The organism is Cohnella sp. LGH (genome assembly GCF_017671885.1).
GTDB lineage: Bacteria > Bacillota > Bacilli > Paenibacillales > Paenibacillaceae > Cohnella > Cohnella phaseoli.
The window spans coordinates 8,757,760-8,815,430 of sequence record NZ_CP072117.1; the positions used below are offsets into that span (position 1 = coordinate 8,757,760).

The following is a 57,671-nucleotide window of genomic DNA, read 5'->3' on the forward strand; positions in this document are numbered from 1 at the left end:
ATCCCCGGCTCTTCTGACCTGCTCGGGATCTTTCTTGGCGGTAAGCCCGATCTGATGGCCGGGCACGAGGATACCCCGCGGTTGTCCGGGGAACAGCGGATCCGGGTCGGCGAACTCGGGGAATTTGAATGTCCCCCATTGGAACCCTCTGTCCCCCAGCTTTTGCTGGTCGTCCAGCAGGGTGCCGACTTCCCAGCTTCCGCTCCAATAGATGGCCGCTTTCTGCGCAACGAACAAGGAGTAGACCGACGGACCGTCCGCTGTCTGATAGCCGGGCTGGTAATAGCCTGCGAGCTTCTGCAGGATGTTCCACCACTTTTGCTCCGCGGGTCCTTGATTATCGTATTTCTTCTCCTTGCCCATGATCACGGTTTTCTCCGGATCGTAAGCGGCGCCGAAATCGAAATCCAGATCGTCCGGGGAATAGGCGATATCCTTGTTGGCGGCGTGGACCTTCTCATCGTAACGGGCATCGCCCGGCTGAATCAGCAATTCCGGGTACAGGGAACGCGAGCTCCAATCGACAAAAGCCCATTCCATCCAATCCAGGAAGTCGACGTTCATGGCCAGCGGGATATAGGATGTCTGCTTCAGCTGCTCCAAGATGTCGAACAGTTCCTCCCATGTCTTCGGCTCCGCCAGTCCCAACTCCGCGAATATATCTTTGTTGTAATAGAATCCGGTTCCGACCAGATCGAACGGTAGCAAGCCGACATCACCGTTACGGCTGTAGGAATAGGCATGATAAGCGGGATCTATTCCCTCGAACACTGTTTTTCCGTCATTGTAGGGATTCGGTTCGTTGACGAAATCGTTCAGCTTTGCGAACCATCCCTTCTCGATATTGTCCGCCAAATCGCCGATTGCGTTCGTATGGATAATATCCGGCGCATCCTTGCCGCCCGCTGCCATCTTGCTGTTGAAATTGACCGGATAGGCGTCCCCGCCGCCGGCGATCACATCGATGACGACTTCCGTCTGCGGATTCAGCTTCGTGTAATCCGCCGCCGCCTCCTTCAGCGCGGTCGTATAGTAGCCTGCCACGGTTGCGAATACGATTTTCCGCTTCTCTTGCGAGGCCGGGTCCGGCATATCCGGACCCGCCTGATCCGACGACGGACCTCCCGCCCCGGATGAAGCGGAAGCGCTTGTGCCCTTATTCTCCTTTTCACCCGAAGAACATCCCGCCAGAACAAGCAGAATCAAACCTGTTGCTACGATTGCCAACCAACCCTTTTTCACCGCTCGATCCCCTCCACTGATTATTAATAGTATTCATTTTCGTAAATCCGATCTGTTTTTCCTCTCTGTCGGCGCACAATAATGATAGCGCTTACTATCAGATTATAGGGATTAGACTTCTTATAAACAATGATTCACCTTGCGAAAATGGGTATTGGTTCTTGCGATAATTATCGATAAAAGGAGTCGGTACCAGTCTCCCTGTCCAGGGTGAAGGTGGCGTAATAGTGTCCGTCCTAAACAATAGATCAATGGATCGACTGAGGGCTATACGCACTATGGGCTGGAGGAAATCAAACTCAGAGAAGCAGGGCGTGAACAGGACATCACAGCGGCCATCCTTGAGTTTATCCCGTCATGGGGAGAACGAATTGGAAGAGTGGTTGATCCATTCGGGAATATATGGTGGATAACATCTAAAATAGAGGACGTTAGTCCTGAAGAAATGATGGAGCGGTCAAAATTGCAAGAGTTTGCCGTCGTGCTGTTTTCAGCTTATTTTGAATGAGCAGAAAGCTAAAGCCTTAACCCCCAAAAAGAGGATTTTTGCAGACATTTTTCGCCGTCACTTATGGTACGGTTAATCATATCATCTGCAAAGCGAACTTAACTCCTATCAAAAGAACTCGTCCATAAGGTAATAATCTCCCATATTATTATTGTTTTTTCGGAAATCGCCTCAAAATGCTTGACTATCAACCTTGGTAACAGTTGGAATATCACTGAAAAAAGTCGACATCATAACCTTTGATGAGAAGATCGGGGAATACGTCCAAACCATTGCTCCTTCCGCTAATGAAGCAGAGGGGGGCTTTTTGTGTTCCTAGCATAAGTGGAAGATTATAATAGCAATCTAATTTTTTATATCGTATGATTCTTCACATACAATAAGATTTTCCAATAATAAGCTTCATAATATAGATCTTAGATCTTATTACACTTTAGGGCCTAAAGGTGTACTGCGGATTATTTATATTTTCCGTACGGGAGTTTTCTCGGAATGGAGAGATTATGAAAAAAAATATTGTCTTTATGATTGCATTACTTATACTGTTCACCGGATTCGCAACACCAAGTTATGCATTATCAGATTCGCAATCTGATTCCATACAAACATTGCTGAATGATGCAAGCCGTATATCGGGTGTTCCGGGAATATCCATCTCCATACTTGCGAACAATGAAGTGCTCTACTTTTCTTCCGGGTATGCAGATCGTGAAAAGGGACTGTCGGCAAGTGAAATACTCTATATGAGCTGGCTTCGGTAAGTAAAGCCTTTACCGGCATGGGTATTCTGCTGCTGGAAGAACAAGGGCTGCTGTCCATGTCAGACTCTATCCAGAAATATTTGCCTTGGTTTACGTTAAAGTATCAGGGGAAACAAGTTGATATGCAAAGTGTGACGCTCAATAACTTTTTACACCATACTAGCGGCTTAACAAATGGCAGTCACAGTCAAAACATTCCACAAGGCAATACGCCGGATATGTTGCAAAAAACCGTAGAAATGCTCGTAGATTCTGAATTGTCGTTCTATCCTGGTAAGCAGCATAATTACGGAACGGTTAATTATGACGTATTAGGTCTGGTTATTGAGATGGTGTCGGGACAAAGCTATGATGACTTTATGAAAGAACAGGTATTTCAGCCACTGAATCTTCACCAGACGTATGTTTATAAAGAAGATGCTCAAGCCACCGGACAGTTGGCACAGGGCTACCGTTCTTCTTTTTTTATGACAACTCCATATAACGCGCCGGATTATGCCGGGAATAAACCCGCAGGCTACATCATTTCCTCTACAAAAGATATGGCGCGTTGGATGGGCATACAGATGGGGATGGTGCAGGACATACCCGATATATTCCATGCGGTTATCGAAAAATCACATCAGGGTGATCGGTCTGTTCCGGCTGTCAATGACATGTATTATGCGGCGGGCTGGTCGGTAAACGCCAACCAAACGAGGATAGAGCATCCAGGGGGCAATCCCGCTTTCGGAACCGAAGTGGTCATACTGCTAAATGAACAAACAGCCATCTGCTTGCTGACCAACGGCGCAAATATCAATAGAGACATGGTACTAAAAGTTAAAGATATATTAGACGGGAATCTGACGCAGTCCTATGGAATAAGCGGCACACAGCTTTTGGACATCTTTTTGTCGTCTGCCACAATTATTCTTTGCCTATTGGCTGTTCTATTCTTTCTCTTGGGATTACGCAGAAGGGAAACGAATAAGCGGCAACCAATGACAAAAAGACGAATAATCGTAACAGCTATTTTGCTGATTGCTACGATTGTCCAGTGTATAGTGTGCTGTGCATTGGATTGGTCAACGATACTTGTTTGGAAAACATATAGTGTTCTTACAGCTTTGATTTCGTCGGCATTATTAACAGCAAGCATGACATGGTTTGTATACACTCACCGATATAATGCCTCGCTCCGAAAATAAGCATTTCATTCGTTCGCAACATACATTAATACAACAAAAACATATTGAGCAATAACTCGTATTGGGGTGATTTGTGTGGGGATTAGTTATGTGCTTCTTGTTGTATGGCCAATTTTAATCCTGTATATCGTTTACAAAAAAAAGTATAAATCAAAACGCGAAAAAATTGGCATGATCTTATTAGGAATCCTATGGATCTTTCATCTATTAATTAACTTTCTTATCTAAAAAAAATAAATAAAAGATCTTACAACTAGGTTAAACCAATGGAAAGCGGCGGTTATGAAGTGTCGAGAGGGCCGAGTTCAGAGAAGAAACAAGCCTTAAAGCTATGTGGTGGGTGACTGAGCCGCGCAGTCGAATTTGTCAAGAAGCTCCATCTTGGCGAGGTTACACTTACTATTAAAGCGAAAAAAGCGTCAGTAGCGACAATTTCTCTGTGACGTTTTTTCAATACTGACGTTCCTTTTTAGCCAACAATAAAGAGACGCCCCTCCCCCTAAACCGGGTAAACCGTGCCCTTATAGAGATATCGCCATTTACATCTTAAAGCGATATCCCGCGCCCCATACAGTCTCGATAAACTGATGCTGCGAAGGGTCCTTCTGGATTTTGTCCCGGATCTTCCCTACATGGACCGTGACCGTAGCGGTATCTCCGTAATTGTCGATTCCCCAGACCTTATCCAGCAGCGCCTCCTTGGAATATACCCGATCCGGGTTTTCCGCGAGGAACAGCAGCAGATCGAATTCCTTAGTCGTCATTGTAACCTCCGCCCCGCGCATCGTCACTCGTCTTGCATCGATCTGGATCGTAAGCTCGCGAATGTTCAGCTCGCGCGACTTCCGGACATGCGAAGGGCCGATGCCTGCCGCGACACCAGTCAATCGATTATATCGTTCGAGATGCGCCTTCACCCGAGCCACGAGCTCCGTCGGGCTGAACGGCTTCGTTACATAATCATCCGCCCCTAGGCCGAGGCCCCGGATTTTGTCGATATCCTCCTTGCGGGCGGACACCATCAGTACCGGAATAAATTTTGTCTCCCGAATTCGTCGCAAAATATCAAAGCCGTCCATGCCCGGCAGCATGACGTCCAGAATGATCAGATCGTATTCTTGCTCCAGCGCCTCCTCAAGCGCTTGCCGACCGTCTGCCCGAAGGGTAACCTCGTAGCCATTCGCCTCGAGAAAATCCCGCTCCAGCTCGGCGATCGCTCGATCATCCTCAACGATTAACACTTTGCGCTTCGACATCTCACGCTCTCCCCGCTTCCTTGCTATCCCGTTTCATCGGAATGCTAACGATCACCGTCATAGATTGTCCCGGCTCGCTTCTCGCCTGAATCGTTCCGCCATGATTAACAATAATCTGCTTCACGATGGCAAGACCTAACCCGGAGCCGGCCACGTTCTGATTTCGGAAGGCATCCCCGCGATAGAAACGATCGAAGATTCGCTCCAGTTCGGCTGGGCCCATCCCGGGTCCGTTATCCGTAACCGTGAATACCCAATTTTCCAACTGCCGCCCGAAGTGCACATGGACATGGGGATCTTGCTTATCCATGAATTTTATCGAATTTCCAACGAGGTTTAGCATCACGCGCTTTATCTTCTGAATATCCATCGTTACAATGTCCTCTTGTCCCGCCTCATATTCGCTCGTCAGACGTACGCCCGCGCGCTCGCACTCCATTTGAAGCTCGCTTATTGTTTGTCGATAGAACGACTCAAGAGGCACCGACTCCAGGTAGAACTGTTCCTGCTCGAGGTCCAGCTTCGACAATAAGAACAGATCGTCGATCATCCTGTCCATATCGAGCGCCTTGGCGTAGATCACGTCGACATACTTCTTCAGCTTCTCCGGATCATCCGCGATGCCTACCCGAATCCCCTCCACATAACCCTTAATGGAGGTCAGCGGCGTCTTCAGATCATGCGAAATGTTCGAGATCAGCTCTTTGCGATTCTCCTCCAACGCCAATTGAACGTCGATTGATCGCTGCAGCTCGCTGCGCATTTTCTCATAAGAGCGGATGACGCCCCCTACTTCGTTGCGCACCTTGGATTCCAGACGGAAGTTCAAGTCCCCTTCGGCAATGCGCCGGGAGCCCTGTTCGAGCTGTCGCAGCGGCCTAACGATATCTCTCGTCGTAATCCAGATCAGCGGGACGAGAATGATCCCGACAAGAATCGCGATGCCAAGCAACACGAAAAACTTGAATCCGCTTTTCTTGGACTCTGCCATCGTCACGTCAGTCACCAGGTAATACGTCAATGGATCGTCGATTCCTGGGAAATCGTAGGCTACCGACAGCAAGTCGCGTTCCTCCCACGCGCTCACGACGAACACGCGATCTTTTTCCGACTGAGCAGCGGCCACATCCTGCCGAAGCTGTCTCAAGAACGCTTCCCCTTCGCTGAGCTCACCGTAGCTTTCCCAGCGCTCGCCTTGCCGGACGACAAGGAACCCTTTGAACGGCTGCAACCGTTCCCCAATAGAAGCCGCGAACTCAGGGGACGTCAGCTCCTCCGGCGCGTACCGCTCCGCATAGCGCAAATCCACGAACAGGTCGATGCCCCGGGAGAAGGCTTCATGCGGGGACTGATCCTTCACGATCCCGCTTATGAGATACGAGAGAATCGCCGTGACGATACCGATTCCAGTCATCGCAACGATAATCGTCGTCAGAATAGTGCCGAATAAATATGTTAAAATAAGCTTCAATCGAATCGACATACATCAGAGCCCTTTTCTTTGGAAGGCCAGCAAGCCCAATATAGTGCCAATGATATAGTAGGCTATCATAAATAGCAACGTTGAAACCGTCATCCCGGCATCCCCTCCGTACAGGAGCGGCTGCAGCCAATCCGAATAGTTCGTTACGAAAAACCGATTCAACTGCGGCTCAAGAAATCCCACGACGCTCATCGCCATCCACAGCACGACGCTCACTACCAGCCCGACAGCGCTGCTCCCCACCCATAAGGACACGCTGTTCGCCAATACAAGCAACAAGCCGCTGAATAAGACCGCGCCGCCAAGCTCCGCTATACCTGCTCCAAACGTGGAAGCTGCAGGCGCGCCGTGAAGAATGAAGCCTCCAATGAAGGTCGGCACGATCATACACAGAACGATTAAAGCTCCGGCCGCCCACCCCGCGAACAACTTCCCCATGAAGAGAAACTCCCGGCTAATCGGCAGCTTAAGCGCATGCTTGATTGCCCCCTTGAATTCACCGATCATAAGGTTGCTGCCGAGCGCCACCATGAGGAAAGGAAGCACGACCGCGAGCAGCAGCTCGATAGCCGTTATCGGCAGGTTGTCTGCCAATCCAAGTCGGTCGCCGATAAAAACGAAGAGAACGCCAATAATGAAGGAGAGAAGCAGCAGTGCCTTCAGCTTGCCTCCGCGGAACAGCTTGCGCAGCTCCTCCGCAGCGAGGTTATTCATCTGCGTAATCATACGGTAGCACCACTCCTTTCCTCTGCGAGATGATGCAAATAATAGTCCTCCACACCTGCAAAAGATTCCCGGATCTGCGCGATGCCCGCCGTATGGACATGCCGCCCCTCATAAACAATGCAGGCATGCGTAATCCAATCCTCAATATCGTGCACTTGATGCGACGACACAATGACGCTTACCCCCGTGTCGGCCACAAGGCCGCGCAGCATTGTCGAGATTTCCCGCCTGCCCTCAATGTCCATGCCGGAGAATGGCTCATCAAGCAGCAGCAGCTTGGGCCGATGGAGCAGCACGCTGGCCAGCTCGATCCGCTGCTTCATGCCGGTGGAGTACTTCTTAATCTTCAAGTCCCCGTACTTGGTCATGCCCACGAGCTCCAGCGTTTGCCGGATGCGCGAATCGTCGACACCCGGATATAGCTTATGGTAGCACTTCAAATAGTCATATCCCGTGAGATAGAGGTACGGAGACGGCTCTCCGATCATCAACCCCATGTACGGCCTCGTCAGCTCGGGCCTGTCGGCGACGGAAGCCCCGTTCCAACTTGCTTCCCCGCGATCTGTCCCCACCCAACCGGCCATTGCCTGCAGTGCCGTCGTCTTCCCGGCGCCGTTCGGCCCCAGCAAGGCAACAACCTCACCAGCTTGCACGGTGAGGTTCAGCCCTTGGATGCCGCGACCGCCGGGGTAGACCTTCGTCAGATCGTTTACTTCGAACATGGTGCACAGTCCCCCCCCCCGAGGTCGATTCTGTTAGCGGCGGTCGTCGAACATGGCCGCGTCTAGCAATTCTACGGGCTTGCCAGTTGGGTCATACGCATTCGGCGTCGTGGCATTGATGTCGCTAACGTTGCCTGCGCCTTTTAGCTCCACGCGGTGAGTGACGCCAGCCTTGTCTTTGCCGCTCACTTCAAGCTCGCCCTGCACGCCTTGCACCTCGTTATTCACATCGACCGTCAATTGCAGCCTCACATGTTCAATAGCAACGTCTTCCGTCAACTCCGGCAATTGCGTTTTCAGGTCGATCCCCTCAAGTCCTTGGAAGAAAGGAAGCCGTTTAATCTGCTCCCACTCCCCATGCGCTTCCGGCGCATGTACACGCCCTATTTTGTCCTCGGCCGATGCCGCGTTCATAAGTAAACGCAGCGGAAGAGGAACGTCCTCCCGGCTGATGTTGACCGCAATCGTCTTCGAGCCATCCGCCTGGTTCTCCACGCTGAAGTTGTCCTTCAGATCGCCGACCAGAAAATCGAGGAGCGCTTCTTCCGCTTTGTTCATTGGGCGATCCTGGGATTTCCCCTCATCCGACCATTTGTGACGTTTACCGGCATGCTTATCGTCCAAGTTGATCACCTGATAATGCAAATCATTCGTCCGGTCTACGACATAGACCTTGTCGTCACCACTGTTGAACAGGCTGGCTTGTCGTTCGACGCCCATGATCGTAAAATCGAGGTCACCGCTAACGTTATGCTTGCTGCCCGCTTCCCCCATTTTCCCCGCGCCGTCCGCCTTCAGCACCGTCTGGCCGTCAACCGTCAAGCTCAAATTTCCGTTGACCGTCGCGCTCTCGATAGCGGTCCCTGAGGCATGATTAGCTTTCAGCACCGCCTTGAATGCATCGTAGCCTGCTGTATTCGGACTATACGCGAAAGCTGTCGCCGTAAATATCGTCATGGCACCAACAGCCGCACCGATCATGATGAATTTGTTTTTCTTTTTCATTTTTCCTCGCTCCTTTAAGATTGTATGTTCTCTCGCTTACAACCTTAGTCTAAAGGAGGAGTCTAAAGTCCCTCGAAAGCAATTCGAAAAGTTTTCTAAAATCGGGGGATCGGGAAACACGAATAGCCCATCCCTAACAGAAGATCAGCTTCAGGAAAGTATGTATTATATGTCAGCTTTTTCTTGAGCTACCCACTCTCGCACCTCAAAAACGCAAGCAGATGATCCGCCTTCATAGGCTTAGCGAAATAATAGACTTGCAAGTAATCGCTACCCATCTCCCAAGCAAGCTCCGGCTTGAAAAAACACGAAGATTTCTTATAATGAGAGAACAATATCAGCAAAAAGGAAGTGCCAGGCACCAGCCAGGCACCAGCCAGGCACCTCCTATTTTTGCCCTACTTGTGATACAGCTCACCGTATCATCAATAAGGCGAAAAACTACTCCTTCATTCGCAGAAATTATCTGATCGACGGTTTCGGCTCTACCCCAAACGTTGAGAGCCGTAGACGCCTCGGCACGCGTTGTCCCTTTAGATGATGAGCTATACGGAATTTATGTAAGCTGCAGATGCACATTACGGGATACGGTCAGCATTCGAATAATCATAGCTGCCGCCTGTTCGCGAGTCGTATAGGCGTGCGGATAAAACTTGCCGTCGCCCGCACCTCTGACAATATCCGCGTCAGCCAATTGTTCGATATAGGGACGCGCCCAGTTGTCGCTCGTATCCGAGAAATAGACGTTACTTATCGTCTGAGCGAAAACCATCAACCGTGCCAGGATCGCTGAAATCTCCGCACGTGAAATCGGCTGTTCAGGCTTGAACGAACCCTCGCCTACGCCTTCGATCACGCCGGCGGCTCTCAAAGTCTCAATGGCCGCCTCAGCCCAGTGACCTCTGGTATCGGAGAACGCTGCGCCACGCTGCTCGCTTGTCGTGTCAAGAGACAAAGCTTTCACCACCATCGCGACAAACTCTGCGCGAGTAATTGAATCGCTTCCGTGGAATTTGCCGTCCGGTCTTCCTTGGACGATTCCAAGCTGCCGGGCGACTTCAATCGCTTGGGAGCTCCAGTTGTTCGTCGACACATCAGGGAACTGCTCGGGAGCAGGCTGGCTAAGAGCAGCCAGAACGGAATCTTTCACTTTCTTAACGTTCGTGATGGCTTCGTTAAGAATTGGCCCCGGCGATGCAGGCGGTGAGCTTGTATCGCTTGCTCTCGTTACTGTCACGGTGTACGTAGTCATTGTACCGTCCTGCGCCGTCACCTCGACTGTAAAGAGGTTGTCCCCCACGATCAGGCTGATGGTACCGGAAGCAAATCCGCTCGTCACAGTCTTGCCGTTAACCTTCACCGTCGCGGCGCTGTCGCTTACTGCCGGGGTTACCGTGATGCTGCTCACACTGTTCGCCACGCTTGCCGCGTAGCTCTTCGTGCCCGATGTGAACGCCGGACTCAAGCTGCCGCTCGATAATGTCAAGCCGCTCAAGTTCGTATTATTACTCTGGCTAACGCTTCCGCCGCTGGTAATCCATGCAGCTCTCGTCACCGTCACGGTGTAGGCCTTCGTCGTCGTTCCGTCCTGCGCCGTCACCACGACCGGTATGGGGTTGTCCCCCACGATCAGGCTGATCGCTCCCGACGCAGAGCCGTTCGCCACAATCGTGCCGTTGACCTTCACCGTCGCGGTACTGTCGCTTACTGTCGGCGTAACCGTGATGCTGCTTACGCCGTTCGCTACGCTCGTCGCGTAGCTCGTCGTGCCAGCTGCGAACGTTGGGCTTAGGGTGCCGCTCGACAACGTCATGCCGCTCAAGTCCGCGTTGCTTCCAGGCGTTCGTGTCACCGTCACCGTGTACGTCTTGGTCGTCGTACCGTCCTGCGCCGTCACGACGACCGGTATGGGGTTGTCCCCCACGCTCAGGCTGATCGCTCCCGACACAGAGCCGTTCGCCACAATCGTGCCGTTGACCTTCACCGTCGCGGTACTGTCGCTTACTGTCGGCGTAACCGTGATGCTGCTTACGCCGTTCGCTACGCTCGCCGCGTAGCTCGTCGTGCCGGCTGCGAACGTTGGGCTTAGGGTGCCGCTCGACAACGTCATGCCGCTCAAGTCCGCGTTGCTGCCAGGCGTCCGTGTCACTTTGTATGTCTTCTTCGTGCCATCCTCTGCCGTCACGACGATCGTCACAGTGTCTCCCGCGTTCAAGGCGATAGCGCCGGATTCCGTGCCGCTCGTTACCGCCGTACCGTTGACCTCCACCGTTGCGTAGCTGTCCCTGACGGTCGGCGTGACCGTAATACTGCTCACGCTGCTTTGCATGACGGTCATGTAGTCCGTGGTTCCCGAAGAGAAGTCCGGACTCAGGCTGCCGCTGGACAAGGTCAGACTGCTCAAGCCAGCTTCATTGGACAGGCCGACTCTCCGGACCACATGGTTCCTCGTATCCGCAATATGCAGATAACCACTGCCGTCAAAGGCGACGCCGTTAGGTGAAAATAAATTGGCAGCGGAGGCGGGACCCCCGTCGCCCGAATAGCCAGTATACCCGGATCCCGCAACTTTGCTGATTGTGCCTGCAGTTAGGTCTAATTTGAGTATCGTCGTGTAAGTTGATATAAAGAGATCGCCGTTGTCGAAGGTCAGGCCGATCGGACCGTTTAAATTAACGGAAGTAGCCGGCCCCGTTTCCAGGTTGCCTCCTCCAGCCACAATGCTGATGTTGCCTGACGGATCTACTTTGCGAATAAATCCGCCCGCGCTTACGGAGTATTCCTCGGCAATATACAGATTGTCTTCGTCGTCTACGGCCAATCCGGCCACCCCGCTTAAGGGGGCCAACGCCGCGGATGTCTCGACCGCTGAATAGCCATGGTCTCCCGTACCTGCCACCGTGCTGATGATTCCTGTCGACGCATCAACCTTCCGAACGCGGGCATCGTTCGTGCTCGAGATATACATATTGCCATGGCTGTCAAACGCAAGTCCCCGGATCCAGCATAGGCTGGCCGATATGGCGGGCCCCCCATCTCCAATGTCGGCACCCGCATTGCAATATCCGTTGCCCGCAACCGTGCTGATCGTTTCAGAAGGGAAATCGACCTTTCTGACCGTTCCGCTTCCCCCGATGTACAAATCACCGTCGTGGAACGAAAGGGCGTAAGGCGTATTCAATTGTGCCGATGCTGCCTGCCCTCCGTCGCCTGAATCGCCGCTGGCTCCCGTACCCGCCAACGTACTGATCTCTCCAGTCAGCGCATCAACCTTGCGAACCCGGCTCTCGTTCTGATCGGAGATGTACAGGTTCCCGGCGCTGTCGAAAACGACGTTCTGAGGAGAATTCAACCGGGCCGACGTCGCCGGTCCTCCGTCTCCCGAGGATCCCCTCTCTCCTGTGCCCGCCACCGTAGACATGATCTCCCGACCGGCGGCATAGGCATAGTCTTTTGCCCCGAAACAATCAAGCAAGGAAAGCACCATTAATAGAAGAGCCATAGCAAAAGCTGTAATCGGTCTTACTATGTTGTGGTTGCGCATTCTTGATCCCCCTTAATAAACTGTGCCGAATTCAAAGTTATAGGAGAAACGAGAAAAACACATCTAGAGAAAGTTAGAGAAATAACGAAATAAACTCTCTTTTTGTCAAACGAAGTCCGAGGTTTTGTGCGCGCCCACTTTCCTTCACCAGTACTGCAGTCTCATATCCTCCTCAGCACTCTATTTTTATGGCAGGGTTCAGTCGGTTCATTGAACTGCCGTGTCCCGTTAGCGGAACAGTTTATAAATCGAGAACCGGAACCGGTCCTTCCATCCAGTTCAGTTGGCTATCCATCATGAACTGAACCGACCAATGATGCTCTGCCTGATACCAGTTATTAAATTCCACAATACTCTCGTATAGCTTCTCCACGGCTTTCGGCGTTCGTTCTTCCAGTACCCGATGGATGTCCGCCAACAAATTCTCCGGCTTCTTTTCAACCCCTTCCAGAACCTTTAAGAACCACTTATAAGAAGGGAACAGCGTTTCGTTGTGTGCCAAAATCAACCTTCCTGCGAAAAAAGCATAGTGGGTCAAACTGTAGTCGATTAATAAACGACTGTTGCGTTTCAATCCTTCGTAAAAATACCATTTCCAGGTTTCGAATTGTGCGTAGAACTTCTGCATGTTCTCTGTCTTGTTCTCCACCGGATATCGGGGAGCGTCTTGGACCAACTGTTCCAACCCTTCGATATTGGAATAGGTGACGAACGCATCCTGGAATGCGAACTTAGCAGGCTCGCTGCCGGATTCGGCCACTTGCTTGATGTAGGAAACGGATACAACTTTCCCGTCGACGTAACCGCCTTCATAAGAACAGGATTCTGTTTCGAAATACCCAAGATTATGGATGGAACAAGCTTTCTTGTAATCCTCTTCAGAAAAGACGATCAAAATGTCGATATCAGAGGTTTCGTTGGCAAAGCCATGCGCCACGGAACCTCCGATGATGATCCCTTGTACGTCGGGTCTGGCTTTAAGCTTGTTGGTGATGGCATCAATGGCGGCTTGATGATGGGAATACATAATTCATCCACTCCAATTAATTAATATAAATATTAATTATTAAGCAAGCGAATTAATCACAGGAAAATAATATTCCACTTTTGAACTTCCCGCAATCCCCGAATCAATCGTTGCATTACGGAGTTGTATATACCAAAAAGTCTCCAGCTATTACTGGAGACTTACACAAGCATCTTTTTACGCAATAGGAGTACCATTAGGCATTTCAGTATCCGGCTTTAATAGAATAACATCTCCTTTTTCCGGGACTCCTCCCAGAACTAGTACCTCCGATTTGAATCCCGCAATGCTCTCTGTAGGGTAAAAATATCCTGGGCGGACTTACTTTTATTGGTGGCGTACATGGAGCAGGAAAACCCACCTTTTGTAACGATTCGCGTAAAACATTCATTCCCTACTGAATTTCATTTATATAAAAATTGTACCATACATTCCATGTCGTTGCCGTCACTTATGGTACGGTTCAGCGTCTCATCTATAGAGCGAAATCAAAAGGCACCCGAGTTGGGTGCCTTGATATGTCTGACCACGATCGCCGGAACATCTTGACGTTCCTAATCCAGAGTTCCTCACTAGTCGAGGATATAGACTCCGCAGACGTTATCGGCGTCAAATCCAGCTTGTCATCCAGCTTTTCTTTCACCCGCTCGCTTGCGCCAGCATGTTCAGCAGCACCGTCACGGCCTCTGCTCTCGTCGCAGGGTTCCCCGGCGCATACCGGTTCGCGCCCTGGCCTTCGATGATGCCCAGCTGGCTCAGAGCCGCGACCGCGCCCTTGGCCCATGCCGGAATATCCCGGTCATCCGCGAAGCCGGTTGCCGTCGCTTGGACGGACTGTCCCATCGCGCTCGAGATCATGACCGCCATCTCGGCACGCGTAATCTTCGCATTCGGACGGAAGGTGCCGTCCTCGTATCCATGAATGATGCTGGCCTGCACGGCTTGCGCGACGGCTCGCTGCGCCCAGGCGCCGATCTGCTCCTGATCGGCGAATGCGAGCGCCGCTCCCTCTTGCTGCGGCTTCAACGCATTCATCAGCATGACCGCGAATTCCGCGCGCGTCACCGCGGCATTCGGCTTGAACGACCCGTCCGGATAGCCGCCGACGATATGCATGCCGACCGCTTGCTTGATATTCGTCTCCGCCCAGTGTCCCGAGATGTCGCCGAGGCTGATCGACGGCGTCGCGCCGTCCGTCGGGTCTGCCCCTTCGCCTACGCCGAAGACCGCGAATTTGGTAAAGTGATTCACCTTGACGGTAATTGTATTCCCGTTCACCGTGCCTCCGACCTTGACCCAGGTCTTCTTTGCTTCGTCATAGAAGAATACGGCAGGGGTTTGATTGCCTTTTAACACTTGCGGATCGAACGTGAAGATCAGCGTGATATCCTTCTCGAAGTTTTCCGCGAAGCTTTTCAGAATTTCATAGACCGGGGTGGCCAGCACGTCATGGCTTGTAAGCAGATTTTGCGTGTCCGTCACTTGTTGGATCGTGATTTTCAGCGCTTTGCCCGAGGCATCGGCGGGGATCACGACCTTGACCCGGTTCCCCAGGCTAACCTCGCCTGACTTGCCGACGGGAAGCGTGAGCGTACCGTCCGACGAGACGACGTAATTGCCGGAAGCCGCCTGTCCCGTCGATCCACTTCCGCTGTCACTGGATGTATTCGCCGGCAGCCACTTGGCGTACAGCGTCACGTCCGCCGTCCCCATCGTGAACGCAGCGCCTGCTGCATAATCCGTGCCGCTGCCGTCCGCTTGCGTGTTCCAGCCCGCGAACGTGTAGCCTGTCCTCGCCAAGCCGCTGACGTTGCCGGACACCGACACCGCAGCGTTCTGCTCGTACAAACCGCTATCCGCCGGCGCGCTTCCGGACGTAGCCCCGTTGCCATCATAGCTCACAGTGTACGTAGGATTCTTCGTCCACTTGGCGTACAGCGTCACATCCGCCGTCCCCATCGTGAACGAAGCGCCTGCGGCATAGTCCGTCCCGCTGCCGTCCGCTTGCGTGTTCCAGCCCGCGAACGTGTAGCCCGTCCTGGCCAAGCTGCCTGTGTTGCCATACACCGATGCCGTGACACCCTGCTCATACGAGCTGCTATCCGCCGGTGTGACCCCGCTATCGCTGCCGTTACCATCGTAAGTCACAAATTTTTGTATCGCACGCAGATAAGGATATGCGTCATTGCCTGACGCGTTTATCCCCCATATGCTTGTAAAATCCCAGCCCGCATAGGTACTTTGCTTCCTCATATCTAAAGTCGATAAGCCAATGCCCTTACCTGTATCCGATTGGTTCGTTGTTTCCGAGTCATAGAAGCTATCGCTAACCGTAGCATAATTATTACCGACCAAACCGCCTGCTGCACTGCTTCCTGTTACACTTCCCGCGGCATAGCTCTTGTTAATCGGAGCATAATTATCACCGATCAAGCCGCCGACATTATGGGTCCCTGTTATACTTCCCGTATGATAGCTGTTGCTGATTGGAGCGTTATTTTCGCCGACCAAGCCGCCGACACTGTCGGTCCCTGTTATACTTCCCGCATGATAGCTTTGGTCAATCGGACCATAATTTACGCCTACGAAGCCGCCGGTAGTATAGCTTCCTGTTATACTTCCTGCAACATAACTGTTGGTAATTGCTCCTCCATTCCCACCTGCCAAACCGCCTGTATTCATACCGCCTGTTATACTTCCCGTAACATAGATGTTGCTCATCGTTCCGCTATTCCAACCTGCCAAACCACCAACGTAGTTATATCCTTTAATATTCACATCCACTAGTTTCAGATTGGTCACGCTGGCATTTTCGTTGTTAATAAAGCCAAATAGCCCTGTAAAACCGGCTGACCTATCAATAAAGAGGTTCGTGATCTTGTGTCCATTGCCATCCAGATTCCCCCTAAATGGCGTATTTTCTCCCCCAATGGGCTCCCAGCCTGCTCCTGACTGATAATCGCTCAGGTCCAGATCGGCCGTGAGCTTGAAATACAAGCCACTCTCCAAGAAGTAGTTTCTGAGCTTATCTAATTGCAGGGGAGTTGCAATCTGAAACGGATCATTCGCTGTTCCCGTTCCAGTATACACGGACGCTGCAGGCTCTCCCCACTTCCACCAGTCATACAACCTTAAGTTGGCATTCCCCATCGTGAAGGTAGTGCCTGCAGGATAGAGAGTCCCCGTTCCATCCCACATCGTATTCCAGCCCGCGAAGATAAAACCCGGTTTCTCCAGCCCCCCTTGGTCCGGAACCGTAACAGTTGCCCCTACTTCATATGAATTACTATCGGTTGGCGCACTCCCGGTTGCAGCGCCAGTGCTGTAATACTCCACATTCCCTTTGGCGACGTAACACGCTTTCTTTACGCCATTGATGGGATCGCTGACATGGAGATAATCGATCATACATAACACACCTGAGGTAAACGTAGCAGAATTATAAGCTCCGTTCGCGCCAAAATAGACAACCTGCGTTCCCGGAAACTTGCAATAGTCAAGCTCATCTGCACACTTAAACATCTTGCTCGTGTCAATGGAACCCATATCGGCCGAAGCCGGCGACGCAAACGAAAATGAGGTCCACACCATCAACGCCAGTAATAAAAGGATAGCGCCCTTCTTCAGCAACTTGTCATTCACTCCACTTCTTTATTCTGGTGACTGCTTATTCAGGTGACTTCTTGTCGATTCTTGAAACTTCAACCTACTATAAAACGATATGGGATAAAAAAAAATCCCCCATCCGGGGGATACGCGGGAGGGGATGTCAGCCCAATATGCTTAATTCTCTGGCACGCTGAAGTGCCCGTACGCGATTGTTTACCTCAAGCTTTCTGTACACGCTTTTGATATGCGTCTTGACGGTCTCCCCCGTAATATTCAGGCGAAGCGCGATCTCCTTATTCGGCAGGCCGTCCGCGATCAGCTGCAGGATCTTCGTTTCCTGTTCGGTCAGCACGCTTCTCATCGGTTCCGGCGCGGACTGCATCGCTTGAAGCAGCCGCTTGGCATAAGCCCAAGCATCACCTGGCGCAACTCGAACGGGAGCCTTCGGCCTTGTCTTCACATAGGCGGACAGCAGCAGCTCCATCTCCTCGCCCTCGTCGACGAAGCTCCGGATATAGCCTTCGGGCTCCGCCGGCCGCAGCGCGGTCTCCAGCTTGGCCAGCGCCTCCGCCGTCCTGCTCATGCGCTGCAAGATCACGCCCTGCAGGATAAGCACCTTGATGCGGTCCCGGAGATGATCCTCCCTGCGCAGCAGCGCATTCAGCCGGTCCAATAATCCCAGCGCTTCTTCCGGCCGTCCGCCTGCCGCGAGCACCCTGGCATACGCCATATGCTCTTGCACCTGATCGAGCGCGACTTCGTCCGTATGGGACAAGCCGCAGTCCTGCAGCCACGCGAGCGCCTCTTCGACAGCGCCCTGGCGCAGCGCCAGACAAGCCTGCTCGGCTTCTATCTTCAGCATGAACAATCGATATACGGGCGTGTCGAGCTGCGACTTCAAGTCCGCGAGCAGCTCCGAAGCGCGGTCCGGTCGGGCGAGGGCCTGTTGAATCCATGAAGCGCCGATGGCGACCTGCGTGAAGATCCGTACATAAGGCCGGACATCCCTTCGTCCAAGCGCCAGATTCGCATACCGTTCCGCCTCCTCCAGCCGATCCCACTCGTACAGCAATTTGCTGTAAGCGGCGAGGAAGGTGCCCGCAAGCGGATACTCGGTCTTCTTTCCCAACACATCTGTCCAGCGGGATAGGAACACATCGAGTGCATGAAGATCATTGATATGCGCCAAATAATCCGTAAAGGGGTTATAGCCGACATACTGGTAGCGCCACATCGTTTGAAAGACGCTGCCCTCCGGCATATAGCGCTCACATCGCTCATAGTATTCGGAGGTTTTGACCAAGTCCTTTTTCAGAAAAGCGTCGACCGCGCTGAAAAAGTAAATATTGCCCATCGCCTGCTTCCATTCCGGCTCATTCAGCTTATCCTTCAACGCTTGGAACTGAGCCCGGGCCTGTTCGATCCGACGAGAAGCCGCTTCATGATCCCCTATGCCCGATAGCACCGTGATATAGAACAATTCGACCAGGGGCTTCTCGGCAAAATAGGACTCCGGGATCGCCGTCATCCATCTGATAAACGCAATACTCTCGGACTGCACCAGCGCATCCAGATTCTTCTCGATGAATCGAACGGCATCCCCATAGTGGTGTCCTGCCAGATAATGCTCCATCGCATCCTCGTCCAGCCCGTTGCGCTCCAACCAGCAAGCGGCATTCCCATGCGCTTGCACCCAGTCGTTCGTAACCGTCCTCGCCCCCATGCGCTGCAGGAAGTCCGAGAACAAATGATGATAACGATACCAGCTCCTCTGATCGTCGAGGGGGATGATGAACAAGTTCAACCGCTCTAATCTCTCCAGATAGCGCTCGCTATCCTGCCGCCCGGTTACAGCCTGACATAGGGAAGCATTCATTCGACTTAGAATAGACGTTGCCAGGAGAAAGGATCGCATATCTTCCGTTAGATGACGGAAGACTTCTTCCAGCAAATAATCCGATATATGATGCTGCCGCCCGTTGAATTGACGGATGGATTCAACGATATTATCGCTGTTCCTCAGAGAGATCGCCGCCAGCTCCAGCCCGCTGATCCAGCCCTCGGTCTGGTGAAGCAGCTCCGCCACTTGCGCTGCAGTTAACCCTAAATCCGTCATGTTCCGGAAGAAGACATGCCCTTCGTCCAGCAGGAAGCGCATGTCCTGCATCGTGATGAGATTGAACTCGCCCTTGGCCATAAGTCTGGCGGTCGGTATCGCCAACTCGTTGCGGCTCGCGATATAGAGATGAACGTGGGCGGGCAGATGTTCAAGCAGATAAGCCAAAGATTCATGAATCATAGCGCTTTCGATGAAGTGATAGTCATCAAGAACGATCGCAAGCTCGTTCGTTAACCGATCCAGATCGTTCAGCAGCGAAGGCACCGCATACGCCCGGGACGCCCCAAGCCCCTTTTCAAGGAAAGCGCAGATCTCCTCTCCAAAGCCCGGGACTACCTCCCGAATAGCAGCCGTAACGCCGCTCCAAAATTGAATATAATCGTTATCCCTCGCATCCAGCGACATCCAGGCGACAAGCGCGTCGCCTTGTTTCGCCCATTGGCCTAACGCGGTTGTTTTGCCATAGCCGGCTTGCGCGGAGATATGCGTCAGTTTGACTTGCATTCCCTCATTGAGCCTATGAGTCAGCCTCGGTCTAGCCACCACCTCGTGACGCACATGGGGGATATAGAGCTTCGTCCGTACGATCATGGGGAGTCCTCCACATTTAACGTTACTGTAGGCTACAATTCGACAAAATGCTCGCTTCTCCTGTAGCGTACTGCGCCTTTTACACGCCAGCTTGCCAATAACGCTCCCGCTTCTTTCGTTCTATTTATGGTACGGTTCCCCCCGAATAATCTTAAACCCCCGATAAACCTGCTCCAGCAACATCACCCGCATCATCTGATGAGGGTACGTCATCCGCCCGAACGACAGCTTCTTGTCGGCGCGGGCCAGTACGGCTGGCGAGAGGCCCAGCGAGCCGCCGATGACAAAGGAAACAGAGCCGCCGCCATAGACGGCCTGCTTGTCCAGGTGGGCGGCGAGCTGCTCGCTCGTCCAAGTTTCGCCATCGATCGCAAGAGCGACGACGTGAGAACCCTCTCGCAAAGCAGCCAAGATGCGCTCGCCCTCCCGGGCGCGAACCTGCTCCTCCTCTGCCGGGCTCAGTGAGTCTGGCGTTTTCTCGTCCGGCAGCTCCCGAATGTCCAAGCGTGCGTATGCGCCCAGTCGTTTGGCGTATTCCTCGACCGCACCCGTCCAATATTTTTCCTTCAGCTTCCCTACGCATACGATCTGAATTTGCATGATGCTCTTTTCCCTCCGTACGAATCTCTGTTACTTCTCAGCTTATCCTATTTCTGCCGCCAGACGCAAAGGTAGAGCGCACCGTGAGCCGCCCCCACCCCAACCCCCAGAAACTTTTTTGTCACTCCCGCTCCATCCCTGACACGCAGATGTCAACAAGGAACCCTTATGATGGTCTCAGATGATTGCACACCAATCAATTCAGGTACGAGAAGGGAATGGGGCTTTGTGGAAAAAATGCACAACAAACTATCTGTCATCGTTGGAGGTCTATTGCTCGCCATACTGATGGCATCGATGGACAACACAATTGTGTCAACGGCGATGGGAACCATCGTTGGGGAGATGGGAGGACTCGACAAGTTCGTATGGGTCACATCTGCGTATATGGTGACGGAAATGGCGTGCATGCCGATTTTCGGCAAGCTGTCCGATATGTATGGTCGCAAGCGTTTCTTTATCTTCGGGATCTTCGTGTTCATGATCGGCTCCGCATTGTGCGGAATGGCGCAGTCCATCGTCGAGCTTAGTCTATACCGCGCCGTTCAAGGCGTCGGGGCCGGGGCGATGGTGTCCATCGCGTTCACGATTTTGTTCGATGTCGTGTCTCCTAAGGATCGCGGCAAAATGATGGGGGCGTTCGGGGCGGTGTTCGGACTATCGAGCGTTCTTGGGCCGCTGCTGGGCGGGTATATCACCGATCACGCCAACTGGTCGTGGATCTTCTATATCAATCTGCCGCTAGGCTTCATTGCCCTGCTCCTGATTGCAGCGTTTTACAAGGAGTCGGCAGAGCACTCGAAGCAAAAGATCGATTGGGCCGGAGCCATTTTGCTCGTCGGGGCTGTCGTCTGCTTCATCTTCGGACTTGAGCTTGGCGGCAAAACTTATGCGTGGGACTCCCCGCAAATTATCGGCCTGTTCGCCGGTTTCGCGGTCCTCGCCCTACTGCTCGTCATCGTGGAAAAGAAAGCGGCTGAGCCGATCATCTCCTTCGGCTTGTTCCGCAGCAGACTATACACAACGAGCAACCTGGTCGCCATGCTCAGCGGCGCAGCGTACATGACGGCAGCCATTTTCATCCCGATCTATGTGCAGGGCGTGCTTGGCGGATCGGCATCCAATTCGGGTCTGACGCTATTGCCGATGATGATCGGCTCGGTCGTCACCGCGACGCTTGGCGGATTTCTGATGACCAAGCTGCAATATCGCACGATCATGATCGGAACGCTAACGATACTACTGACCGGCCTTGCTCTCCTGTCGCAAATTACTGTAGAATCTTCTCGACTTCTCATTACCGTGATCATGATTTTAATCGGCCTGGGGATTGGCGCCACCTTCTCGGTGCTAAGCACTGCCGTGCTTCATTCGTTCCCGCCGAATCAGCGCGGAGCCGCAAGCGCGACCTTGAACTTCAACCGCTCGCTCGGAATGGCGCTCGGCATCACCGTCTTCGGAATCGTACAAAGCCATAGCTTGATCTCGAAGCTCACGCAGTCTCTTGGAGCTGGTAATTCCACAGCCGCGGCCGGCTTGGATTTAAGCGACCCTCATGCGCTGCTGATTCCGGAGTTCCGTCAATCCGTCGACACGCAGCTGCTTGAGACCATTACGAACGGGCTGTCCAATTCCATTGGAACAACCTTCGCATGGAGTCTGATTCCCGCTGCCTTGGCCCTGATCGCCGCCTTCCTGATGACGAAGGATAAGATGGATCCGGTTGCCGAAGGGGAAGGACTCGCAACAGCGCATTAATGAATATTATCGGCTAGCGCCAGCCATGCCGGTCTAGGAGAGATAACGATGAAGCTTGAACGACTGATGACCATTACCATTCTGCTGCTCAATCGGAAGAGGATACAAGCGCAGGAGTTGGCGGATCGCCTGGAGGTGTCTCTGCGCACTGTATATCGCGATCTGGATACGCTTGGTCAAGCCGGTATTCCCATCGTTTCCTACACCGGTATGGAGGGCGGCTACGAAATTATGGACAGCTTCCGGCTGGACCGGCAGCTGCTGTCCTTCGACGAACTGACCGCCCTATCCACCGCGCTCCGCGGCCTTGAATCGACGAAAGCCTATGACGACTCGAATATGGATTTGCTGCTCAGCAAAGTAGGCGCGATGGTGGCGCAAGCCGAGCAAGGACGAGCAGGAGCAGGAGAAGGCGAACGCATCCATATTGATTTTACCCCCTGGAAAAACAGCAATGAGGACCGAACCCGCTACGATTCGCTGCGCCAAGCGGTGAACGACCGGAAGCTTCTTCGCTTCAAGTACACGAGCAGAAAAGGAGAGGAGCAGGAACGCGAGGTCGAACCGATGACGCTTGTGCTCAAAACCTACTCCTGGTACCTCCATGGCTATTGCCGCCTGCGCGGGGACTATCGGATCTTTAAGCTATCGCGAATCCGCGAGTTGGCCGTACAGTCCGAAACCTTCGTTCGTCGAGCGGAGCCGCTTGCGCAGATAAAGGACCAATGGGTTAATCCTCAAGAGAGCGACAAACAGGAAGTGATTCCGGTTGTCTTTCGGTTTAAGGCATCCGCCGCCGTGTCCGTGATGGATCGTTTTGACGAAAGCGAAATTGAACGGCTGCCGGACGGAACGCTGATTGTGCGATCCATCTATCCGAACGAGAAATGGCTGATCACAAGCGTGCTTCATTATGCGACAGACGTCATTGTGCTCGAGCCAGCCGATATTGCCGCGAAGATCAGACAGGCTGCGCTGGATATCGCTGCACAGTATGCCGCACCCGATCCAATCTAAGGGAGGAGAAACCATCATGTCCTTAAGCGGAAAAGTAACCATTGTGACCGGAGGAGCTAATGGAGTAGGAAGAGCGACATGTATGCAGTTGGCGAAACGGGGCGCGAAGGTCGTTGTCGTCGACTTGGGGAACGATGCGGCAGCCGCATCCGTCGTGTCCGAGATTGCCGCCGCCGGCGGAGAGGCCGTATCGATTCAAGCGGATGTTCGCAGCGCGGAGCAGATGAACAGACTCGTCGAAAACGTAACAGAAATCTACGGACGCATAGATGTGCTCGTATGCAATGCCTGCACGGATGCGGAAGCCTCAGCCTTCGCCGAGCTCTCTTGGGAGCGATTCGAACGACAGCTGACAGAGGAATTGAAGGCAGCCTTCGAGCCGACGAAGGCGGTCATCCCGAAGATGACGGAGCAGCACTTCGGCCGGATCGTGTACCTGTCCAGTACCGAGGGCCGGGACCCCACGCCGCTGCACATTGCATTCGGCACAGCCAAAGGAGGGCTCGACACCTTCTCCCGCTATATTGCCCAGGAATTTGGCCCCTACGGCATCTCGGCGAACGTCGTCGCTCCCGGTTTCGTTAAATTGCATGAGCCTCTGACGATCTCCGACGACGAGAGCCGCGTGATCGGCAGCTTCACGCCGCTTGGCCGGATCGCCGAGCCGGAGGATGTGGCGGGAGTCATTTCTTTTCTCGCCGGGGATGATGCGCGATTCCTGACCGGAACCTACACGCCTGTTACCGGCGGGCTGGTTATGGAATAGCTATGGTCGGAGCCAATGTCTCGGGCATACCGTTACCCTCCAGGTGCCCGAGACGAGCGGCGGGTAGCCTCTAACGATTGGAATGAATAACGGGAATTCGCAGGGTAAAAGCAGTGCCTTCCGAACTGCTATGGGACAGAACCAAATCCCCGCCCAGCGAGCTTGCAATCAATTTGCTGAAGGGCAGCCCAATGCCAAGCCCGTGTACATGCGTCCGCTTTTTTTGCCCTCGATAGAAGGCTTCAAACACCGCCTCCTGCTCTTCCGGAGGAATTCCCTCGCCGGTATCTTGAACTTCAATCCGATAATGCGACGGATCGGCAAACAAGCGAATGGTGATGCTGCCTCTCTCGTCTATCGCCTCTGCGGCATTGTTGAGCAGATTAACCATAATTTGTTCCAGGCGGGCCGGATCGGTGAACGCCTGCCAGTCGTCCCGCTCTCCCGCCGTTTCAACGATGGGATAGACATCTCTTTTCTCCTGCGCCCGCATCCAGCGGACGACCATCTCGTTCAACTCTGTTCGCAGATCCACCTGCTGATGGGCCACGGTTACCGTCTTTGCCGCAAAACGGTTAAAATCCAACAAATCCTCTACCATCTTCTGAAGTCGACCGGTTTCCTTTAAGCTCATTTCGAGGAATTCCTTCGCCTCTTCATCGGCCACTACTTCATCCCTTACCGCTTGAACCAGACCGCTGATCGCTGCAATAGGCGTTTTCAACTCGTGCGTCACTCCGAGAAACAGCTGGTTGCGAAGCGATTCCAGATGTTCCAGCCGTTCGGCCATTTCCTTAAAAGCCACCATCAGTTCATAGATTTCTTTCTCGTCGTGATTATTATTGAACTCGATATGATAGTTGCCCGCCACGATTTGTTTGGCGGCGTCCGCCGTCTCCTGAATCGGTTGCAGCAACCGGCGGGTCAGCAAGAACAGAATGCCCCAACCGATCACAAACGCGACGGCCACGATACTGAAACGCATAATCCGATGCTGCATCGGCGTCGTCTTGACAACCGTTTGTTTTTGCACCAGATACACCACATAGCCTGTAGTCTCCGCGGGATTCCCGATCGGTCGAACCGCCGCCAAATACGATAAATGGTCTTGATCCGATTGGAGCTCCGTTATGTCGAGACCGCCTGCTATCATGTCCGGCAGCCGCTCGGCCAGCTGCTCCTCCTCGAACGGCGCATACAGAGGAAACTGCCGCACTAGGCGACGATCCGCATCGAACACAAAAACAAACGACCGATCCCACAAGTCGTTTTGGCGCGCATATTGATCCAGCAGGCGTCCAAGCTCAGACCCCTCCGGCAGTTTTCCTCCCCGATTGGACGCTTCTGCGGCTACATCCTGAATCGTATTCTCCAGCCCAAGCCGCTGCTTCCCTTTGGCATCCCAATAGATCAAAAAAATAGTGGCAGCGCTTGCAATTACAATGCTGATAAGGAGCACGATGAAATATCGAATCGACCAATAATAAAGCAAGCTTTTTCGCTGTTTATTTGACACGGAATTGATACCCCAGTCCTCGAATAGTCGCAATCTCTCCTTCTTCTTCAGACCAGTCGCTTAATAGATGGCGTACGCGCTTCACGGACAAGTCGACGGCTCTGTCGCTGCCCTCGTAATCTATTCCCCAGACTGAATCGATGAGCTGTTCGCGGCTAATGGATTGATTGGGATGCTGAGAGAAAAAGATCAGAAGATCCAGATCCCGCGGAGTCAGGGCTACGGCTCGGCCCTTCACGGAGACTTTCCGGGAAGCGTAGTTGATCTTGAGCTGACCGAATATCGCGGCGTCTTCCGTTACGACATGGGATTGTCGCCTTAGCACGGCCTGTACGCGCGCAACCACTTCTTCTCCGACGAAGGGCTTGCACAGGTAGTCGTCAGCTCCCTCCCGCAGTCCCTTCAAGCGCTGCTCCACATTGTCCAGGGCCGTCAGCATAATGATCGGACATGCGCTGTTTTGCCTGATTGTTCTAAGAATCATCCAACCGTCCCGGTTCGGCAAGAGCACGTCCAGAAGGACAAGCGATGGCTTCCACTGTTCAAACACCCGAATAGCCGCTGCTCCATCATAGACCTGTTCGACCTCGTACCCCGCCTTGACGAGATACGCCTTCAGCACTCTGGAGATGATGCGATCATCCTCGACAATCAGTATTTTGCTCATGGCTAACCCTGCCTTCGACGATATAGTACCTCTTGCACTCTCCCCACGACCTCTTCTCCGACAAAAGGTTTGCACATGTATTCATCGGCCCCGGCGTCTATCCCCTTCGCTCTGTGGTCGTCGCTGTTAAGAGCCGACAGGATGACTACCGGGCAATCGCTTTGGCGTCTGATCCACTGCAGGAGGGACATTCCGTCTATGCCGGGAAGCATGAGGTCCAGAAGGACAAGCGCAGGCCGTTCCTGTTCGAATAAAGCCACTGCGCTGTAGCCGTCATAGGCTTGCTCTACGGAATAGCCTGCTTTTCTGAGATACGCCTTGAGCACCATAGAGATGCTTTTTTCATCTTCGACGATTAATATCTTCTCCATCGCCTTCTCCTGGTCGACACGCCGATGTGATTGCTAATCCTTTATCACAAACCTGGCTTTTAACTTATAGTATACGGCTCAATCGTGTCGAGGTTATGTCGGGAGACTGCAATTTCTTTCCCGGGGGAATGAGGGGACAACCCCTTCCATTCTACTCCGTCACAATATTCTGTACCCGCCCAACCTGTCCATCCTGAAGCCGTACTTTAATTCCATGGGGGTGCTGAGGCGAGTTCGTCAACAGCTCTTTCACAATCCCCCTCGTCAGTTTGCCTGTTCTCTGATCCTGCTTCAGCACGATGTCGACTTGCAATCCCGGTTTCACGTCGCTGCGCAGCTTTCCGTTGCCTGCCATTTCTATTCGCTCCTGCCGTAATTCGATGTTTTCCCTATTGTACTATAAACCTCATTCAGAGCCTAAATTGAAAACAGAATGATGCTTCTATTCAGCCTCGACCCCCGTTGCGAACAAGCTCCTGACACTCCCCCAAATTCCGTCCATCCAAAACTGATAAAAAATCCATTGCTCCCCGCCGCCGAACGGAGTAAGATGTAAAGCGATTATTCAAATGAGAATCATTATCAAATCAAGGGGAGATTCATCTATGCCAGCCTCGTTTCTTAGAAAAACAGCTATCCGACTCTTTACGACGCGTTCGGATTCGCAATTCCTCCCAAGGTGACCGAGCTGTTCGCGAACAACCCGGACGAGCTGTGGGCAACAATCTCCCTGGAGAAGCTGCCGGACTATGCGGGAGACCGCCTCTTCCTTATTGCCCAGAACGGCACGGAGGAAGGCAAGAAAGCGGCCGAGGAGCTGCTGCAAGGTCCAATCTGGAAAAGCCTGCCGGCCGTCCAAAACGGCAAAGCCTATGTCGTAGAGGACCGCTGGGCGATGAACGACCCGCTGACGCTTGACTGGCTGCTCGACGAGATGGCCGCTCTGCTCTCCAAGTAGTGCTGATTCTGACAAGAAGCCCCCACGGAAACTCTCCGTTGCGGGCTTCTTTTTCCGGAATAAGAGCCGCCCCGCGCGGCTAATCGACCGAAAATGACAACTTTCTCCGTTTTCCGATAACAATCTTAACAATTATAGCTTAAACTGGTTGTATCGCTACTAACATGGATCGCATCCGGGGTGACCTAGCTCATGTTCAACACCATCTCCGCAACCGAACGATTTACCGCCATACCGGCGAAGATTTGGCTCACCCTGGCATGCGTAACGCTGGTTTTGGGCAGTCTGGTCGCTTATGTATCCGACATCTATCGGAGCAATCTCCACCGGGAAATCAATCGCGATACCGCATACGAGCTGTCCGCCAACGCCTCGGCCTTGACCGCCGCTATCCAAAGCAGACTGCTGCTTACCAATGGAGTCCAGGCTTTCGTCGTCAATGAGCTTACACATGCCGGCTCCATATCCCAGTCACGATTTCGGACCTTTGCCGAGAATTTCATGAACCATATTCCCGGCATTCGAAATCTCTCCATCTATCCGGATGGAATTGCCCAATTCGTATATCCCTATGAGGGCAACGAGAACATTATGGGTCTGGATGTATTTCATCATGAGGACCCGGAAGTCCGAGACAACGCAGAACGAGCCAGACAATCCGGCGAAATGACGATTCTCGGTCCGCGCGTGCTGACCCAGAACGGGCTGGGTCTGCTCTCCAGACAAGCTATCTTTCGTAACGGCCATTTCTGGGGCTTCGTATCCGTCGTGCTCGATATCGCTCCGATGCTTCAAGAAGCCAATCTGTACAATGGAGATAAAGGCATCGATTTCGCCATTAAAGGCAACTCCCTTCGTCTGATGGGCGATCCCGATCTGTTCGCAGAGGCCGCTGTCGTCAAAACGATCAAAATAGGCGACGGAGTCTGGGAGATGGCAGCCGTCCCTAACCGCGAGAAGCTCGAGTCCGTGGCGTTCAAGGTACGCGTTTTCCAGTCCATCTGCGGCGGCTCGCTGCTCCTGGTTATCTACTTTCTCTATGTGCAGCTGACGCAGAAAGCCCGACTGCAGCAGCTGGTGACGGAGCGCACGCACAATCTCGAGATTGCCAACGAAAAGCTGGAAGCCACCTTCGAACAGCTAACGGAGGCCGCATACCGGGACGCCGTTACAGGGCTGCACAACCGAACTTATTTTAACGAACAGTTAGTGGAAAAAATCGAGCAGTGCCGCTTGGCCGGGGAAACCTTGGCTCTTCTGTACCTCGACCTCGACCATTTTAAAATGATCAACGATACGTTAGGCCATATTCACGGGGATATGATGCTCAAGGAGACGGGAGAGCGGTTGGCCGAGCTCTCTCTTCCCGAAGCGGAGATTTTGCGCATCGGCGGCGATGAATTCACGTTCATCATTCCCCGCATCGAGAACATGGATCAGATCCGCCGGATCGCGCATCAGGTTCAAGAGCTGTTCCAGTCGCCGTTTATCCTTCGGGGCGCAGAGCATTTTATGACTACCAGCATCGGCGTAGCTCTCTTCCCTTTGCATGCCCAAGACAGCGCTTCGCTGATCCGCAATGCGGATCTAGCCATGTATCGGGCCAAGGACGAAGGCAAAAACCAATTCCGCGTCTATGACGTGACGCTTAACCCGAATGCCGAAGAAACCATAGAGATCAAGAACAGCCTTCGGGTAGCGCTGGCGAATGACGAATTTATCGTCTATTACCAGCCCCAGATCGCCGTTGACACCGGCCAAGTCGTAGGCTTGGAAGCGCTGGTGCGCTGGGTGCATCCGACGCGAGGGCTCATCCCGCCCAACGATTTCATTCCGATCGCGGAGGAGACCGGGCTGATCGTCCCCATCGGAGAACGGATATTGCAACTGGTGTGCAATCAGAGCAGAGCCTGGCAGGATGCCGGATTTCCCCCGATTCGCATCGCGGTTAACCTATCGGCCAGACAGTTCGCGCAGAAGGACCTCTCCCAGCGAATCTCTTCGATCGTCGGGAAGCATCGGCTTGACCCGCAATACATAGAGCTGGAAATTACCGAAAGCCTGGTCATGAAAGAAGGCATGCAGCCTGCGTTGCATTCGTTGCGAGAGAAAGGCTTCACCATTTCGATCGACGACTTCGGCACCCAGTACTCCTCCTTAAATTATTTGAAGCTTCTGCCCGTGGACAAGATCAAAATCGATCGGTCCTTCGTCAAAGGCATCGCACGAGATCGCAAAGACGAAGCCATCATCGTCGCCATGCTGCTTATCGCCAGCAGACTTAATCTGACCGTCATCGCGGAAGGCGTGGAGACCGTCGAACAGCTGTCATTCCTTCAGCAGAACAATTGCCACGAAATCCAAGGCTTCATCTTCCATAAGCCCAAGCCCGCAGAACAGATTACGGAGCTTCTGGCGTCGCAATCGCATCGCAAAGGGACTGTCTCCTAAGCAAAAAGAGTCGTACAAGATAATCGATCATCTTGTGCGACTCTGCTTTTGAGACAGCTTTTTTATGTTATCTTCCTCGTTGGGTCTGTTTACCCGCCTATCGGCGCTGCCGCTCTATATGCTGCGATAAGCTCAGTCAGTGCATCGATATACTCCTGTACAGTCGAAGCCGGGTTCGATTGCACGCTTTCAGCGTCGGCGATTTTGGCAGCCAAGGCGGCATTGTTTACCGTTGCCTGCCGCGACCCTGCAAACAACAACATATCCTCCAATGCGCTCTCAACCGTCGGGATCGTCACGCTGACCGTCTTAGTTGTCTTATTTTTACCGCTGACGCTCACCTCGATCTCGACCTCGTACTGAAGATCGGAGCCGGTCGTATTATAGTTGTTCAGCTTCAGATAGCCGTTACCTTCTCCTGTAACCTCCAAATAAGTCGCATCCGTTACGGAAACCGGCGGCGTTATGCTCTTAATGGTGAAGTCCGTTTTCGAGCCCAATGCCCCGTTCGCTTGCAGATAGACGGTATCCGTAACTGAAGTATAGGCATCTAGCGTAAAATCGACGAATTTATTCGCCTGCTCGGCCGCATAGTTGGCTTCCGACGAAATGTCGTAATAAAGCACCGGACTGATCTCTTTATTCACGCTTTTAACAGATATGCGGATCGTGCTTGCTCCCTCTCCGAAATCCATGGGATCAAACTCTGCCGCGGTTTCCCCTTCCGCTACAGTATAGGAAGTATGCCGATACTCGCCCACATCCGCATATACAACATCTCCGGCAGAAAGGTTTTTTACCCGCAGCACATCTTGAGCTCCATAGTTATTCTCGTAATAGATGTCTCCCGGCTGCGGCGTTTTGCTGATCGCCTCTGCGTATTTCGGCGTCGGCGGAGTGTTCGTCATTTCGTTTTTCTCCGCGAACGTCACACTCGCTCCGTCTATCGTCATTTCGAAGACGTTCCAGTAAATCTCGGTGCCTTCGCCCGTCGGAATGGCATAAGTCGCCGACGGGGTCGTTTCCGAGCCTACGTATACTTCTACGCGAGCGTTCGACTGGCGAAGCGTGCTGATGCCGGAGAAATGGTGCACATAGAACTGATACGTACCGTTTACGCGCTGGCGAATCGTCGTTGTTTCCGGTCCGTAGGAAGTGACATCGTCGATATCCAGATCCGCGTACACTTCTCCGTTATAACGATGAACCTTGTCTCCATACCAGGTATGGAAGCCGCTGCCCGCCGGCGTCGGTCCGAGCAGATGAGAGTCCTCGTCTCTTGGGTTCTCTCCCCAAACCAATACGATCCGAATTTCTCCCGACTTCGGAATCGTCACGGCCGTAGCGTCTTGACCGGGATTGTAGCCGCCCGCAGACAAAGACACCCCTACAACGAAAGTCGTCAAGTAGCCTTCCTTGATGATTTCCCCCAGATAGACGCCGAGAGCCACTTGAACCACATAATATCCTCTCTCGTTCGTTTCGGCCGTTGCGACTACATCGCCCGTCTCATTGTTCACGCCGCGGCGGAACTTGATTTTCGCGCCCGCAACCGGGTTGCCTTGGGCGTCAATAATCGTTCCCGCAAAGCCGTAAACTGTCGGGGATCCGCCGCCATTTGAACCGGAACTGCTGCTGCCTGTGTTCGAGTTGGTTCCGGTCGTAGCCGCCGTTCGGCCGTTTACCGTCGCCTCCACGTTATCGGCTACGACGACTCGACCCGGAGTCTGCGCGATCGTAGCTCCGCTGGCATTAATCGTCGCCGTGCCGATCGAGCCTTGTCCGGTGACTTTAGCAATGGCATTCAAGACCAACGATGCGACGTCGGCGCCGTTGCCGATCTCCAGATTCGTATTTCCTGCCGATTGCCCGACGAGAAGCTCGGCAATCGCGCCCGATTCCAAGTTAATATTCAGAGAAGTCGCGATAACGTCTACCGTCTCGAATCTGCCCGACAGCTCCACGTTAGCGTTGGCCGGGATTGCTTGGGACAGGACCAGGTCTCCGAAACCGCTGCCGGTCAAGTTCGACTCCACGAGCCGCGCACCCGATTGCAGCGTAATTTCCTCCACCGTGGTCGAACCTTCGGCAACGATTCGGATGCTTCCGTCCTTCTTGTTGACGATCACGGTCAACACGACCGAGTCTTGAAGGTGGATACTGTTTTTGCCGCCTCCGTTGATCGTCGTTTTGCCTTTGACCGTTACTTGATTCAGATACACGTCGCCCTCGCCGATGCTCTCGGCAAGAAGCAAATCTCCTTCAATGACCATATTGTTCAGAGTAACTCCGCCTGCGGTAACCGCGACGGAGCCCTTAACCGTCGTAGTCTGCGACTTGGAGCCGTATACGCCAGCCTTATCGTAAGTCGCTTCGTAGACTGGCTGCTTAACAGCCGATTTGGCCACGATACGATCAATAACCGTGACAGCCTCTGCGCGGGTCAACCCGTCATGCGGGCGGAACTTGCTTCCGGACGCGCTCATCAATCCGTCAGCGATGACAGCAGCGATAGCCGCCCTGCCTTGGGAGGATATACCGGCAGTATCTTTAAGCGCTCCCGCTCCTGCCGCTTGCTTCAGCTTGCCGATTCGGGAGATCATGATTGCCGCTTCAACGCGCGTAATCGTCTTATTCGGCTTGAAGGTTTGATCCTGATAACCGTTTATGTATCCTGCGGCTTGCGCCTTTGCCACATCGGCATAATACCATGCCGTAGACGATACGTCTTTGAACGCGATTCCCGCCTCTTCGGAATAAGCGTAAGCCCGGTTAACGAAGCTAGCAAACTCCGCTCGCGTAACCGTCTGATCGGGCTTTAACGAGCCGTCTCTGAAGCCTTTGATATAGCCTTTGTCCGCCCATTCCTTCATCACCTTCTCGGACCAATGCCCTACGACATCGGCTCCAACCGGCTTCTGGTTCGCCCCTGCGGAATCGGTCGCCGCTGCAGCGGTACCGACAATGCTTAGCATGAGACAGAAGGATAGTAACAAAACTGCAATTTTCTTGCCCGCAACGCCAATTCTCATTCTCCGCCAAGCCTCCGTATTCAAATAACTGCTTGTCCGAACATTTTACGACATTTGCCCTATGAAATAGTCTAAAAGTTCGACATATCGAGTATAACCCTTGGCATATACTGGGTAAATAGGTGCTTTGCACCTTTAACTAAATTTAAGGCTCAAATCCCCGAACCCTAACAGACTAGCCCCATTTTTAGAACGACTAAAGATGGACTAATAAAAAAGCCTCCGCTTCATCGAAGAAGCAGAGACTTTTTTTAGTTGATAGGACTACACTCGATGGCTTATTTCCGTTTGGCCGCTTATCTTCCCCGCTGCGCTCCGCGGCCGCCACGGCCGCCCGTCGGACCGCGCTTGGGGCCGCTGCCTCCTGCGCCGAACTTACCGCCGCCTCCGAATCCCGGAGCGGATCTCGGACCGGACTTCTGACCGCCTTTCGGGCTTGCCGCCCGGCCGCTCCCAAAGCCGCCGCTCTTAGGCTCGGCAGAACGATCGCCCCGCGGAGCCTTCGCTTTCGCCGCGCCGTATCCCGGGCCGCCGCCACGCTCGAATCGCTCGCCTTTAGCCCCGCCTCCCGAGCGGCTTCCTCTCCCGGCTTGCGCTTCGGACGCGCCTCTTCGCCCCTGCCGGCCGGACGAACCGCCGCCTCCAGCCGAACCGCCGCGAGCCGAGCTCGTGCGGGCGCCTTCGCCGCGCGGGCGATGCTCGCTGCCCGGCCGTCCATACCCGCCGCTGCTGCGCGGGCCTTGCAAGCTCCCGCCGTCCAGCGGCGCGCCTTCCGGACTTCTGCGCTCCATCGCCATCTGGATGCCGTTCTCAATGTCCCCGAACTCCCGACGATCCTTCGGCGCGATCAGTGTAATCGCCAGCCCTTTTTCCCCGGCGCGGCCCGTCCGGCCGATTCGGTGGATGTAGCTTTCTACATCAAGCGGAACATCGTAGTTAAACACATGGGTTACGCCTTCGACGTCAAGCCCCCGTGCCGCAACGTCCGTAGCGACCAACAGCTGCAGCTTCGCGTCGCGGAACCTTTTCATCACCTGTTCCCGTTTCGCTTGGGACAAATCCCCGTGCAGCTCGTCCGACGCGTAGCCCATCTCCTGCAGCGCGACATTCAGCGTATTGGCCCGCCGCTTCGTCCGGCAGAAAATAATGCTCAAATACGGCTGCGTCTCCTCCAGCAGCTGGACCAACGTGGTCTGCTTGTTCCGATCCGTCGTCTCCACGACCCATTGACGAATATCCTTAACCGTGATGCGCTCAGCCTTCACCGTAATATGCTGCGGGTTACGCAGAATTCTTCCCGCCAGCTCGCGAATAACCGGCGGCATCGTCGCCGAGAACAGCATCGCCTGCTTCTTATAAGGCGTCTGCCGCAAAATCTCCTCGACTTCCTTCAGGAAGCCCATATGCAGCATTTGATCCGCCTCGTCGAGCACTAGCATCTTCACGCCGTCCAGCAAGATCGTCTCGCGGCGCAGATGATCAAGAAGTCTTCCCGGCGTCGCCACGATCAGATGCATGTCGCCCTTCAGCTTATGCAGCTGAGCCTCCACGTCCTGACCGCCGTATACGGCCAGCACCTTGATGCCGTCCTCCCGCTTCAACAGCTTCTTGATCTCTCCGGTAATCTGGATCGCCAGCTCGCGAGTCGGCGTCAGAATAAGCCCCTGCACCAGGGGCACATCCGTTCTGATCTTGTCCAGCATCGGCAGCACGAACGCCAGCGTCTTCCCGGTTCCGGTCTGCGCCTGGCTAATCACGTCATGGCCGGCCTTGACGACCGGAATCGTCTCCTCCTGCACCGGCGTCGGCTTCACAATGCCCATCGCCTTCAATATTTCCACGCGTCCCTCGGACACGCCCAATCCCGTAAAATCCGTCACCCGGTCCACTCCATCCTGTTAGTCCCTCTGACAGCTCTGCCCAACGAGGTGTTACTCTCTATCCTACCACAACGGGCCGCCCGACATGTAGTGTGTCCCTTATGCCAGGGGCAGCGGCTTCAACGTTCCTCCGAGCGGACAGTTGCCTGCGTCTAGACCGAGAGCATATTCCCGCAAAACTCGCATTCTTTCCGCTCGCCGGGAACAACCTCAGAGCTCGATCCGCAGCCGGAGCAGATGACGGCTACCGTCTGCGCCCTTGGCGTCCGTACGGCAGCTCCTCTTTCCGTGCTTGCCGCGGCTTCCGCGGACGATGAAGCCGCGGGTGAACTGCGACGAGTGACCGTGATCCTTCCTGCCGAGTCCAAACTGGCGTTCGGAAATAAACCTGAAGCCATCATGAAGCTGATGTCCTGCGTAACGTTCTTTGAGCTTTCGCCCGTAAACTGCGCCAGACCGCTTACCGTCTGCACGCCGTCATCCAGCGTCAATTGCTTGTATCTTATATAAAGCAACTGCATCTTCTTATTCCGGGCATTCGCCAGCACGTAGAAGACAATCCCCGGCGTTACGAGGATAACAGCCATCACGACCGCCACAAGAATCAAATCCGCGACAGTCGTGGTAGGATCGCTCGACAGGGCCAGTATGAGAATGAGCACGCACAACGCATAGAAGGTCATAAACGCATGTCCGACAATTCGATAGTCCTGCGCGCGCAAGTGATTTACCGGACTATGCAGCGCAAACCGGATCAAGATCAGCAGAATAGCCACCGGAAAGAAGAGTACCGTGGCGGCGATAATGAATGCGCTGTGGATTTTAGGAGAATTGATTTTCATAACAGTCTTGCCTCGCTTTTTCTTCTTGTCTGCCTGCGAATCTGCAGCCTGTCAAATGCTTAATCTTCCGATTGCCGCCGCTTATGTTCCTTGCTCCTGTCTGGCGGCATTTCTCAAATAGATCGTCAGCAAACCCAATAGGATCGCCGCCGCGCCCACTACGATAAACTGGATCAGCCCATAATAGAAGGACGATATATTCAGCGCCACGGAAAAGACCAGCATCAACACCAAAGTCCCAACCCAGGACAGTCCCGCAACAATTCCCATGGCGATATACACGGGGAGCAGCCTGCGCGATGCGGGGCGATTGCCCAAATAGTGCACCGCGATCCCGTACAAGAAAGTCTCCCCCAGAACCAACGTCGACAGCGTAATCCAGATGTGGTTGGCTCTGCTGGAAGGCAGTCCGAGCAATAGCACCAGAGCCGCAGTAACGAGCAAAGCCGCTGCATAGATGAACGTCGCGATGCGAGCGAAGCTCTTGGCCGAGTCGTCATCCTTCTGCAAGCTTGTCGTATTCATCCCTATTCGTTCCCCCCTTTCTATTCGATCAGCTTAGTGCCGCATTCCAGACAGAATTTCTGGCCCGGCTTTACCTCATGCTGGCAGTTACCGCACTTCAACGCCATGCTCGTGCCGCAGTTCGGGCAGAATTTGGCCGCAGGATCGCTCACCTTGGTTCCGCACTGGCGGCATGCGACGCCACCGATGGCTTGCCCGCACTTCGCGCACTGGGTCGCTCCTTCCGGATTGTCCGCTCCGCACTTCTCGCAAGCATTATTCGGATCGCCGCAGTGCAGGCAGAACTTTGCTCCGACAGGAAACGTCTTGCCGCAGTTGCTGCATGCTACCTCTTCCGCAGAGGGAGCCGCCGCATAATTATGCCCGCAGGAGATACAAAATTGGGCATCCTGGCGATTCATCGTCTGACATCTCGGACAGGCTTTGTTGTAGCCGCCGCCCACGTTCATCTGACCGGCCAAACCCGACACCTGGTTGCCCATCGCGCCGCCGATGCCGAAGCCCATGCCGAGTCCGATTCCCGCACCCATCACGTTCGCGCTGCCGCTCCCCTCGTTCTTGGCTGCTCCCTCCAGCGTATCGAAGGTGCGCTCCTGCTGATACGTATAGCCGAGAATGTCCATCTCCGCCCGCTTAGCCAACGCTTCTTTCAGCCGGACCGTCGCCGGATCGTCATCCGGAATATTGATGGAATCGATGAAGAAATTCAATATTCGGATGCCGAATTCGGCAAATATCGGCTGAATGCGTTCCTCGACATGCTTGGAGATTTCCGACATATACGCGTTGATCTCCAAAATGCTGATCTTCTTGAAGACCAGGTAAGAGGAAATCAATTCCTTAATATTCATCATCAGCACGCCGCGAAAATGACGAATCATCGCGTCCTTGTCAAACAACGGGATTTTACCGATCAGCTTGAGCAGAAACTTCCGCGCATCCTCGATCTGCAGACCGAACTGGCCGAAAGAACGCACCGATACGATTATTTGATATTTCGGGTCCTGCAGTTGCAGCGGAGTCGCCGTACCCCATTTCACGTCAAGCGCATGAAGCTTGTTGACGTACCAGACCTCCGCGGTGAATGGCGAACGACCGCCGAACGGGAGATTCACGATCTCCTGCAAGAACGGGATATTGGCCGTACTCAGCGTATGGCGGCCGGCCAGGAACGAATCCAGCGCTCGGCCCCCCTTGAACAGAATTGCTTCCTGCGATTCGTTCACAATTAACTGGGTCCAGGTTCCCAGCTCCTCATTCGGATATTTCCACGCGAACACGTCTCCGGGTCCGTCGAATTTAACAACTTCAATAATAGCCATCTTGCACCCTCCCCTGTGACTTTAACAGCGACTTCATCCGATATCTCGCTGTATCCTCTCTCCGTCACGATTCTCCATTATCCGACTATTGAACTATTCTACGTCAAGAAAATTTTTCCTCTTCCTCCGCTTCCATTTTCCGAAAGTTTTCCCTGGTGGCCTCAAGCTCAATGTCGCGCACGCACGCACAAAAACCCCGTAAACCGTCCCAACGGGAAAGTTTACGGGGTTCAGCACGTATAAAGCCATTCGGATGGACCATCCTAATGAAAGGAGGTGAGCATACTATGGCCAAAGACGTTCTGTGCGAAGTGAATTCGTGCAAGTACTGGGGACCCGGGAACGAATGTCACGCCTCTTCGATCTATGTCGTGAACAACCGGAACAAGCAAGCGTCCCATTCCGAAGAGACCGACTGCAAAACCTTCGAGCCGAAAATGTAATTCGTGCGACTACACGGAGCATTTACGGTTTGAGAGCCAAGGGCTTTCCTTTCCGGCGCTTTCTGCTGAGAGGAGAGCTCTTCTCTTATTCCCTCGGAGGAGGCCCCGGATTTAACAGTCGGCCTGCCTTCTTGTCCGGCTCCTCAGTATTGTGCCCAACAATGAGAATTATTATCACTCACAAACCCAAACTTTGTAGAAATTCGCTTCTACTGCTGCGCACGCCTACGGTTACAGCGAACGCCGCTGAAACTGCGTCAATTCGGCGAAGCGCTCCAGCAGCCCGTCGCGCGAACGCTCATAGATCGCGAACAGCTCCCGATAGACCGCATGCCGCTGCGAATCCGGCTGCAGCCGCTGCGCGATCGGTGCCCATTCCTTGGCGCTGCTCAGATCCGCCAGCTGTCCCAGCCCCTGCATCGCCATCATCGCCGCCCCGAACGCGGAAGCCTCCGTCACGCGAGGGACGGCCACCTCCTGCCCGAGCATATCGGCCAGCATCTGCAGCCATAACGGCGATTTGGCAAAGCCCCCCGAAGCGCGAATCTCGGATGCCGGACCGGCCAGTTCGCGCAGCGATTCCGCGACCGACAGCACCGCGAACAGCACGCCTTCCAGCCCGGCCCGTACGAAGTGCGCCTGACCGTGGCCGAGATTCGCGCCCAGATACGTGCCTCTCGCTTCCGCATTGTAGATCGGCGCCCGCTCCCCGGACAGGAAGGGCAGGAACAGCAGCCCGTCCGCACCCGCAGAGACGCCAGCAGCCGCTTTCAACAGCTCTTCGATCGTCTTGCTCCCTCCGAACAGGCTGTCCCGCATCCACTGCAGCACGATCGCTCCATTATTTGTAGCGCCCCCGATCACATACGAGCCATGCGCCACGCTATAGCAGAACGTGCGCATTCTCTCGTCGGTCAACGGCTTGTCCGTAATCATTCGCATCGCCGCGCTCGTGCCGATCGTGACCGCCGTATCGCCCGGGCCGACCGCTCCGACGCCCAGATTGGCCAGCGCCCCGTCGCTCGAGCCGAGAAAAAACGGCGTGTCCGGCCGAAGCCCCATATCGTCCGCCAGCGCACGATCCATTCCTTGCAGTCGGTATGTGACCGGCCGCACGTCCGACAGCTTGTCCGCGTCCAGCCCCGCAGCCTGCAGCGCTTCTTCGTCCCATGTGAGAGTATCCAGGCTCAGCAGACCGGTCGACGATGCCAACGACGGGTCCACGGCCCACTCCCCGAACAGGCGGTAGATGACGTACTCCTTAATCGATACGAACCGGCGCGCTTCCGCCCACACCTCGGGCCGGTGCTCCCTAAGCCACATCAGCTTCGGAAGCGGCGACATCGGATGAATCGGCGTGCCTGTCCTTCGGTAGATCGCCAGACCGTTCAGCTCCTCGCGAATCCGCCGAACCTGGGGCTCGCTGCGCCCGTCCGCCCATGTAATGCTCCTGGTGAGCGGGCGACCGTTCTCATCCACGGCTATTAAGGAATGCATCGCCGTGCTGAAGCCAACGGCGGCGACATCTTCTCCGCTCAGGCCGCTCTGGGCTAGCGCTCCGCATACGCTCTGAGCCAGAGCGCGCAAAATCGTCTCCGGCTCCTGCTCCGCCCAGCCCGGCTGCTCCTGCAGCAGCGGGTATTCAACCGCCAAGCTGCCGAGCTGACTTCCGCCCTCTCCGAACACTACGCTTTTGGTGCTGGTCGTGCCTATATCGATGCCGATGATCGCTTTTCCGTTGTGCATGGGGCCTATTCTCCTATCTCTTCTTTGCTGCTTTAGGTATCGTTCTCCGCTTCCTATCTCATTCGCTACTTCCTATGCATCTTGAATTCCAGGAATAGCTCGTTGTAATGCGACAGCATCTTTTTCCCCAAATTCTCGTACACCTCAAGCTTGTCGGTCAGCTCCGGCGACGGGTAGAAGCGCTCATCCTGCGCAATATCCTCCGGCAGCAGTTCAAGCGCCTTCGCGTTCGGCGTCGAGTACCCGACATATTCGGTGTTTCGCGCTGCAACTTCAGGGTCCAACATAAAGTTGATGAATTGGTGCGCCCCGTCCAGATTACGCGCCGAATTCGGAATGACCATATTGTCGAACCACAGGTTCGAGCCTTCCTCCGGCACGACATAGTCCAGACTCTCGTTCTCCGACATAATCTCGGATGCATCGCCGGACCAGACGACGCCAACCGCCGCCTCTTCCCCGGCCAACAGCATCTTGATCTCGTCGCCGACAATCGCTTTAATGTTCGGCGTCAGCGTGCTCAGCTTGCGCTTGGCTTCCTGCAGATGCTCCTCGTTCGTATCGTTAAGCGAGTAGCCCAAGCTGTTCAAGCCGAATCCCATAACCTCGCGCGCCCCGTCCACAAGCAATATCTGATTGCGCAGCTCCTCGTCCCACAGGTCGTCCCAGCTCTCGAACGTCTGCCCTTCTCTCAGCAGCGTCGGATTGTAGATAATGCCGACCGTGCCCCAGAAATAAGGAATCGAATATTCATTCTCCGGATCGAAGCTCAGACCAAGAAAACGTTCATCGATATTCACCAGATTCGGAAGCTTGGAGTGGTCGATAGGCAGCAACAGCTTTTCTTCCTTCATCTTGCTGATCGCATACTCCGAAGGAATCGCGATGTCGAACACCGTGCCGCCCTGCTCAATCTTCGTCATCATCGCTTCGTTGGAATCGAACGTCTGATAGATCACCTTGATCCCCGTCTCCTCCTCGAATTCGGCGATCAAGTCCGGGTCGATGTAATCTCCCCAGTTGAAAATCGTAATGGTATTTCCACCCGAATAGCCCTGCGACGAATTGAGCTGCGACGTCCAGTACATCACCCCGAGCGCTACCGCAAACACGCCCGCAAACAACCTGACCAGCTGCTTCATGGCTGAACGACCCCCCACTTCGTCTTGCGGTTGTCGCCGCGCCGGGTCAAGAAATAGTAGCCGAGCACGAGCGTAATCGTAAACAGGAAGATCAGCGTCGACAGCGCATTAATCGAAGGCGAGATGCCTTGGCGCGCCCGCGAGTAGATTTCCACCGACAGCGTCGTATAGCCGTTGCCCGTGACGAAGAACGTTACCGCGAAGTCGTCCAGCGAATAGGTGAGCGCCATGAAGAAGCCCGCGAAAATCCCCGGTCGGAGGAACGGGATAATGACCTTCGTGAGCACGCCCCAACCGCTCGCGCCCAAATCCCGGGCGGCGTCGATCAGCGTCGGACTCATCTCCTGCAGCTTCGGCAGCACCATCAGTACGACGATTGGCACGCTGAACGCAATATGCGACAGCAGCACGGAAGTAAAGCCGAGCTGAATGCCCAGCATCGTGAAGAAAATCAGGAACGAGGCGCCGATAATGACGTCCGGGCTGACGATCAGTACGTTGTTCATCGCCAGCAGCGAGTTGCGCTGCCTGATTTTCCGCACCCGCTGGATGGCGAGCGCGCCGATCACGCCGAGAATCGTGGAGATCGCCGACGACAGCAGCGCGATAACGACCGTATTCAGCACAATGATGAGCAGGCGCGTATCCTGGAACACTTCCTCGTACCATTCCAGCGTAAAGCTTTCGAAGCCGTGCATCGTGCCCGCGCTGTTGAACGAATAGTACATGAGATAAAGAATCGGCGCATACAAAATGACGAACACGGCCACCAGATACACATTGGCGAGCTTTCCGTTTTTCATTTTCATCGGATTCGATTCCTCGCTCCCCGGTTGCCGGTCATCAGCATAATGACGGCCATGACAATAATGAGCAGCACGGCGATCGCCGAGCCCATGCCCCAATCCTGCGTCACGAGAAAATGCTGCTCGATCGCCGTACCCAACGTCACGACGCGATTGCCCGCGATGAGCCGGGTGATCATGAACAGCGACAGCGCCGGAATGAATACGGCCTGGCAGCCCGCCTTCACTCCTTCAAGCGTCAACGGAAACACCACGCGGCGGAACGTCATCCACGGCGATGCTCCCAAATCCCGAGAAGCGTACAGCAGCGACGGATTGATCTCCTCCAACGCGTTATAGATTGGCAGGATCATAAACGGAATGAAAATATAGACCGACACGAACACGAAGCTGAAGTCGGTAAACAAAATCTGCTGCGTGCCGATGCCGACGGCTTCGAACACCGCATTGACGAAGCCGTACGTCCCGAATAGGCCGATAAAAGCGTAGGTTTTCAGCAACAGGTTGATCCAGCTTGGCACGATGATCAGCAGCAGCCAGAGCTGCTTGTGCTTCGTCCGCGTCAGCCAATACGCCGTCGGATACGCGACCAGCAGCGAAAACGCCGTAATCAGCAGCGCGTACCAGAACGAATTAAACGTCATGCGCAAATAGACCGGGGTTAGAAACTTCTCAAAATTTCCCCAAGTAAAGTTGCCATCGACATCGAAAAACGAATTGTAAACGATCAGCACGATCGGAGTCGCAACAAACAGCACCATCCACGCCGCGTACGGAATAAGGTAGAGATTCCGCGTCCGGGTCATCGACCGTCACCAGCGGCGCCCGCCTGCGCAGGATCCGAGTAAGCTTCGAGCCGCTTGTCGAACTCCTCCTCCGTCTCGCCGAAGCGCATGACGTGGATCGCTTCCGGATCGAAACGCAGCCCGATGCTGCTGCCGACGACCGCCTTCTTCGTCGAATGGACGAGCCATTCGTTGCCGGCCTTGTCGTAGCCGCTAATCTCGTAATGGACTCCGCGAAACAGTTGGCTGTCGACCTTGATCTCCAGATTGCCCTGCTCCGGCTCCGTGATCTCCAGGTCCTCCGGACGGATCATGATTTCCACCGGCTCGTTCGGGGAGAAGCCTTGGTCCACGCAATCGAACTGCTTCCCGGCGAATTCCGCCCGGAAGTCGGCTATCATGCGTCCCGGCACGATGTTCGATTCGCCGATGAAGTCGGCCACGAATCGGTTGATCGGCTCATCGTAGATGTCCGTCGGCGTGCCGCTCTGCTGGATATCCCCTTCGTTCAGCACGAAGATTTCGTCCGACATCGCCAACGCCTCCTCCTGGTCGTGCGTGACGAATACGAACGTGATGCCGAGCCGACGTTGCAGCTCCCGCAGCTCGTACTGCATCTCGGTTCGCAGCTTCAGGTCTAGCGCCGATAACGGCTCGTCCAACAGCAGCACCTCCGGCTCGTTGACGATCGCCCGAGCGATCGCCACCCGTTGGCGCTGCCCGCCGGACATCTCCGTAATTTCGCGATCCTCGTACCCCTCCAGGTTCACGAAGCGCAGCGCTTCCTTCACTTTGTCGGCGATGACGGCATTTTTCAGCTTCTTGATGCGCAAGCCGAAGGCGACGTTCTCAAACACGTTCAGGTGGGGAAACAAAGCGTAATCCTGGAATACCGTATTCACTTGACGCTTGTCCGCCGGAACGTTGTTGATCACCTTGCCATTGAAGTAAATGTTCCCTTCCGTCGGTTGAATAAACCCCGCAATCAAGCGCAGAATCGTTGTTTTCCCGCATCCAGATGGCCCGAGCAGCGTGTAGAACTTGCCTCGCTCGATCTCGAAGCTGACCCGGTTCAACACCGTACTCCGATCGTATTGCTGCTTCACGCCCTCGAACCGAATGATCGTCTTGTCCGTCATCTCCGATTATCGTCCTCTTTTCCGGGCTATCTATCGCCTCTAATCAATTGACTTCATTATACAAAATTATTACTCAAAATAAATGCGGATGGCCGTCTTGTCGTCAGCGACTTTAAGTCGCGTATATTTGCCTTGCTGCGATTCGTCGTATTCGTTGGCAATCAGCCAATCGACATAACCGGACAAGCCCTTCTCGTCGATCAGCGCAACCATATCGGACATCGAGGGGGTCGGCTCGCCGGACTTGCGGGGCAGGAACAGGCCGTCCGTCAATACAAGAAGAGAGGATAGCTGAATCCGATTGAGTCCCCCGTGCTCAACGTAATGCTCCAGCTCGGGCTCGCCGTTCAGAATCGCGTAGCCTTCCGAAGTATTCGTCTTCAGCCGATTTTGCTTGATCGTCTCGTACACGCGCGAGCGGACTTCGTCCGGGGGCAAGCCCTCCTTCGAGTACCGTTCCCAGAGAAGGCGCGACTTCTCGTCGAAATGATCGACTTGATCGTGCGTCACTGTACGAACCGTACCGTCCTTGTAGACGGCTACCAACATGCAATCCCCTGTCTGAGCGTACTCGATCTGATGCTCGCCGATGCGAACGACAACGATTCCCGCCGCCCACAGCGCATTTTTATCGTTCACTTCGACTCCGCGTTCCAGCATCGCCGTCCGAATCCGCTCATTGGCCTTTAGCACCAAGCTTCTCAGAGGCGCGCAGCCGGCCGGCAATCCCGAAGTCTCGAATACTTCCTTGGCGATCCGCGAGGCCAGATAGCCTCCCGTTTCAACGCCGACGGCGCTCGACAGCGAGGTCGCCCCGTCCAGCACGCCGTAGATCCGCTCCCGCTCGTTCAGAATGAGAGCGTCCTCGTTCCATTCGTTGCACCCTTGCACAGTAAGATGTTCGATTTTCATATCGTATCCCTCCGCTCGTTACATGTTCTCTCTTGTCTGCGCTCGCAAAATCCGTACACTATCTATTATTGCTCTCTTCTCTGATCGTACAAGTGCTTTCTGGACTGTTCAACCAAGATCATTGATTTTTATGCAAGACATCTTGACCATAAAATAATGAAATGGGAATACAAATAAGAAGAGGAGTGCGCACACAGCGTGCGAACTCCTCACTTCGGTCGTACACAACGTGCGAGCAAATCCTTATTTATAGTAAGCTACTAGTAGAGCGCTCCCGAAATAACGTAATGAAGCTCATTAGAGATTTATAAACCGACTGAGCAACGGTTAGAGCGACAAATCGCGGTGCCACAAGGCTGTAAGCCCGTTGGGCAACGTTAGAGCGACAAATCGCGGTGCCACGAGGCTGTAAGCCCGTTGGGCAACGTTAGAGCGACAAATCGCGGTGCCACGAGGCACCCAAAATTCCGACTGGGCAGATTTGCAGTTTTCCGACATCATGATTGCATTATTTTTGAATCGATCTACTAGTTACACACTTTTTTTCAAGGATATTGGATCTTCTATGTGCTTCGGCGGACTACCAATTCCATAAAGCACCATTCCGGGAGTCCCCCTATAAAGTGAAAAGAGAACCCGCCAGCTCCCTGCCAGCGGATTCTTCTGTTCCCTATTACGCCACACCCTCCGCCGAGCCCAGCTGCAACTGATACATAGCGAAATACTTGCCGCCCTGCTGCATTAGCTCGTCGTGGTTGCCGCGCTCTACGATCTTGCCGCGGTCCAGCACAAGAATCTGGTCGGCCGCGCGGATCGTCGACAGTCGGTGCGCGATGACGAACGTCGTCCGGCCGCGCTTCAGCACATCAAGCGCCGCTTGGATGATCGCTTCCGTCTCGGTGTCGATGCTGGCCGTCGCCTCGTCGAGAATCAGAATCGCCGGGTCGAACGCCAGCGCCCGAGCGAAGGAGATCAGCTGTCGCTGTCCGGCGGACAGCGTGCTGCCCTTCTCGATAACCGGCTCGTCAAGGCCGCCGGGCAGCTGCATGAACATCTCGTACGCGCCGACGTCGCGAAGCGCCTGCTCCACCTTCTCGCGCGTGATCGACGGATCGTCAAGGCTGACGTTCGACGCGATCGTTCCCGTGAAGAGGAACGGATCTTGAAGCACGATGCCCATGTGCTGTCGAAGCTGCTGCTTCGACAGCTCCCTTACGTCGATGTCGTCGATCGAGATCGTGCCGCGCTCCACGTCGTAGAAACGGAACAGCAGGTTGAGAATTGAGCTTTTGCCCGAGCCCGTATGACCGACCAGTGCAACCGTCTCGCCCTGCTTAGCGGTGAACGAGATGTTCTTAAGCACGTCCTCGCCCGGCTTGTAAGCGAACGAAACCTCTTTGAACTCGACATTCCCTTTGTAGCGCTCCAGCTTGGCGTTGGAAACTTTGATCCCCGGCTCATCAAGCAGGGAGAACACCCGCTCCGCCGATACCCGCGCCACCTCCAGGTTGGATAACTGGTTGACGATCCCGACAATCGGCTGCATCATCCGGTTCATATAATCGATAAATGCGTACAGTACCCCGACCGTTACGGCCGCTCCCAGCCAGTCTCCGGCAAACATCCAGACCACCGCCATAAACAGCACGTTCCGCAGCACGTTGACCAGGTTGTGAGAGGTGATGGAGTTCAGCGACAGCAACTTGTTCTGATACTTGAAATATTCGTCGTTCATTTCGTGGAACTCGCCCATCGTTTCCTTTTCCTTGCGGAAGGCTTGGATGATCGGCATCCCTTGAATCGACTCGTTGATCATGCCGTTGATGTCGCTCAGCCGCGAGCGAATGACATGATTGTACTTGGCCGCGAACTTGCGGTAGACGATAATCCAGACGTACAGGATCGGAACGAACGGCAGCGCGATCAAAGCCAGATTCGTATCCAGCACGAACACCGCGCCGAGGATCGCGACGATGTAGATGATGCCGGAGAAGAAGTTCGCCAGCACCGATACATACAACTCGCGGATCGCTTCCGTATCGTTCGTCACCCTGGCCACGACTTTGCCCGCGGGCAGATTGTCGAAGTATTGCACCGGCAGGCGCTGCAGATGCCGGAACACATCGTTGCGCATCTGGCGTACGATCCGGTTCGCGGATACTTGCAGCAGCAGCCTCTGCCAGTAAGCGAGCACGCCTCCGAGCAGCAGCAAGCCGATATAGGTAATCGCCAGCAGGAAAATGCTGCGGAACTCCGGCTTGTAGAAATCGTAAACCTCGTCCTTCGTGAGCTTCGCCGCGGGGTAGCTCAGGATGGTGCCGTCCTCTCTAGCGATCGTAAGCACGCCATCCGCGAAAGTCCGTTTGCCGGTATTCGGAATATCCGCCGCGTCTACAAAATAATAGCTGCGGCCCGATTGCAGAATACGGACCTCTTCCCCTTTTGTCTCGCCCGACGAGAAATGATCTTCCCGTTTATACCATCCCTCCCCGTAAGGGACGGCGTATTTCTCATCCTGCTTCGTTTCGTACCAAGGCTTCTCAATGCCCATAATATTCGTATCGATCATTCGCTTGGCCAAGAACGGCCCGACCAGCTCGACGCCGACTGCCAGCAGCAGCAACGCCAGCGCCAGAAGAATCGGCCTCTTATAGTTCCAGGCGTATCTGAACAACCTTTTCCCGTTAACTCCCATTTCGATGCTTCACCCGCATTCCTTGTTTAATTCTCTACGACCGAAGCCAGTTGCTGCCGATCGTACTGCTCTTTATACCATCCGCCCAATTGGAGCAGTTGTTCGTGTGTTCCCTCTTCGGAAATCCGGCCTTCGTCGAGAACGACAATCCAGTCGGCGTGCTGCACGGCGGACAGCCGGTGCGTCGCGATGATCGTCGTCTTCCCGGCCCGCTCGGTGCGAATGCCCTCCAGAATTTCCGTCTCCGTCTTCGCGTCGACCGCCGACAGCGCATCGTCCAGCATGAGAACTTCCGGATCGGAGATGACCGCCCGCGCGATACTGACCCGCTGTTTCTGTCCTCCCGACAACGCTACGCCCTTCTCGCCGACGAGCGTCTCCAGTCCGTCCGGCAGGAACGCCACGTCCTTGCGGAACGAAGCCAACTCCAGCGCTCGGTTCAACCGCGCTTCGTCGCCCGCTTCATCCTTCGTACCGAACCAGATGTTCTCGCGGATCGTCTTGCTGAACAGAATCGGCTGCTGCGGAACGTAGCCGATCCAGCCGCGCAGCCGGTTCAATTCAACCTCGGTCACCGGCACTCCGCCGACCGTCAGTTCGCCCGCGCCCATCGGATACTCGCGAAGCAGCTGTTTAAGCAGTGTTGTTTTCCCGCTTCCCGTGCGGCCGACGACGCCAAGCGTTTGCCCGCGGCGCAGAGTGACGGAAACGTCGACGAGATTGTCGATGGACGAAGAAGGGTAGCGGAATGTAACACCGTTGAAAACAATCGATTCCGGCACCTCAACCTCTATCGGGTCCTCCGCATCCGTGACGTTCGGTTTCACGCCAAGCGTCTCGCTGATCCGATCGAGCGACGCATTGCCTCGCTGCATAATGTTAATCAGTTCTCCGATGGCGAACATCGGCCAGATAAGCATGCCGAGGAACATGTTAAACGATACCATCTCGCCGAGCGTAATATCTCCTTGGAACACCAGCACCGCTCCGTAGCACAGACCGATCAGGTAACTGGCACCCACCAGTATTTTGACGGTCGGCTCGAATAGCGCATCGATCTTGGCGACGCGTATGTTGTTTTCCAGAACGTGATCGGCAGACTCGCTGAACCGCTTGCGGTCGGCCTGCTCCTGCACGAACGCTCGAATGACGCGCACACCTGATACCGATTCCAACACCTGGTCGTTCAGATTGCCGAAAGCATCCTGAGCCTTCATGAACCGATCGTGAATCTTCTTGCCGAAATGCTGCATCAGCAGCGCCATGATCGGAAGCGGCAGCAGCGCGGCCAGCGTCAGCTTCCAGCTGATCGTACCCGCCATAACGATGAGAATCGTCAGCATGAACAGCGTCGAATCGATCAGCGTCAATATCCCGAATCCGGCCGTCACCGCCACTGCGCCGAGATCGTTCGTCGCTCGCGCCATCAAGTCTCCCGTGCGGTTACGCTCGTAGAACGTAGGGCTCATTTTCAGAAAATGCCGCATTAGTCGCGAACGCAATTTCCGCTCCAGCACGAACGCCCCGCCGAACAATTGATAGTGCCAAATATAGCTCAGGCCGTAGCTGGCAACCGTCAGACCGCCCCAGAACAGCATTAGCTCCATCAGTCTGCCCGCCGTCAGCGTCTCTTCCTGAATTCCGTCGATCGCTACTCCGATCAGCTTCGGAGGAACGATGTCGATGATACCGACGATCGTCAGCAGGACGATTGCAACCGTGTACCTCTTCCAGTGCATTTTGAAAAACCAGCTTAACTTCTTCAGTACGATAAACATCTATAAACTCACACCCTTCTCGATAAGACGTCTTGCCGCCCAATGACGAACAAGCCGTCGCACAACCTTGTGAACAAAAAAGGCATACCGCCCGTAAGCGATACGCCTTCGAGGATGATGACTCATCCTCCATCGCCAACGGAGCTTATGTCGACTTGTCAAAGACCGCCGCAATTGCTCCGAAAGCGATAAAAAAGGCGCACGATTACGTCACGTAACCATGCGCCCTGCCGCTAAAGCTAGAAGAATCATGCCATTCTTCCGGCTTTAGCAGTCGTTTGCGAGAGGGTTACGGGAATGAATGCCGACAACACCGCCATGATTGGCGATGAATCCAGTAAAGTGACCGTTTCTCATTTCCGTACCCCCCTTTCCGTTCATTAAGAATCTATTTGACACTTTAACATCGGCCCCCGAGCACTGTCAACAGGCTAACGAAAAATAACTTGAATTTTTTTACTTCCGTCCTTATCGAGTCGAGAGAGGCTGAAACAACAGTTGGACTCTATCTTAATCCGGCTATAATAGAGTTAGTTGAAGAACGGGAGAGAGCCAACCTTGATTACCTATCCGGATTCCCATGGTCGTACTATTTCGGAGCTATGCTTATTGGCCGGAAAAATTATATTGCAGAGCGGCGGGGAGACGCAGCGGGTCGAGGATACGATGACCCGGATTGCCGCGGCCAACGGATTTCCCAAATCGCAATGCTATGTGACGCCGACAGGGCTTTTTTTCGACCTCGGCGGAGCGAATCCCGTCACCCGGTACGTTCGTATTTCGGAACGATCGACAGACCTGAGTAAGGTGACCCTTGTCAACGAGGTTTCCCGCAAAATCAGCCTTGGCGAGCTGAACGCCGAAGATGCGCTGGCGCGGCTCCAGCATATCGAGCGGGCGCGCGTCGTCTACCCGGCTTGGCTGCAGATCGCCTCGGCCGCGGTGGCGAGCGGCTGCTTCCTCATCATGTTCAAGGGGGGCTGGAGCGACTTCGTTCCGGCCATGCTGGCGGGAGGCATTGGATTTGCTTTGCTGCTTCTGCTTCATCGACTCGTGCAGATCAGATTTTTCGCCGAGTTTCTATCCGCGACAATTATCGGAGCACTGGCGATTGCATTCGTTCACACAGGCTTCGGGCATGAGCTCGATCGAATCATTATCGGTTCGGTCATGCCGCTCGTCCCGGGATTGCTCATAACGAATGCCGTACGCGATCTGATGGCCGGGCACCTGGTATCCGGGCTGTCTAAGGGGGCCGATGCGCTGCTGACGGCTTCGGCGATCGGCGCGGGCATTGCCGTCATGCTGTCCGCATGGAGCTAGAGAGGAGGAACCGCGTATCATGACAACCCTATTTGAACAGCTGGCGACGAGCTTCGTGGCTTCGGCGGCGTTCGGCCTGATCTTTAACGTGCCTAAGCGCGGCCTCGTACAGTGCGGCATCGTCGGCATGCTCGGCTGGGCGCTATATGTCGTGCTGACGCAGCAAGCGGTGAACGCCACGATCTCTACCCTGATCGCTGCCGGCTGCGTCGCCGTGCTGAGCCAGATTATGGCCAAGCTGTACCGGATGCCGATCATCGTATTTAACGTATCGGGCATCATTCCGCTTGTTCCCGGAGGGCTGGCTTACAACGCGATGCGCAGCGCCGTGGAGAACGAGTTCGACGCCGCCCTGCAATCGGGCATGCAAGCCTTCATGCTCTCCGGCGCTATCGCCATGGGACTTGTTCTGTCCGAGGTAATCAACCAGGCCATTCGCAGATCTCGCTTGTAATTAAAAAAGGTACGCCATCCCCTAAACAGGAGAAGCGTACCTTTATCCTCGCTCACACGACCAATATTTCCGCCGGATTGCCGCACCACTCGCAGTGCTCGGGCGCAGTCCAGGCGGAGAACGCCGTCGTCTGGAGATTCACCAAATCCGGCGCGTCCTCGTATTCGTCCACAAATTTATCGATAGCCAATTCCACGTGCTCCCGGCATACGCAATACATTCCGTTAGTCCCTTCAGTTCGCATCGTCTGCTTTGTACTCCAAGTCCGCGCTTCTCCGCTACTCCTGCGCATCCGCTTTTTCCGTCAATTTCACGTCTAGTGTGTGCTTCTTGCCATCGCGGTAGTAGGTAACCTTCAGCGAATCCCCGATTTTCTTGGAATGATACAAATATTTGCGAAGATCCAGTGTGCTCCCTATCGCCGTGCTGTCCAGAGCGATAATAATATCGTTGAACTTCAGCCCCGCATCCAGAGACGGTCCTACCGCCTCCAGCACGATCACGCCTTTGGTCACTCCTTTGGGAACGACCGGCTCCGCAGGCTCGAAGGCCTCGCCATCCGTCTCTTCGCGCAGCTCGCCGGTATCCTCGGATCCCTCTTCCTCGTCCGGATCATCCAGGCCGTTCATCTCTATGCCGTCCAGGTAGTAGCCGAGATTCATCGTATAGACGCCCAAATATGGACGAGACACTTTGCCCTTCTCCATCAAGGCGTTCAACACGGGGACCGCCTGATCGATCGGAATCGCGAAGCCGATGCCCTCGACTCCTCGATCGGCCACCTTCATGCTGTTGATCCCGACCAGCTTGCCGTTCAGGTCGACCAAAGCTCCGCCGCTATTGCCTTGATTGATCGCAGCATCCGTCTGGATGACCTCCTGCTCCCAATCGTAATTGCCGTCCTGGTTGATCGATACCGGAATGATCCGCTTCGTCGACGAGACGATTCCCTGGGTCAGCGAATCCCCGAAGCCCAGCGGGTTGCCGATCGCAATCACCATCTCTCCGACGCGAAGCTTATCCGAGTGCCCCAGCTCCACGACCGTATTGATTCCGTCCGCCCCTACCTCCAGCACCGCCAGATCGGTAATGATATCCTTGCCGACGATGGTTGCCTTTTTCCGCTCCCCGCCAACCAGTACGGCTTGAATTTCCCCTGCGTCCTGAATAACGTGGGCATTCGTAATAATATAGGCCTTATCGCCCTGCTTCTTGAAAATAACGCCCGAGCCCATGCTCGTATTGTACGGCAGCTCGCCTTCCTCGAAATCCCCGGCTTCCTGCAGCTCCAGCGCCTGAGTTGTCAAGTTGATGATGCTGACGACAGCCGGCCTTACTTTCTCGGAAGCGGAAATAATCCTCTCCGACGTCTCGACGTACGATTGCCCCCCGGCGATCGCCGGCATCGACTCCGGCTCGGGGCTTCTTCCGCCGCCTCCCCATAGCAGGAAAAGCGCAGCTACGAGCACTGAGCTGGTCAGCGACGAGATCAGCGCGATTCTAAGCGTCGATCCGGGGCGTAAGCCCGAAGCCCGCGAACTCCCGCGCGGCCAATATCGCGAGCGGCGCCTGACTCGCGTAGAATAGAAATCATCATCGAACAAACCCATCGCCCTGCACCGTCCTTCTCCGGAAAGCCGCTCGCTCCCATTCTCTCCGCTGCGAACTTCCTCTATATCTATTCTAGCTGATCGCGGCCAATCTAATCATGCAAAGCTGAAATTCATAGGAATGTTTCTTAGGGTTTTGACTAGAATAGTAATAGAATACAGGTGGACAAGCAAGTGATTTCCTCTCATCATCTCTATGTAAAGAAAGGAAGATTAGCCAATGAAAACTGCGGAATTCGGTTGGCAATTTCTCGACCTTGCCTCTCAGGTGTCCGATATGAAGCACGACAACTACAAACAGCTTCTTGCGCTTAGCACGCTGATCGAGCTTCTGGTCGACAAGGGCATTCTGACCCCGGAGGAAATCAGGCAGAAAGCTTCCGAAATGGAGACCGAGCTGAATCGGCAGCTTCTATTGTAACTTCAGGGCTTCAGGCTGTTTTATCCTACGATATCCCATGCCGTCGGGCGATCGTAGTAGGTATCGCAAAGTGCAAACTCATGCTTATGAAAGAAAAATCCGTTGTTCTCTAATACTGTATTCACGGTAAGTTTGGCTAAATCCATCAAGTTGTGCTCCTGACTAAGATGCGCCAGATAAACCCGCTTCAGCCTTCCGGTCAGCAGGCTGCACAGCGCCTCGCCGGCCGCTTCGTTGGAGAGGTGCCCCATGTCTCCGAGAATGCGCCGCTTCGTATTCCACGGGTATCGGCCCATTCGCAGCATGTTCACATCATGATTCGATTCGAGCACCATCACGTCCGAATTTTGCAGCTGTCTCATCACCTTGTCGCTGACATATCCGAGATCGGTCGCCAGGCTCAGCTTCGCTCCGCCGGATTGAAAGCAGTAGCCTACCGGTTCCGCCGCGTCGTGCGAAATGGCGTAGGATTCGATTCTTAAATCGGCAAGCTCCATGACGCTATCGGTCGGGAGAATTCTCCGGTTCTCTTCGGGAATGTCTCCAACCGACTTCATCATGGCTCCCCACGTTTTCTCGTTGGCGTAGATCGGCAGTCGATGCTTGCGCGCGAATGCCCCCAAGCCGCGGATATGGTCGGAATGCTCGTGCGTCACGAAGATGGCGTCGAGCTCCCGTGCGGCAAAGTCTCTTTCTGTCATCAGCTCTTCTATTTTCTTGCCGCTAAGTCCGACATCGATCAATACGCTCGCCGCATCCGTGGATACGACGGTTGCATTGCCTGTCGAACCGCTGGCCAGCACCGTAAATCGAAGTCCCATAATCGCCTTCTGTTCCTCTCCCCGGCTTTACGCCGTTTCTCCCCAATTCGTCCCACTACGGATTTGCCGGCGCGTCGCTCTTCTCCACCGTAACCTCGGCGCTGATCGCGTTCACGTAATACACATCTTCCCCGTTTTCCAGCAATATCCTCCAGGACGGCGTCGAGACCTGCTCTTCCAGCTCATCGAAAATTTCCCCATGGTACCCGAGCCGAATCTCCTTAATGACCGATCCCGCAGGCAGGTTTCTCTCGATGACTTTAGCCAACGCCTTGGCCGCCGAAAGCACCTGCTGATCTTTGGCGCCGGCAAGCGGCTTGATTTCGACCAGTTCCTGCGTATAGGCCCGAATTCTCTGGTCGCTGTAGAATAAATTCAGATGGATATCGAACATCGGCCAGCCGCCCTCCATCCGGTTAAAAACGAAGTAGAAGCCTTCCCGGCTTCCGGGCTGGTCGAGCGCATACTTGTCCAACTCCGGGATGACGCCGCCTAGCACCTTTAACAATTCTTCGCCGAATACGATGCGCGTCTCCGGAGGCGATACAATCTGCTTCCCCGCGGCCACATTGTGCGTCGCCGACTGTTTAAAGATGTAGCTGATTTCGCGCATGTTCGGAGTCTCAGTCGGAATTTTAGCATTGTCGGCCACTTGGATGTTGTTTTCTCGCATAAACTGAATCGTCTCCGGGGGAAGGGACGTCCAGTTGGCCGTCGTATTCAGTCGTTCGCGCCACTCGGTCCACAGCTGATAACCCAATACGATATTCAGCAGCAAAAAGGATACGATCAGCACGTTCTTGGCCCGTCTCCAGTCCATCCCTCTCCTCCTTCCTCGCCTCTTCTACGGTTTACTTCTTCGTTCCTTCAGCCAAAATCGAATCGGCCACGATCATGACCTCCCCGCTCGCGAGCCGTACCGCCCACACCGGGGTCAGAATCATCTTGTCCTCTTTCTTTTCCGGACGAAAGGCCGGGAACAGCGCCTCGACCTTCCCTCCGGCCGACTCCAGAATCGCACGCAGCTCGCTGCCGCCGGGCAGCTTCCTGACCTTCTTGTTCACTACCTCGCGGTCAAGCATAATCAACGATCGGGCATAAGAAGTGACCAATCCCCGCTGCAGCGTCATCTGGATATAGCCGAAATTCATCGCGGTCCCCGACACGATCGGGACATCGCGGTAATATTGCTGAAACCGGATGTTGCCGTTGTTGTCGACCGGGTCGTTCCCATGGGCCAGAGCGTACTTGGAATTCCCTCCTCCGTTCTGATCGGAATTCCAACCTCCATGCTGATTAACGAAGCTGACAGCGGCGATCACGTTCTCGACGAGTTCATCGGCGCCCTCGGTCGGCGCGATCGGGTCCGTATAGGAAAGCCATGTGCCCTCCTGCTCGATCTTCATCGCCCGTTTGGCGTCGTTGTAGAACGCGCCGCTCGGGATCGCCCGCACACTGCTCGCGTCGAACAGAAAATTATCCTGCATCTGTTCCGCCGTATAGCGATCGTAAGGCACTTCCATGCTCAGCATCCGGGAGACCGGATGCTCCGGAATGTAGATCTCTTCGCCAAAGACGACATAGGAGTCCCAGTACTGCCCGAAGCCGACATAGCCCTCCACATCCAAGACGGCTAAGTCCGCTTTCTGAGCTTCATATACGTTGCGGCCGTCCGAGCTGAAGAAATACGTCCGGACTTCGTCGCGAAGCTTGCTCGTATAGATCCATATCCGGTCAATCGAATCGCGAGAGAACAGGAAATCTCCGTCAATCTTGAATAATCGCTGCAGCAGCTCGAACGGAATCGCCCGGCCGAAGCGCAGCTCGATTCCCTGGTTCTCCCGGGCAATCTGATCCCAATCAACGGATCTTATCGAGTCCCGCTGCAAGCTTTTGAACTCGCGGCTGCGCAGCTTCTCCAGAATCAGATTGTAGTACGGAACGGTGCTCGGATAGAACACGGTATGCCTGTCCTCTCCCAGATGAACGACAAGCTGCTCCGGGAAGATTAGATCCTTCACCTCTGACTCTGTGCCAAGCGGTTCCGTCTTTACGTAATCCAGCTCGGTCTTCACCTTCGCCTCCAAGAAAGGCTTGCTGTAGGCCAGCAAATAACTTTGATAGAGGCTGACCACGACGAGCAGGAACAGCAGCACCGATTTGCCTTTCTCGATCATGCGCTCTCACTTCCTTCCGGCACGATCGGCAGTTGCACGGTCACGACGGTTCCGACGTTCGACTCGGATTCGATCGTCATCGACCCGCCGTGCGCGCGCACAATTTCCCGGGCAATCGATAGCCCCAATCCCGTGCCGCCCATATTCCTCGAACGCGCCTTATCGACGCGATAGAACCTTTCGAAGATGCGGGGAAGATCCTTCTTCGGAATACCGATTCCGGTATCCTTGATCGCGATCGCCAGCTGGCCGTCTCCATTCGTTGCAGCCGTAATATCGATCGAACCGCCGTCCAGCGTATACTTGATCGCGTTCGAGACAAGGTTGTCCAGTACTTGATCGATGCCGTCCCGATCCAGCATTGCCGTCTTCCGCGTCTCCTCCACCTTCACCGATACGGTGATCGCCTTCTGCCTCAATTGAAAGGAGAAGCGATCAACGACTTCCTCCAGCATTTCAAGCAGATCCACATTTTGGCGCAGCAACTGATTACGGCGAGAATCGAAACGGGACAGGTGCAATAGATCTGTAACCAGTCGGATCATTCGTTCTGTCTCGCTGCGAATGACGCCGACGAAGCGGTCCGCAAGCGGCGGCTCGTTCAGCGCGCCTTCGCTCAGTGCCTCCGCATAGCTCTTGATCGTCGTCAGCGGCGTTCTCAGCTCGTGGGACACGTTCGCGACGAACTCCCGACGGGACTGCTCCAGCATCTCCGCTTCCGTGACGTCCTGCAACACTGCGATCGCTCCTACGACTCCCTTATCCCTGCGTCGGATCGGCGTTAGAGTGACCCGGTAGATCTCGTCTTCCGTGCTTTCCTCCGTCTCCCGATGCAGCAGCATGGACGATTCATTGCCCTGCAGCGTTTCCGCAATCGGTTCCCGCTCGATGCCAAGCGCCTGGGACAGCGTAATTCCGTCCCGCGGCTCCTGAAGTCCGAGCATCGCCCTCGCCCGACGATTCGTGACGATGACGCCGCCCACCTCGTCGGTAGCCAGAACCCCATCGCTCATGTTCGAGAGGATCGACGCCAGCTTCTCTTTCTCTTCCTCGTTCAAGGCCAGCGCGTCGCTCAACCGATCGGTCATCTCGTTAAAAGCGATGCTGAGTTGCCCGATCTCGTCCTTGCCGAACACCGGCACCCGCTCGTCGAATCGCCCTTCCGCCACCGCTCCCGCTTGGCGGGTCAGCGCTTTAATCGGCGAGGTTATCGTTCCTGCGAGCAGCACGCCTAGCACCGCCGTGAGGCCAAGTGCGATCAGCGTCGCCGAGACGAAAATACGGTTGATATCCTCCATCGTCCGATACAGTTCGCTCATCGAAGCGACGATGTAGACCGCTCCGACGATTTTATCGCCGCTAAAAATCGGCTTGGCGATGACCTTGTTACGGACATTGCTTTCGTCGATGATCTCTTCCTCGTTGTTCCGCACGCCCTGAAGCGCCCGGCTGACGAGCAGGGACGTATTTTTGCGGCCGATGTACGATTGATGGTTGCTGGATGTCGCCAGCACCTTGCCGCCGGCGTCCAGCACCTGCACCTCGGCCCCGCTGTAGGTTAAGAAGTTGCTGACCAGAGCGCTCAGGTTCACCTCGGCGCCCGTCGGCAAACTCCCTTCGCTATTGGCATTCGATGTGGAGAGCACCGTTGTCAGCATATTCGCCTGACTGTCCAGAGTACTGGAGAACGTGTTGATCAGCGATGTTTTCATCGTACTGATGAAATACACTCCAATTAGTTGAACCGCAATCAGAATAAGCAGCAGCACCATCATAATCAACTTAATTTGAATGCTGCGGAAAAAACGAACGCCTCTCATCCGTAGTAACCGCCCGCCATCTTCGGATTGCGCACCAAATAGCCCAGCCCGCGCCGTGTCAAAATAATTTCCGGCCGGCTCGGATCATCCTCCAACTTCTCCCGCAAACGA

44 protein-coding genes and 2 pseudogenes (2 of these 46 only partly in view) are annotated in these 57,671 nt (G+C 54.4%); 10 read left to right on the top strand and 36 right to left on the bottom strand.

The genetic code is table 11. The features are described 5' to 3' along the window. Positions 1-1,242 carry the 5' portion of an ABC transporter substrate-binding protein gene (locus tag J4772_RS36210; RefSeq protein ID WP_209073603.1) on the bottom strand. 357 nt of this gene lie to the left of the window's left edge, so the window shows 1,242 of its 1,599 coding nt (coding positions 1-1,242); it begins with the start codon at positions 1,240-1,242; its stop codon lies off the left edge, out of view. A 1,011-nt stretch (positions 1,243-2,253) separates the two neighbouring features. On the opposite strand from J4772_RS36210, the pseudogene J4772_RS36215 reads away from it, so the two are divergent. Next, a pseudogene (locus J4772_RS36215) lies at positions 2,254-3,701 on the top strand (serine hydrolase domain-containing protein). Positions 3,702-4,240: 539 nt separating this feature from the next. On the opposite strand, the gene J4772_RS36220 reads toward J4772_RS36215, so the two are convergent. From J4772_RS36220 to rlmH, 11 genes and pseudogenes are all read right to left on the bottom strand, one after another. Then, complete coding sequence (locus J4772_RS36220) at positions 4,241-4,957, bottom strand: response regulator transcription factor (RefSeq protein ID WP_094047078.1); 717 nt, start codon at positions 4,955-4,957, stop codon at positions 4,241-4,243. A 1-nt stretch (position 4,958) separates the two neighbouring features. Next, positions 4,959-6,440, bottom strand: coding sequence for a sensor histidine kinase (locus J4772_RS36225; protein ID WP_209073604.1), 1,482 nt, complete (start codon positions 6,438-6,440; stop codon positions 4,959-4,961). A gap of 3 nt (positions 6,441-6,443) precedes the next feature. Continuing rightward, positions 6,444-7,166 (bottom strand): ABC transporter permease, encoded by a 723-nt coding sequence (locus J4772_RS36230; protein ID WP_094047080.1) that lies wholly within the window; start codon positions 7,164-7,166, stop codon positions 6,444-6,446. Then, positions 7,163-7,888, bottom strand: a complete 726-nt coding sequence (locus tag J4772_RS36235) for an ABC transporter ATP-binding protein (protein ID WP_209073605.1) — start codon at positions 7,886-7,888, stop codon at positions 7,163-7,165. The genes J4772_RS36230 and J4772_RS36235 overlap by 4 nt, the downstream gene beginning before the upstream one ends. 33 nt (positions 7,889-7,921) lie before the next feature. Further along, entirely contained in the window at positions 7,922-8,893 is a 972-nt protein-coding gene (locus J4772_RS36240) for a hypothetical protein (protein ID WP_209073606.1), read from the bottom strand. Between the two features lie 556 nt (positions 8,894-9,449). Beyond that, entirely contained in the window at positions 9,450-12,437 is a 2,988-nt protein-coding gene (locus J4772_RS36245; RefSeq protein WP_209073607.1) for a cadherin-like beta sandwich domain-containing protein, read from the bottom strand. A gap of 241 nt (positions 12,438-12,678) precedes the next feature. Next, on the bottom strand, positions 12,679-13,464 hold the full coding sequence (locus tag J4772_RS36250) for a nucleotidyltransferase domain-containing protein (RefSeq protein WP_209073608.1): 786 nt from the start codon (positions 13,462-13,464) through the stop codon (positions 12,679-12,681). Between the two features lie 177 nt (positions 13,465-13,641). Beyond that, positions 13,642-13,755, bottom strand: a pseudogene (locus J4772_RS37285) (tRNA-binding protein); the annotation flags it as partial. A 348-nt stretch (positions 13,756-14,103) separates the two neighbouring features. After that, complete coding sequence (locus J4772_RS36255; RefSeq protein ID WP_209073609.1) at positions 14,104-16,872, bottom strand: S-layer homology domain-containing protein; 2,769 nt, start codon at positions 16,870-16,872, stop codon at positions 14,104-14,106. Between the two features lie 361 nt (positions 16,873-17,233). Next, positions 17,234-19,783, bottom strand: coding sequence for a winged helix-turn-helix domain-containing protein (locus tag J4772_RS36260; protein ID WP_209073610.1), 2,550 nt, complete (start codon positions 19,781-19,783; stop codon positions 17,234-17,236). 120 nt (positions 19,784-19,903) lie between these two features. Beyond that, positions 19,904-20,383 (bottom strand): 23S rRNA (pseudouridine(1915)-N(3))-methyltransferase RlmH, encoded by a 480-nt coding sequence (gene rlmH / locus J4772_RS36265; protein WP_209073611.1) that lies wholly within the window; start codon positions 20,381-20,383, stop codon positions 19,904-19,906. A 237-nt stretch (positions 20,384-20,620) separates the two neighbouring features. Here rlmH and J4772_RS36270 point away from each other — a divergent pair, with 237 nt between their 5' ends. Genes J4772_RS36270 through J4772_RS36280 form a run of 3 tightly spaced genes read left to right on the top strand, consistent with a single transcriptional unit; the run spans position 20,621 to position 23,924 of the window. Then, positions 20,621-22,141 (top strand): MDR family MFS transporter, encoded by a 1,521-nt coding sequence (locus J4772_RS36270; protein WP_209077659.1) that lies wholly within the window; start codon positions 20,621-20,623, stop codon positions 22,139-22,141. Positions 22,142-22,189: 48 nt separating this feature from the next. After that, a complete protein-coding gene (locus J4772_RS36275) occupies positions 22,190-23,158 on the top strand; it encodes a helix-turn-helix transcriptional regulator (protein WP_209073612.1) in 969 nt (322 codons plus the stop codon). Positions 23,159-23,174: 16 nt separating this feature from the next. Then, positions 23,175-23,924, top strand: coding sequence for an SDR family NAD(P)-dependent oxidoreductase (locus J4772_RS36280; protein ID WP_209073613.1), 750 nt, complete (start codon positions 23,175-23,177; stop codon positions 23,922-23,924). Between the two features lie 70 nt (positions 23,925-23,994). Here the strand turns inward: J4772_RS36280 and J4772_RS36285 are convergent, their stop codons facing one another. From J4772_RS36285 to J4772_RS36300, 4 genes are all read right to left on the bottom strand, one after another. After that, positions 23,995-25,440 (bottom strand): HAMP domain-containing sensor histidine kinase, encoded by a 1,446-nt coding sequence (locus J4772_RS36285; RefSeq protein ID WP_209073614.1) that lies wholly within the window; start codon positions 25,438-25,440, stop codon positions 23,995-23,997. Next, entirely contained in the window at positions 25,430-26,107 is a 678-nt protein-coding gene (locus J4772_RS36290; RefSeq protein ID WP_209073615.1) for a response regulator transcription factor, read from the bottom strand. The genes J4772_RS36285 and J4772_RS36290 overlap by 11 nt, the downstream gene beginning before the upstream one ends. A gap of 2 nt (positions 26,108-26,109) precedes the next feature. Then, the gene (locus J4772_RS36295; RefSeq protein ID WP_209073616.1) at positions 26,110-26,478 is read right to left on the bottom strand and encodes a response regulator transcription factor; all 369 of its coding nucleotides are present in this window, start codon (positions 26,476-26,478) and stop codon (positions 26,110-26,112) included. A gap of 151 nt (positions 26,479-26,629) precedes the next feature. Beyond that, a complete protein-coding gene (locus J4772_RS36300) occupies positions 26,630-26,833 on the bottom strand; it encodes a YwbE family protein (RefSeq protein ID WP_116060897.1) in 204 nt (67 codons plus the stop codon). A gap of 324 nt (positions 26,834-27,157) precedes the next feature. On the opposite strand from J4772_RS36300, the gene J4772_RS36305 reads away from it, so the two are divergent. Both J4772_RS36305 and J4772_RS36310 read left to right on the top strand, forming a co-directional pair. Beyond that, positions 27,158-27,436, top strand: coding sequence for an ABC transporter substrate-binding protein (locus J4772_RS36305; RefSeq protein WP_209073617.1), 279 nt, complete (start codon positions 27,158-27,160; stop codon positions 27,434-27,436). A 192-nt stretch (positions 27,437-27,628) separates the two neighbouring features. Further along, positions 27,629-29,887 carry a putative bifunctional diguanylate cyclase/phosphodiesterase gene (locus J4772_RS36310; RefSeq protein WP_209073618.1) on the top strand — a complete coding sequence of 753 codons (2,259 nt, stop codon included), beginning with the start codon at positions 27,629-27,631 and terminating at the stop codon, positions 29,885-29,887. 89 nt (positions 29,888-29,976) lie between these two features. Here the strand turns inward: J4772_RS36310 and J4772_RS36315 are convergent, their stop codons facing one another. The 5 genes from J4772_RS36315 to J4772_RS36335 form a co-directional block, all read right to left on the bottom strand. Next, entirely contained in the window at positions 29,977-32,919 is a 2,943-nt protein-coding gene (locus tag J4772_RS36315) for an S-layer homology domain-containing protein (RefSeq protein WP_209073619.1), read from the bottom strand. 296 nt (positions 32,920-33,215) lie between these two features. After that, positions 33,216-34,799, bottom strand: coding sequence for a DEAD/DEAH box helicase (locus tag J4772_RS36320; RefSeq protein WP_209073620.1), 1,584 nt, complete (start codon positions 34,797-34,799; stop codon positions 33,216-33,218). Between the two features lie 152 nt (positions 34,800-34,951). Then, positions 34,952-35,641: a hypothetical protein gene (locus tag J4772_RS36325; protein ID WP_209073621.1), complete on the bottom strand. Its 690-nt coding sequence runs from the start codon at positions 35,639-35,641 to the stop codon at positions 34,952-34,954. A gap of 81 nt (positions 35,642-35,722) precedes the next feature. Next, on the bottom strand, positions 35,723-36,166 hold the full coding sequence (locus tag J4772_RS36330) for a hypothetical protein (protein WP_116060903.1): 444 nt from the start codon (positions 36,164-36,166) through the stop codon (positions 35,723-35,725). A gap of 20 nt (positions 36,167-36,186) precedes the next feature. Beyond that, positions 36,187-37,488 (bottom strand): SPFH domain-containing protein, encoded by a 1,302-nt coding sequence (locus tag J4772_RS36335; RefSeq protein WP_209073622.1) that lies wholly within the window; start codon positions 37,486-37,488, stop codon positions 36,187-36,189. A gap of 287 nt (positions 37,489-37,775) precedes the next feature. Between J4772_RS36335 and J4772_RS36340 the strand changes: the two genes are divergently transcribed. Then, on the top strand, positions 37,776-37,931 hold the full coding sequence (locus J4772_RS36340) for a DUF1540 domain-containing protein (protein ID WP_094047117.1): 156 nt from the start codon (positions 37,776-37,778) through the stop codon (positions 37,929-37,931). Between the two features lie 231 nt (positions 37,932-38,162). Here the strand turns inward: J4772_RS36340 and J4772_RS36345 are convergent, their stop codons facing one another. The 8 genes from J4772_RS36345 to J4772_RS36380 all read right to left on the bottom strand — a co-directional run bounded on the left by J4772_RS36345 (position 38,163) and on the right by J4772_RS36380 (position 48,934). Further along, on the bottom strand, positions 38,163-39,677 hold the full coding sequence (locus J4772_RS36345) for a gluconokinase (RefSeq protein WP_209073623.1): 1,515 nt from the start codon (positions 39,675-39,677) through the stop codon (positions 38,163-38,165). Between the two features lie 65 nt (positions 39,678-39,742). Beyond that, the gene (locus J4772_RS36350) at positions 39,743-40,819 is read right to left on the bottom strand and encodes an ABC transporter substrate-binding protein (protein ID WP_209073624.1); all 1,077 of its coding nucleotides are present in this window, start codon (positions 40,817-40,819) and stop codon (positions 39,743-39,745) included. Continuing rightward, positions 40,816-41,628, bottom strand: coding sequence for an ABC transporter permease (locus J4772_RS36355; protein ID WP_209073625.1), 813 nt, complete (start codon positions 41,626-41,628; stop codon positions 40,816-40,818). The genes J4772_RS36350 and J4772_RS36355 overlap by 4 nt, the downstream gene beginning before the upstream one ends. Then, positions 41,625-42,431, bottom strand: a complete 807-nt coding sequence (locus tag J4772_RS36360) for an ABC transporter permease (protein WP_116060908.1) — start codon at positions 42,429-42,431, stop codon at positions 41,625-41,627. Before J4772_RS36360 ends, J4772_RS36355 begins: the two co-directional genes overlap by 4 nt. Next, positions 42,428-43,549 (bottom strand): ABC transporter ATP-binding protein, encoded by a 1,122-nt coding sequence (locus J4772_RS36365; protein WP_116060909.1) that lies wholly within the window; start codon positions 43,547-43,549, stop codon positions 42,428-42,430. Before J4772_RS36365 ends, J4772_RS36360 begins: the two co-directional genes overlap by 4 nt. 69 nt (positions 43,550-43,618) lie before the next feature. Beyond that, positions 43,619-44,461 carry a protein phosphatase 2C domain-containing protein gene (locus tag J4772_RS36370; RefSeq protein ID WP_209073626.1) on the bottom strand — a complete coding sequence of 281 codons (843 nt, stop codon included), beginning with the start codon at positions 44,459-44,461 and terminating at the stop codon, positions 43,619-43,621. A gap of 673 nt (positions 44,462-45,134) precedes the next feature. Then, positions 45,135-47,156, bottom strand: coding sequence for an ABC transporter ATP-binding protein (locus J4772_RS36375; protein WP_209073627.1), 2,022 nt, complete (start codon positions 47,154-47,156; stop codon positions 45,135-45,137). A 26-nt stretch (positions 47,157-47,182) separates the two neighbouring features. Next, complete coding sequence (locus J4772_RS36380; RefSeq protein WP_209073628.1) at positions 47,183-48,934, bottom strand: ABC transporter ATP-binding protein; 1,752 nt, start codon at positions 48,932-48,934, stop codon at positions 47,183-47,185. A 561-nt stretch (positions 48,935-49,495) separates the two neighbouring features. Here J4772_RS36380 and J4772_RS36385 point away from each other — a divergent pair. Together J4772_RS36385 and J4772_RS36390 are read left to right on the top strand one after the other, a co-directional pair. Further along, positions 49,496-50,257, top strand: coding sequence for a threonine/serine exporter family protein (locus J4772_RS36385; protein ID WP_209077660.1), 762 nt, complete (start codon positions 49,496-49,498; stop codon positions 50,255-50,257). Between the two features lie 19 nt (positions 50,258-50,276). Next, the gene (locus J4772_RS36390) at positions 50,277-50,711 is read left to right on the top strand and encodes a threonine/serine exporter family protein (protein ID WP_116060913.1); all 435 of its coding nucleotides are present in this window, start codon (positions 50,277-50,279) and stop codon (positions 50,709-50,711) included. 52 nt (positions 50,712-50,763) lie between these two features. Here J4772_RS36390 and J4772_RS36395 read toward each other — a convergent pair whose 3' ends face one another. Continuing rightward, positions 50,764-50,931 (bottom strand): CxxH/CxxC protein, encoded by a 168-nt coding sequence (locus J4772_RS36395; protein WP_116060915.1) that lies wholly within the window; start codon positions 50,929-50,931, stop codon positions 50,764-50,766. Positions 50,932-50,989: 58 nt separating this feature from the next. Next, positions 50,990-52,321: a S1C family serine protease gene (locus J4772_RS36400; RefSeq protein WP_209073629.1), complete on the bottom strand. Its 1,332-nt coding sequence runs from the start codon at positions 52,319-52,321 to the stop codon at positions 50,990-50,992. A gap of 220 nt (positions 52,322-52,541) precedes the next feature. On the opposite strand from J4772_RS36400, the gene J4772_RS36405 reads away from it, so the two are divergent. After that, entirely contained in the window at positions 52,542-52,742 is a 201-nt protein-coding gene (locus tag J4772_RS36405) for a hypothetical protein (protein ID WP_116060917.1), read from the top strand. Between the two features lie 20 nt (positions 52,743-52,762). On the opposite strand, the gene J4772_RS36410 is transcribed toward J4772_RS36405, so the two are convergent. The 5 genes in view from J4772_RS36410 to yycF are tightly spaced (at most 55 nt apart) and all read right to left on the bottom strand, a layout consistent with a single transcriptional unit that may run on beyond the window. After that, on the bottom strand, positions 52,763-53,563 hold the full coding sequence (locus J4772_RS36410; RefSeq protein ID WP_209073630.1) for an MBL fold metallo-hydrolase: 801 nt from the start codon (positions 53,561-53,563) through the stop codon (positions 52,763-52,765). Positions 53,564-53,618: 55 nt separating this feature from the next. Then, complete coding sequence (yycI, locus tag J4772_RS36415) at positions 53,619-54,383, bottom strand: two-component system regulatory protein YycI (protein ID WP_209073631.1); 765 nt, start codon at positions 54,381-54,383, stop codon at positions 53,619-53,621. A gap of 31 nt (positions 54,384-54,414) precedes the next feature. Then, positions 54,415-55,740: a two-component system activity regulator YycH gene (yycH, locus tag J4772_RS36420; protein WP_116060920.1), complete on the bottom strand. Its 1,326-nt coding sequence runs from the start codon at positions 55,738-55,740 to the stop codon at positions 54,415-54,417. Beyond that, positions 55,737-57,560 carry a cell wall metabolism sensor histidine kinase WalK gene (gene walK / locus J4772_RS36425; protein WP_209073632.1) on the bottom strand — a complete coding sequence of 608 codons (1,824 nt, stop codon included), beginning with the start codon at positions 57,558-57,560 and terminating at the stop codon, positions 55,737-55,739. The genes yycH and walK overlap by 4 nt, the downstream gene beginning before the upstream one ends. Next, positions 57,557-57,671 carry the 3' portion of a response regulator YycF gene (gene yycF, locus J4772_RS36430; protein WP_147310178.1) on the bottom strand. Its footprint extends 626 nt past the window's final position, so only the last 115 of its 741 coding nucleotides appear in the window; its start codon lies off the right edge, out of view; it ends in the stop codon at positions 57,557-57,559. The genes walK and yycF overlap by 4 nt, the downstream gene beginning before the upstream one ends.

What these genes read in the sequence shown, in the direction of transcription:
- J4772_RS36220 (WP_094047078.1), bottom strand. Translation starts at nt 4,957, where the DNA reads ATGTCGAAGCGCAAAGTGTTAATCGTTGAGGATGATCGAGCGATCGCC.
- J4772_RS36225 (WP_209073604.1), bottom strand. Translation starts at nt 6,440, where the DNA reads ATGTCGATTCGATTGAAGCTTATTTTAACATATTTATTCGGCACTATT.
- J4772_RS36230 (WP_094047080.1), bottom strand. Translation starts at nt 7,166, where the DNA reads ATGATTACGCAGATGAATAACCTCGCTGCGGAGGAGCTGCGCAAGCTG.
- J4772_RS36235 (WP_209073605.1), bottom strand. Translation starts at nt 7,888, where the DNA reads ATGTTCGAAGTAAACGATCTGACGAAGGTCTACCCCGGCGGTCGCGGC.
- J4772_RS36240 (WP_209073606.1), bottom strand. Translation starts at nt 8,893, where the DNA reads ATGAAAAAGAAAAACAAATTCATCATGATCGGTGCGGCTGTTGGTGCC.
- J4772_RS36245 (WP_209073607.1), bottom strand. Translation starts at nt 12,437, where the DNA reads ATGCGCAACCACAACATAGTAAGACCGATTACAGCTTTTGCTATGGCT.
- J4772_RS36250 (WP_209073608.1), bottom strand. Translation starts at nt 13,464, where the DNA reads ATGTATTCCCATCATCAAGCCGCCATTGATGCCATCACCAACAAGCTT.
- J4772_RS36255 (WP_209073609.1), bottom strand. Translation starts at nt 16,872, where the DNA reads ATGATCGATTATCTCCATGTCAGCGATCCCATCAATGGCGTAAAGAAA.
- J4772_RS36260 (WP_209073610.1), bottom strand. Translation starts at nt 19,783, where the DNA reads ATGATCGTACGGACGAAGCTCTATATCCCCCATGTGCGTCACGAGGTG.
- rlmH (WP_209073611.1), bottom strand. Translation starts at nt 20,383, where the DNA reads ATGCAAATTCAGATCGTATGCGTAGGGAAGCTGAAGGAAAAATATTGG.
- J4772_RS36270 (WP_209077659.1), top strand. Translation starts at nt 20,621, where the DNA reads ATGCACAACAAACTATCTGTCATCGTTGGAGGTCTATTGCTCGCCATA.
- J4772_RS36275 (WP_209073612.1), top strand. Translation starts at nt 22,190, where the DNA reads ATGAAGCTTGAACGACTGATGACCATTACCATTCTGCTGCTCAATCGG.
- J4772_RS36280 (WP_209073613.1), top strand. Translation starts at nt 23,175, where the DNA reads ATGTCCTTAAGCGGAAAAGTAACCATTGTGACCGGAGGAGCTAATGGA.
- J4772_RS36290 (WP_209073615.1), bottom strand. Translation starts at nt 26,107, where the DNA reads ATGAGCAAAATACTGATTGTCGAGGATGATCGCATCATCTCCAGAGTG.
- J4772_RS36295 (WP_209073616.1), bottom strand. Translation starts at nt 26,478, where the DNA reads ATGGAGAAGATATTAATCGTCGAAGATGAAAAAAGCATCTCTATGGTG.
- J4772_RS36300 (WP_116060897.1), bottom strand. Translation starts at nt 26,833, where the DNA reads ATGGCAGGCAACGGAAAGCTGCGCAGCGACGTGAAACCGGGATTGCAA.
- J4772_RS36310 (WP_209073618.1), top strand. Translation starts at nt 27,629, where the DNA reads ATGTTCAACACCATCTCCGCAACCGAACGATTTACCGCCATACCGGCG.
- J4772_RS36315 (WP_209073619.1), bottom strand. Translation starts at nt 32,919, where the DNA reads ATGAGAATTGGCGTTGCGGGCAAGAAAATTGCAGTTTTGTTACTATCC.
- J4772_RS36325 (WP_209073621.1), bottom strand. Translation starts at nt 35,641, where the DNA reads ATGAAAATCAATTCTCCTAAAATCCACAGCGCATTCATTATCGCCGCC.
- J4772_RS36330 (WP_116060903.1), bottom strand. Translation starts at nt 36,166, where the DNA reads ATGAATACGACAAGCTTGCAGAAGGATGACGACTCGGCCAAGAGCTTC.
- J4772_RS36335 (WP_209073622.1), bottom strand. Translation starts at nt 37,488, where the DNA reads ATGGCTATTATTGAAGTTGTTAAATTCGACGGACCCGGAGACGTGTTC.
- J4772_RS36340 (WP_094047117.1), top strand. Translation starts at nt 37,776, where the DNA reads ATGGCCAAAGACGTTCTGTGCGAAGTGAATTCGTGCAAGTACTGGGGA.
- J4772_RS36345 (WP_209073623.1), bottom strand. Translation starts at nt 39,677, where the DNA reads ATGCACAACGGAAAAGCGATCATCGGCATCGATATAGGCACGACCAGC.
- J4772_RS36350 (WP_209073624.1), bottom strand. Translation starts at nt 40,819, where the DNA reads ATGAAGCAGCTGGTCAGGTTGTTTGCGGGCGTGTTTGCGGTAGCGCTC.
- J4772_RS36355 (WP_209073625.1), bottom strand. Translation starts at nt 41,628, where the DNA reads ATGAAAATGAAAAACGGAAAGCTCGCCAATGTGTATCTGGTGGCCGTG.
- J4772_RS36360 (WP_116060908.1), bottom strand. Translation starts at nt 42,431, where the DNA reads ATGACCCGGACGCGGAATCTCTACCTTATTCCGTACGCGGCGTGGATG.
- J4772_RS36365 (WP_116060909.1), bottom strand. Translation starts at nt 43,549, where the DNA reads ATGACGGACAAGACGATCATTCGGTTCGAGGGCGTGAAGCAGCAATAC.
- J4772_RS36370 (WP_209073626.1), bottom strand. Translation starts at nt 44,461, where the DNA reads ATGAAAATCGAACATCTTACTGTGCAAGGGTGCAACGAATGGAACGAG.
- J4772_RS36375 (WP_209073627.1), bottom strand. Translation starts at nt 47,156, where the DNA reads ATGGGAGTTAACGGGAAAAGGTTGTTCAGATACGCCTGGAACTATAAG.
- J4772_RS36380 (WP_209073628.1), bottom strand. Translation starts at nt 48,934, where the DNA reads ATGTTTATCGTACTGAAGAAGTTAAGCTGGTTTTTCAAAATGCACTGG.
- J4772_RS36390 (WP_116060913.1), top strand. Translation starts at nt 50,277, where the DNA reads ATGACAACCCTATTTGAACAGCTGGCGACGAGCTTCGTGGCTTCGGCG.
- J4772_RS36395 (WP_116060915.1), bottom strand. Translation starts at nt 50,931, where the DNA reads ATGTATTGCGTATGCCGGGAGCACGTGGAATTGGCTATCGATAAATTT.
- J4772_RS36400 (WP_209073629.1), bottom strand. Translation starts at nt 52,321, where the DNA reads ATGGGTTTGTTCGATGATGATTTCTATTCTACGCGAGTCAGGCGCCGC.
- J4772_RS36405 (WP_116060917.1), top strand. Translation starts at nt 52,542, where the DNA reads ATGAAAACTGCGGAATTCGGTTGGCAATTTCTCGACCTTGCCTCTCAG.
- J4772_RS36410 (WP_209073630.1), bottom strand. Translation starts at nt 53,563, where the DNA reads ATGGGACTTCGATTTACGGTGCTGGCCAGCGGTTCGACAGGCAATGCA.
- yycI (WP_209073631.1), bottom strand. Translation starts at nt 54,383, where the DNA reads ATGGACTGGAGACGGGCCAAGAACGTGCTGATCGTATCCTTTTTGCTG.
- yycH (WP_116060920.1), bottom strand. Translation starts at nt 55,740, where the DNA reads ATGATCGAGAAAGGCAAATCGGTGCTGCTGTTCCTGCTCGTCGTGGTC.
- walK (WP_209073632.1), bottom strand. Translation starts at nt 57,560, where the DNA reads ATGAGAGGCGTTCGTTTTTTCCGCAGCATTCAAATTAAGTTGATTATG.